This window comes from Streptomyces stelliscabiei (assembly GCF_014873495.1).
Classification (GTDB): domain Bacteria; phylum Actinomycetota; class Actinomycetes; order Streptomycetales; family Streptomycetaceae; genus Streptomyces; species Streptomyces bottropensis.
Window position 1 is genome coordinate 7,791,893 of sequence record NZ_JADBGF010000001.1, and the last position, 57,671, is coordinate 7,849,563.

Sequence of the window (57,671 nt, forward strand, 5' to 3'; positions counted from 1 at the left end):
GGCCGGCCGGCCGGGGCCTCGCTGACGTTCCCTCACGCCAGGCGGCGGAACACCGGTTTCACCGGCCGTCCGGACAGCCAGGGCATGGGGTCGCCGGCGTCCAGCGCCTTCCGGTACACCGCGCACGCCTGGGCGACCACGTCGACGGTCCGATCGATGTCGGCGTCGTCGAGCGCGGCGCTCACCACGAACGACGGGGCCAGCACCCCGCCCGCGAGGAGCCGGCGCAGGAACAGGGTGCGGTACTCCTGCGAGGGCCGCCCGTGCTCGTCGAGGGTGGCGAAGACCAGGTTGCTGGGCCGGCCCTTGACGACGACGTGGTCGCCCACGCCCATGGCGGCGGCGACTTCACGCACGCCGGTGGCCAGCCGCTCGCCGAGGGTGTGCAGCCGCGCGGTGACGCCCTCCTCGACGTAGGTGCTCTGCACGGCCATCGCGGCCGCCAGGGAGTGCGTCTCCGCACCGTGCGTGGTGGACAGCAGGAACACCCGGTCGCCGGAGTGGCGCAGTCCGCCCAGCTCCATCAGGGCGCGGCGTCCGGCCAGCGCGGAGACGGCGAAGCCGTTGCCCAGCGCCTTGCCGAACGTGGAGAGGTCGGGGACGACGCCGTACAGGCCCTGGGCGCCCGCCTCGGACCAGCGGAAGCCGGTGATCATCTCGTCGAAGACCAGGACGCAGCCGTGCCGGTCGGCCAGTTCGCGCAGGCCGGCCAGGTAGCCGGGCGGCGGTTCGCTGTGGGTGGCGGGTTCGAGGATCAGGCAGGCGATGTCGTCCGGGTACCGGGTGAGCAGTTCCTCGGTGGCGGCCAGGTCCCCGTAGGGGAACGTCACGGTGAGGTCGTTGGTGGCCGACGGGATGCCGGCGGACATCGCCGTGGTGCCGATGAACCAGTCGTCCGTGGAGAAGAACGGATGGTCGGCGCAGAGGGCCACCCGCGGGCGCCCGGTGGCGGCACGCGCGAGGCGCACCGCGGCGGTGGTGGCGTCGGAGCCGTTCTTCGCGAACTTCACCATGTCGGCGGTCGGCACCGTCGCCAGGAAGCGTTCCGCGGCCTCGACCTCCACGACGGACGGCCGTACGAAGTTGCTGCCGCGGTCGAGTTCCCGGCGCACCGCCTCGGTCACGCGCGGGTGGGCATGCCCGAGGCTGACCGACCGCAGGCCGGAGCCGTACTCGATGTAGCGGTTGCCGTCGACGTCCCACACATGGGCGCCGCTGCCGTGGCTGATGACCGGGGCCAGGTGCTCCGGGTACTGGTCGTCTCCCTTGGCGTAGGTGTGCGCGCCGCCGGGCACGAGGGCGTGCAGCCGCTCGTTGGCCGCCCGCGACCGGGGCAGTTCGTACTCTTCGGTGTCCATGGCGGTCTCAACTCTCCCTGTGCTTCAGGACTTCGGCGAGGCTCGGCGCCTTCCGGTCCCGCTCGGACATCGACGTGACCGGCAGGGGCCAGGGAATGGCCAGTTCCGGGTCGTCGAAGGCGATCGTCACGTCCTCGGCCGGGTCGTGCGGGCGGTCGATCCGGTACGAGGTGTCGGCGGTCGCGGTCAGCGCCTGGAAACCGTGCGCGCAGCCCGCCGGGATGTACAGGGTCGTCTGGGTCTCGCCGGACAGCTCGAAGAAGGCACGGCCCAGGTACGTCGGCGAGTGGGGCCGCAGGTCCACGACGACGTCGAAGATCTTCCCGTACGAGCACCGCACCAGCTTGGCCTCGCCGGCGCCGGAGCGCAGGTGCAGGCCGCGCAGCACACCTCCCACCGAGCGGGACAGGCTGTCCTGGATGAAGGCGTCCGGGTCGAGCCCCACCGAGCGGACCACGTCGGCGTCGAAGGTGCGGCAGAAGAATCCGCGTTCGTCGGCGTACGGCGTCGGCTCGAACAGGTAGGCGCCGGAGATCTCCGGGACGGCGGTCGTTCTCATGGTGTCTCCTGCCGGGTGGGCGCGGGGGAGGGGGTGCGGGTGCGGCCGGTCACCGGGAACAGGGCCGCTGTCAGAGCAGTGAACTGCCGGTCGAGCTGCCGGGCGACGGTCAGGTTCCGCTCGGCGAGGGTCCGCCGTACGTCCGCCGCGTTCTTCTCCAGCTCCCGGAACTGTTCGAGCAGCCGGTCGGCGTCGACCTCGCGAGCCGGATGACAGTACGGGTCCAGCCCCATCCGCGCCATGAGCGCGTCGCTCTTGGCCGCGTAGCCGAGGGCGAGCGTCGGGGTGCCGGCCCTCAGCGCGCAGACCAGGTTGTGGTAGCGGGTCGCCACCACGGTGCCGGCGGCCGCCGTCTCCTTCAGCAGGTCGGCCAGCGAGGTCGCCTCGGCGGCGGTGACCAGCGGCGAGTCCACCGCGTCGAGGATCGCGGCGACCACCGGCGCGTCGCACGTGTCGCCGGTGAGCAGCCGGACGGGCCTGCCCTCCTCGGCCAGCGCGCGGACGAAGCGGGTCGTCCCCTCCAGGTAGCGCCGGTGGATCTCCTCGGCGCGGTCGCGGTCGTCGTCGCCGCCGTGGAAGTCCATGACGCCGACGCACACGAGGCCCGGCGGGTCGCCGGCCGCGCTCACCTGCGGCACCGGCAGGGCGAAGGCGAGGTCCGGGTGGACCTCGTCGCGCGAGGTGTCCACGCCCATCGCCCGCAGGGCGTCGCGGGACAGCTCGTCCCGGTACGACCGGTGCGCGGCCAGCCGCGCCGACCAGCGCACCAGGGTCCGGGTCGCCCGGTTGCCGATCGGGCCGGCCCCGACGCCGACCAGCGCGACCCGGGTGCCGGACAGCCGGCCGCTCGCGCACAGCAGGAACAGCGCGTACGGGAACCCCCACGGCCGCAGCGGCAGCGTGGCCTCCAGGACGCCCATGCCCGGCACGATCACCACGTCGTGCCGGCGCACCCAGGCGGCGGTGCGGAAGGCGTCGACGAGTTTGCCCAGCCCCTTCCCCGCGATCGCACCCGCCCGGGAGGCGGTCCGGTACTCCCCGCGATACCAGTGCAGCCGCGTCGCGGGGATGCCGTACCGGGCCGTGACGACCTCCGGCCCGCCGCACAGCGCGTCCACGACCGCCTCCGGACGCGCGGCGCGGAGGTGGCCGAGCACGGCCTCCAGGGACCCGTCGTTGCCGAGGTTGCCGGAGCCGAGCAGGCCGAACACCCCGACGCGTACCGGCCTCCCGGGCGCGGACGTCATGCCTGCCTGCCTTCACGGCCGGCGACGAGGTCGTCGACGGAGACGGTCAGCAGGTCCGGGTCGACCGGGGCGCGGTCCTCCACCCGCTCGCCCGCGCCCGGCCGGACCCGGCTGGTCATCCACGCGGCCAGATGACGGTGGCACGCGCGCCGGTCGGCCGGGGACAGCGGCGCCCGCCGGATCGCCGAGACGAAGCCCCAGACGTACTCGGCGAGCAACCGGGGGGTCGGGTGCAGCGGGCCCGCCCGGCGCGGGTCCAGGTTGACGCACCGGGAGCGCTTGGAGGGGTTCGCCCGCTCGGCGCGGGTGGGGTGGTCGCGGCGGAAGTACAGCAGCTCGGGCACCTGGTGGAAGGGCCCGTGCAGGGTGATCTCGGCGACGAACGTGCGGTCCGCGTGGTGGTAGCTGTCGTGCGGCTTCACCCGGCGCAGCATGTCGGCCCGCATCACCCCGTAGAAGTCGTCGCCGCCGGGCTCGAACAGCAGGCTGCGGAAACGCTCCGGGGCGTGCGGGGAGTCGGTGGCGAGCCCGTACGCGTAGGGGACCTTCACCTTGCCGTCCTCGTCGATGACCGCCTGGTCGCTGTGCGCGAGGACCACGTCCGGCCGTTCGTCCAGCGCCTCGACGCAGCGCAGCAGCAGGTCCCGGGCGTACAGGTCGTCGTGCGAGGCCCACTTGAACAGCTCGCCGCGGCACTCGGTGAACACGTAGTTGTGGTTGGGCGCGGCGCCGATGTTGCGGGGCAGCCGGATGTACCGGATGCGGGAGTCCTTCGCCGCGTACCGGCGGCAGATGTCCTCGGTCCCGTCGGTCGAGGCGTTGTCGGAGACGACCAGCTCGAAGTCCTCGTAGGTCTGGCCGAGCAGGGCGTCGAACGACTCTGCGAGGTACTCCTCGCCGTTGTAGACGGGCAGGCCGATGCTCAGCCTGGGTTGGGCGGTCATCGGGGCTCTCCTTCGTGGATACCCCGGCCTTCCGGCCGGGGAGGAAACGACGCTCCTCCGGAGCAGGGCAGGGAAGGCCGGTTCGTCGCGAGGGCGGACCGGCGTACGTCGTCCATCGGCCGGCACCCGTCACTCACACGGAATCTGATACGGCGTGAGGCGTGACGCAGCAGGTCAAGCGGGCTTTCAAGTACCGCTTTCACCCCACGGACGAGCAGGCGGCCGAGCTGTCGCGCACGTTCGGCTGCGTCCGCCTCGTGTACAACAAGGCGCTGGAGGACCGCACCCGGGCCTGGTACGGCGAGCAGCGCCGCGTCTCCTACGTGCAGTCGTCGGCCGCGCTGACGCAGTGGAAGAAGACCGAGGAGCTGGCCTTCCTGACGGAGGTGTCCTCCGTCCCGCTCCAGCAGGCGCTGCGCCATCTCCAGACGGCGTTCGGGCACTTCTTCGCCAGGCGGGCGAAGTACCCGCGCTACAAGAGCCGGAAGAAGTCCCGGTCGTCGGCCGAGTACACCCGCAGCGCCTTCACGTGGCGCGACGGGCGACTGACTCTGGCCAAGACGGCCGAGCCCCTGGACATCCGCTGGTCGCGTCCGCTTCCCGAGGGGGCGGAGCCGACGACGGTGACCGTGTCCCGTGACAGCGCCGGGCGCTGGTTCGTCTCGATGCTCGTCGAGGACACCATCGCCCCGGCCCCCGCCACCGACGCGGCGGTCGGCCTGGACGCCGGGATCACCTCCCTGGTGACCCTGTCCACCGGGGAGAAGATCGCCAACCCGAAGCATGAGCGCCGGGACCGCACCCGTCTCGCCCGCGCTCAGCGAGAGCTGTCCCGCAAGGCCAAGGGCTCCAACAACCGGGCCAAGGCCCGCGTGAAGGCCGCCCGCGTCCATGCCCGGATCGCCGACCGGCGCCGGGACTTCCTGCACAAGCTGTCGACTCGTCTCGTCCGTGAGAACCAAACGGTCGTGATCGAGGACCTCACCGTCCGCAACCTGCTGAAGAACGGCAGGCTCGCGCGCGCCGTCTCGGACGCGTCGTGGATGGAACTGCGCTCCATGCTGGAGTACAAGTGCGCCTGGTACGGGCGCGAACTCGTGGTGATCGACCGCTGGTTCCCCAGCTCCAAGCTGGGCGGGGCCTGCGGGACGGTCCGGGCGAAGATGCCGCTGAACGTCCGCGAGTGGACGTGCGACTGCGGCACGGTGCATGACCGCGACGTGAACGCGGCACGCAACAATCTCGCCGCCGGGCTGGCGGCGTCTGCCTGTGGAGACGGTGTAAGACCTCAACGGGAGTCCTCCCGGACGGGGCGGTCGTCGGTGAAGCAGGAAACCCAGCGGGCGACCGCTGGACTCCCCCGCCTTGAGGCGGGGGAGGAAGTCAAGGCGTCCTCACTTCGCGGATGGAGTCCTGGTGGTGCTCGCGCAGGGCGGAGCGCAGCTGCAGCCACCACACGGCGGAGCTCGCGAGGGTCGCGGCGGCGACGCCCCAGGCCGAGCCGACCGTGCCGGCCGCGGCCGCCCCGCCGAGGCCCCCGGCGACGTAGCAGGCGGAGGCGAACAGCTGGCAGCGCAGACTGCGGCGGGCCGCGCCGAGCGCGCGCAGCCCGGCCGCCGCGCCGGTGCCGAGACCGGCGCCCGCGACACCGAGCGTGGCCGGCACGATCAGTTCCGAGGCGGCCTGCCAGACGTCGCCGAGCACGAGTTCGCCGTAGTGGTCCGGCACCAGCAGCAGGGCCGCGCCCCAGAGCAGCGCGGCGACGGCCTGCGCGCCGCCGAGGAGGAGGCAGAACCTGCCGAGCCGGTGCGGGGCCCGCCGCAGCACCCGCGCCGCCTCCGCGACGGTGACCAGCGACAGCCCCATCAGCACGGCGAGGAACGGGCCGAGCAGCAGCTCGGCGCCCCGGACCACACCCACCGCGCCGACCCCGACGATCGCGCCGAGCCCGTACGCCCGCAGCTGGGCCGCGCCGCTGAGGCAGGTGTTCTCGACCAGGTACCGGTAGCCGAGGTCCCGGTGCTCGCGCAGCCAGGCGCGCGCTCCGGTCAGCCGAGGCCGGATGCCGGACTGGAGGCAGCCGTACACCGCGGCGACCGCGGCGGACGCGCCCCAGGCGAGGACGAACGCGGCCACCGTGCCCACGCGGGCCGCCACCACCATGGCCGGGACGAGCGCGACGCCCCACACCAGGTCGTTGACGAACGCCTTCCGCCCGGTGCCGGCGGCGAAGAACGAGTACCGCCAGGCGTCCTGCAGCAGCAGCCCCGGCAGCAGGACCCCGAGGCAGGCGAAGGCGGGCCCCACCGGACCGCCGACGGCCAGTCCCGCCACCAGACAGGCCGCGCCGATGACGCCGCCGACGCCGAGCGCGGTACCCGACGAACGGGTCACCGCCCCGCGCCAGGAGTCCTCCGGCACCCCGCTGAAGCGCACCACGAGCGGGTCGGTGGCCAGTCCCCGGGAGACGCTGAGCACCACGCCGTACGTCACCCAGGCCAGGCTGAACACACCGAACGCGGTGAGCCCGAGCGAGCGCGCGACGTAGATCCCCACCGCGAAGTTGGTCATGCTGGAGGCCGCCTGGTCGGCCAGCCCCCAGGACAGCCGGCCGAGCAGGGCCCGCCGGGCGGGTCCGGCCCGTGCCGTCGCCTTCTCCTTCTCGGTGGTCACTGGCGTCATGCCTTGATCAGCCCGGCGCCGTGCAGGGCGCCGGCCGCGGCGGCGACGGTGTCGAAGGGCAGCCCGGCCCGCTCGGCCACGTCCAGCAGCGCGTGCTCGCCGTCGGAGAGGCTGAGCACCCAGAGCATCGCCATCTGGGCCTCTTTGGCGTCGCTGCGGCCGCCGAGCGAGTCGTACAGGCCGCGCCGGCCCAGCTGCGGCTCGCCGTACGGGCTGAGGTTCACGTACCGCCGGTTGCCGTCGAGCACGGCGAACGCCTCGCGGCACAGGGTGAGCGTGTCCGTCATCGCCTCCGGGGTGACGAAGTCCGGGTTGTCCGCCGAGGTGTGATACTCCGGGTAACCGGCGTACGGGGTCCGGCTGAGCGAGCCCACGCCGAGATCGAAGCCCGGCGAGCAGTACTGCCGCTCGTCGTAGCCGTACGGAGTGAACTCGGCGATGTGGTGCGGGCGTTCGGAGGCGGTCAGCACATGCCGCATCACCCGGTCGATCTCGGCGTCGCCGCGCCGGCTCAGCTTGTACGTCAGCCGGCCCCGGTCGCCCGCGCAGGCCAGCACCAGACCGTGCTTGACCCGCTCGATCCTCTCCGCGTTGCGGGCCAGCCAGGTGATCGCCCCGATGGTGCCGGGCGCGAAGATGAAGCGGTAGGTGTAGTACGGGGTCCGCTCCGCCAGCGCCCGGGCCAGGAACGTCGCCACCGCGACGCCGGCCAGGTTGTCGTTGGCCAGCGACGGGTGGCAGACGTGGCAGGAGACGATCACCTCGTCGGCGATCTGCCCGGGGACCACGTGCTCGGCGTAGGTGAGGTGGCCGTCGGCGAGCGTGGAGTCCACGCAGACCTCGTACTCGCCGTCCGGCATCGCGTCCAGGGTGTCCTGGGAGAGACAGAACCCCCACTGCGGCTTGTAGTAGCTGGTGCGGTACGGCACCCAGCCCGGCTGCTCCGGCAGCGTGTACAGGTGCTCGCGCAGCTCGGCCAGCGGCATCGTCGCCGACACCGGCACGCTGTAGCCGAGCACGTGCAGGCTGGACGCGGCGAAGTCGACGACCCGGTTGCCCGCGGCGTCGGCGATGTAGGCGTCCCGGATGTTCCACTCCTGCGGCACCGTCCAGTCGAGCACCTGGGTCCCGGTCGGCACCTCGTGCACCTGGAGCGGGATGTACTCGCCGACGATGTCCAGGGTGGCGCGCACCCCGTCGCCGGTGATGCTCCGGCACAGCGGGTACAACCGCTCCACCAGCGCGTGCATCTCCTCGCCGACGGTCATCCGCGCCACCGCAGGGTGTCGTCGACGGTGCCGGCCCCGGACGCCGCCCGCAGCACGGCCAGTCGGGTGAAGCGGCGCTCGAAGGCCTCCTGGGTCAGCCCGAACTTCCGGTAGGCGTCGGCGAGTTCGAGCGCGCCCCGCTTCACCGACCACTCGCAGTCGAAGCCGGGGATCGCGGCCCGGAACCGGGAGAAGTCCACCCGGTACGACCGGGGATCGGCCCCGTTCTCGCCGGTGATCACCACCTTCGCGCCGGACACCGCCTCGGCGACCTGCTCGGCGATCTCGGCCACCGTCACGTTGTTGGTCTCGGTGCCGATGTTGAACGCCCGGTCGTGCACCGCCTCGCGCGGCGCGTCCAGCGCGGCCGTGAAGGCCCGCGCGATGTCGGCGGCGTGCACCAGCGGGCGCCAGGGGGTGCCGTCGGAGAGCACCAGCACCTCGCCGGACAGCAGCGCGTGGCCCACCAGGTTGTTCAGCACGATGTCGGCGCGCAGCCGGGGGGAGTAGCCGAAGGCGGTGGCGTTGCGCATGTACACCGGGCTGAAGTCGCCGTCGGCCAGCGCGTGCAGGTCGTCCTCCACCCGCACCTTGGACTCCGCGTACGGGGTCACCGGGCGCAGCGGGGCGCCCTCGGCCACCAACTCGTCACCGCCGGCGGCGCCGTACACCGAGCACGTCGACGCGTACAGGAAGCGCCGCACCCCGGCGTCGCGGGCCAGCCGGGCCAGCGTCACGGACGCGTGGTGGTTGATGTCGTAGGTGAGCTGCGGCGCGAGCGAGCCCAGCGGGTCGTTGGACAGGGCCGCCAGGTGGATCACGGCGTCGACCCCGGCCACGTGTGCGGCCGTGACGTCGCGCAGGTCCACCCGGGTACCCGGCGGGTCCGCCGGCTTCGGCCCCAGCACGCAGTCGGCGAACAGGCCGGCGTCGAGGCCGACGACCTCGTGCCCGGCCTCGGCGAGGACCGGGGCCATCACGGTGCCCAGGTAGCCCTGGTGTCCGGTCAGGAGTACGCGCATGGTTCAACCCCCCAGGTTGAGCGTGAGTTTGGTGACGGCGAACGCCTCGGCGTAGCGCTCGTGGCATTCGATACCGCGGATCCGGGCGAGGCCGAGGAAGGCCTCCCGGTCGTACCAGGGCCGGTGGCGCTGCGAGGGGTAGTGCTCCTGCAGCAGCCCCACCTTCCGCTCGGCGGTCTCCGGCGAGAGCGGCTGGTACGCCGCCGGACGGCCGAGATCGCCGTCCCACTTGACGATCTCGTAGCCGAGCACCAGGTGGTCGCGGAACGCGGTCGGGATCAGCTTCGCCAGGCCGCGGTGGTCCTGGTGGGCGTCGTCGGTGCGCGGGGCCAGCACGAGGTCCGGGTCCGTCGCCGCGCGCAGCTCCTCGACCGCGGCCTTGGCCTCCTCCCAGTGCGCGGGCAGCCGGCCGTCCGGCAGCTTGTGCACGGTCAGCCGCAGGTCGGCGCCCGGGCAGAAGGCGGCGAGCGCGGCCCGCTCCTCCTGCTCCCGGTCGCTGCCGCCGCCGGACAGCACCAGCGCGTCGACGCGCAGGCCCGGGCGCGCCAGGCACATCGTCAGCAGCGTGCCACCGGCGCCGATGGCGATGTCGTCGCAGTGCGCGCCCACCGCGACGACCCGGTCCGGGCGCCCGGCGCCGAGCCGGATCACGCGCCCACCCCGGTGGCGTCCCGTTCCCACACGGCCCACGGGCGTTCGCCCCGGGCGTAGGCGTCGTCGAGCGCGGCCCGCTCCTTGACGGTGTCGGTCGGCTTCCAGAAGCCGCGGTGCTGGTGCGCCACCAGGCGGCCCTGCTTGGCCAGTTGCGCGCAGCCGTCGGCGACCAGGTCCCCGCCCTCCGGGATGTGGTCGAAGATCTCCTGGCGGAGCACGAAATAACCGCCGTTCTCCCACAGCGGCATGTCGCTGACCGCGGTGATGCCCCCCACCAGGCCGTCCTCGCCCAGGTCCACGCAGTGGAACGAGGACTGCGGCGGCACCACCATCATCGACGCGCCGGCGTCACGCCGGGCGAAGGAGTCGATCATCGTCGGGAGCGGGGCGTCGGTGAGCACGTCGGCGTAGTTGGCGAGGAACATCTCGTCGCCGTCGAGGTGGTGACGCACCCGGCGCAGCCGTTCACCGATCGGCGACTCGACGCCGGTCTGCGCGAACGTGATCGTCCAGTCGGCGATGTCGGTGGACAGCAGTTCGGTCCGCCCGCCGCGCAGCACGAAGTCGTTGGACGTCGTCTCCTCGTAGGTGAGGAAGAAGTTCTTGATGTGGTGGGCCCCGTAGCCGAGGCAGAGGATGAACTCCGTGTGCCCGAAGTGCGCGTAGTAGCGCATGACGTGCCAGATCAGCGGGCGCGGGCCGACCATCGCCATCGGCTTGGGCACGTCGTCGGAGGTTCCGTTGCGCATCCGCATGCCGTAACCGCCGCAGAACAGGACGACCTTCATGCCTTGACCTCGACAATGCTCAGTTCCGGTATCGGGAAGACCAGCCGGCCGCCCCACTCGTGCACGTACGCCAGCTGCTCGACCAGTTCGGCCCGCAGGTTCCACGGCAGGACCAGGACGTAGTCCGGCCGGTCGGCGGCGATCCGCTCGGGCGGCAGGATCGGGACGCGGGTGCCCGGGGTGAACCTGCCGTGCTTGTAGGGGTTGCGGTCGACCGTGTACGCCAGCAGGTCGGGCCGGATGCCGCAGTGGTTGAGCAGGGTGTTGCCCTTGCCCGGGGCGCCGTAGCCGACGACCGTCTCGCCGCGCTCGGCCGCGTCGATGAGGAACCGCAGCAGGTCCCGGCGCACCTTGGCCACCCGGGCGGAGAACTCGGTGTACCCGGACAGCTCCTGCAGCCCGGCCGCCTTCTCCCGGGCCAGCACGTCCGCCACCCGCGCGGTGGGCTCGCCGGCCACCTCGGACGGGCGGGCCCACAGTCGGATCGACCCGCCGTGCGTGGGCAGCAGCTCGACGTCCACGAGCGTGAGCCCGCCGCTCGCCAGCGCCCGGATCGCGGCCGCGACCGTGTAGTACTGGAAGTGCTCGTGGTAGATCGTGTCGTACTGGTTCTCCTCGATCAGGGTCAGCAGGTGCTGCACCTCGATGGAGACCCAGCCGTCGTCGGCGACCAGGGCCCGCAGCCCCTGGGTGAACCCGACGACGTCGGGGATGTGCGCGTACACGTTGTTGGCCACGACCAGGTCCGCCGGGCCGTGCTCGGCGCGGACGCCGGCGCCGGTGTCCGCGCCCAGGAACGCCGTGAGCGTGGGCACCCCCGCCTCCCGCGCCGCCGCCCCGACGTTCACCGACGGCTCGACGCCGAGGCAGCGGATCCCCCGGTCCACCACATGCCTCAGCAGGTACCCGTCGTTGCTCGCGACCTCGACCACGAAGTCGTCGGGGCCGAGGCCCACCCGCTCCACGGCGCCCGCGACGAAAGCGCGCGCGTGCTCCACCCAGGAGGTGGAGAAGGAGGAGAAGTACGCGTACTCCTCGAACGTCTCCTCCGGTGTGATCAACGGAGGGATCTGCGCGAGCCAGCAGTCCGTGCAGACCCGCAGGTGCAGCGGGTACGCCGGTTCCGGCAGGTCCAGTTGTTCCGCGGCGAGAAAGCTCTCGCACGGCGGGGTCGCCCCCAGGTCGACGACGCTCTCCAGCGCCGACGAGCCGCAGAGTCGGCATCCGGTCATCTACTGCCCCCATCCCGCTCACGCGGGCGCACCCGCCGCGAGCCAGTGCTTGCGTCCCCTACCGGCGCCGGGCCGTCCCCGCCGCCGGACCGCCCCGCGATCGCGGAGCGGTACCCCTCCACCAGGCGCTCCAGCCCGACCGCCGGGCTGAAGTCCCGCTCGTAACGGCTCCTGGCCGCCCGGCCCAGCTCCCGGCCCAGGGCCGGGTCGGCCGTGATCCGGCGCAGACAGGACGCGAGCGAGGCGGCCTCGCCCGGCCGGTGCAGCAGCCCGGTCACCCCGTCCTCGACGAGTTCGACGAAGGCGCCGTGACCGGCGGCGACGGCCGGGACCCCGGCCGCCATCGCCTCCACGACCACCAGGCCGAACGCCTCCAGCCACGTCGAGGGCGCCACCACGGCGACCGACCGCGCGACGGCCTCGCGGACCTGCGCGGTGTCGTACAGGCCGGCGTACCGCACGTCGTCGCGGCCCGCCGCCCAGGCGGTCACCTCCGGCTCCAGCGGCCCCGCCCCGGCGATCACCAGCGGCACGCCCACCCCGCCGCCGGCGGTCAGCTCGTCCCAGGCGGCCATGAGCAGTCGTACGCCCTTGGCCTCCGCGAGCCGGCCCAGGTACAGCAGGTGCTCGCCGTCGCCCTCCCGGCGCGGACCCGGGTCGGGTACGAAGTTGTGCTTCACGGCCAGCCGCTCGGCCGGCATCCCGGAGCGCACCAGGACCTCGCGCTGCGCCGCCGAGATGCAGAAGAACCGCTCCACGCCGGACCACCACCGCCGCCGGTTCACCGACAGGCTGACCGCGAGCGGCACCGTGGCGAGCCGGGAGCCGCGGTAGCAGCCGTGCCGGACGGCGGGCAGCGGCGCGGACCCGACGCACTCGGCGCACGGCCGGCCGTCGCGCTGCAGCGTGCCGGGCGGGCAGACCTGGGTGTAGTTGTGCAGCGTGGCGACGGCCGGCACCCCGGCGTCCGCGCAGGCGGCCAGCACCGCCGGCGACAGCAACGGGAAGACGTTGTGGACGTGCACCACGTCCGGCCGCTCGGCGCGCAGCTTCGCGGCGAGTTCCCTGCGGACCGCCGGGTTCCACGGCACCAGCAGCGGGATCGCGGCCTTGCCCGGCAGGGACCGGGCGGCGATGTCGTCGCTGCGCCGCTCGAACACCTCGACCCGGTGGCCCGCTCCGCGCAGCAGCGCCACCTCCTGGTCGACGACCTTGTTCTCGCCGCTCGGCTGCGCCGAGGCGTAACGGTTGTGCACCACGAGGACGTGCATGCTTCAGGCCACCTCCGTTCTTCGGACCCAGCGCGTGACGCGCCGTCGGGGGACTGTGGGGGCCGGGAGGGCGGTGGCCGTGCCGGGCACCGCCAACAGGGAGGCCGCCACCGCCAGATGGAGCAGGTACGGCGAGGCGTCGCCCAGCCCGGCCTCGGTGTACGACGCGATCCCGCAGTAGCTGATCAGGAAGATCGCGCAGGCCCTCGACAGCGAGGGCGGCCGCAGCAGCGCGACGCCGCCCAGGACGACGATGATCGCCGCCACCAGCGTCACCCCGGTCATCCCCTGCTCGTTGAAGACGGCCAGCCAGCTGTTGTCGATCGGCAGCCCGCCGAAGGACTTGTCGCCCAGGCCCGTGCCGAACAGGTACTCCGAGGTCGTCCGGGGTGCCGCCAGCAGCGCCTCCCAGACCTTGGCCCGGCCGGTGAGGCTGGTGAAGTTCTCCTGGCTCTGGCCGCGCAGGAACCACGACCGCAGCGCGGGGCCGAACCCCACCGCGGCCACGGCGGCGCACAGCACCACCCAGGCGAAGAACCGGCGGGCGGCGGTGCTGGTCAGGAAGAGCGAGCCGATCGCCAGCACCAGCCCGATCAGCATCCCGAGCGTGGCCGTGCGGGTGTGGGTCAGCGCGAGCAGGACCAGGGACGGCACGATGACCAGCGCCGCGCTGCCCCGGGTCGTCCGGCGGCCCAGCAGGAGCAGCACGGAGAGCCCGATGATCACCGCCGCGTACTGTCCGATCTGCGGCGGGGTGAGCGGCCACAGCGCACCGACCAGGCGCCCGCCGTACAGCTCGGGCAGGGCGGCGCCCGGGGAGACGACCGCGCCGACGGCCACCGACCCGAGGACCACGAAGTACATCCGGATGTGGAGCCGGACGAACCGCAGGTCGCCGTCCCACCAGCGGGTGAGCAGCCACAGCGTGCTGACGAAGAGCGCCAGCCGGGCGCAGCGGAACACCGCGCCGAACCCGGACTCCAGGTCCGCGCTGGAGATCACGCTCGGCACCAGCAGCAGGGTCAGCAGGAACAGGAAGGCGTTGGGCCGCACGCGCAGCCGGGGATTGACCACGAGCGCCAGCGCGAACGCGGCCACCAGCGCGCCCATGGTGGCCATCTGGATGAGTGAGCGGGGCAGCGGGACGATGGTCCTCGCCCCGGCGGAGCCGAGCGTGTTGAGGACCAACAGCCCCCAGACCGTCCCGACGATCTTCGACGTGTGGTCGGTGGGCATCTCAACCGCCCTTCCCGGCGCGGTACTTGCTGCCCGCGTCCTGCCGGTACGGCGCGTCCCGCCACTGGGAGTAGTCCAGGACCCGGCTCGGGTCGTGGACGACGAACCTCCACGGTCCCCGGTAGACGTTGTCGTGCCAGCGGTTGTGCTGCTTGCGCGTGATCGCCTCGGCCACCCGCTCGCCCCGGTAGGGCGACCAGTCCGGATAGGTGCCGTAGTTGGCCAGCACCGCCATGCGGTCGCACTTCGCCGTGCAGCCGAGGACGGACCTGTCCAGCGTGAAGCGGTTGTCGTGGATGTCCACCCGCTGGGTCCGCCACCGGCAGTCGTCGTACAGCGGCGCCTTGGCGATCGCGGGCCGCTCGCAGCGGCCGATGTCCTTCACCAGGAGGGTGCACTCACCCGAGGAGGTGTTGGCCGGGCTGTTGCAGAACCGGTCCGCGTTCTCCCACAGGGTGATGCCGGACCAGTTGTTCTCCAGCACGTTCCGGTAGATCTCGATCTTGTCCGTGCGGGCCGGGACGCGCGGCTCGCCGCCGGACTCCGATATGTAGACGGTCGCGAACGGGAAACTGTCGCCGCGCCCGGCGTAGTCGCGGCCCTCGACCCAGTTGTTCCGCCGGATCCGGTTCTTGCGGATGACCGCGTTGTAGCTGGTCTCGTAGATCAGCGCGGCGCCGTCGTTGGCCTCCAGAAGGTTTCCCTCGATACGGAAGTCGTTGTTGTTGGTGTCCGCCCACAGTCCGGCGCCGCGGTTGTCGTGCACCCAGTTGCCCCGTACGTCGGCGCCGTCGACGGCCCAGAACTTGACGCCTCCGGTGCAGCCGCAGCCCGGCCGCCGCCGCTCCCAGTCGTCCGTGTTGTTGCCCACGATCTCGTTGCCCTCGACCACCAGGCCGGTGATACGGCCGTCGGCCTTGTAGGCGTTCATGCCGTACTGGCCGTTGTCGCGCAGGCAGTTGCCGCGCACCCGCTGGCGGGCGCCGGCCATCAGCCCGGCGCCGGAGTTGTTCTGGACCGTCGTGTGCTCGATGACCCAGCCGTCGGCCGAGTCGTGGTTGACCACGCCCTCGTCGTGCGGCGCGACGAAACGCTGCACGGTCAGGTGGCGGATCGTGACGTCGGGGGCGGCCCCGCCGAACGCGTACTGGTTGGTCTTCCGGCCGTCGAGCACCGCACCCGGCGCGCCGACGTAGGTGTCCCCCTCCTTGGGGAGGACCTGGGCGTAGCGGTCCGGGCCGAGCCGGTGCTTGCCCGGGAGCAGCCAGAACGTGGTGCCCGGGGGATTGCTCTCGGTCTTCACGGCCAGGTCACCGGGCACGGCGGGGTCCACCGTCACCGCGCCGGCCGGCGCCTCGGTGGGCCCGGCCGCGCGCTCAACGCACACCCGGGCCACGGACGTGGACGGTGCGGTGGTCGGCTTCGGCCGCGCGTCCGGCGTGCCCTCGCAGCCGGTCGCCGCCAGCAGGGCCAGCACCAGTGGTGCCGTGACCCATGCTCGTCGCCGTCCCTTGATCCCCAAGCGTCCTCCCCTAGCCCCGGAACCCGAGTACGGTGGTGAACTCCCCGGACGCGGTGCCGTCGGCGAAGCCGGTGCCGACCAGCGTGATGCTGGGTTCCTTGCGCCCGAAGCCGGCGGAGTACCAGCCGAGCGGCGGGTCGCTCTCGCCGCGATGCGCCCGCCAGGACAGCTGCCCGGGCAGTTCGAGCACCGCGGAGCGGTCCTCGCCGTCCCGGGTCCAGGTCAGTTCCGCGACGGTGCCCACCAGGTCCGCGGCGATCGCCGGGCCGAGGTGGAACGCCAGCCGCACGGCCCGGCGCGGGCCGCGCACCTCGTCGACCACCCGCAGCTCCCGGCTCGCGGCCGTCAGCTCCACCCGGCGCCGGTGCACGGAGGGCTCGTAGCCGTCGTGCTCGGCGCACCAGCGGGCCACGCCCTCCCCGGACGTGTCGGATACCAGGACACGGCTGCGGGCCTGCCGGGTCCACAGGAACGGGCCGCCGGAGACGGACTGGTCGTCGCCGTCCAGTTCCAGGGTGTTGTGGCCGAGGGTCGAGCGGAAGTACCGCCGCCACTCGGGCTGCCCGTGGTAGCAGTACGTCCCCGGGTCGGCCAGCACGTCGACCCCGTCGTGCCGCACCTCCAGGGACAGCGCGTCGGCGTGCGCGTGCGCGGCGATGGACAGGAACCCGTGCGGGCCGCCGTCGCAGCGGCACCAGATCTCCTGCGGACCCCGCAGGATGGTCATGCCGGCGTCGGCGAAACGGTCGGGCCGGGTCGCCGGGCGGGCCACGGCCGGCGCGGTCCCCTCACGCCCGTGGGGCCGCACGAGCGCGGCCAGCAGCGGGGTGCGTACGTCGGTGCCGGTCACCGCCGGCCACCAGTCCAGCCGGCCGAAGACGGCGTCCCCGGTGGCCAGCAGCGAGGCCCAGCGGTCGGTGCCCGCGCCGTCCACGACCAGACCGTGCCCGTCGTCCGCGTCCCCCTGGCGCGGCGGCCGCAGCCGGTTGTCCACGACGGCCGCGAGGGCGTCGGTCATCCGCAGCAGCACCAGCCGGACCGTCGCGGGCACCGGCACGCCCGCGGCGTCCGCCTCGGCCAGCGCGGCCAGGCCCAGCTCCAGCACCAGCCCGTGGTACTCGGTGGCCAGCTCACGGTTGAGGCCCGAGGGGAAGGTGTTGGCGCGCAGCTGCCGCTCCAGCGACCGCGACGCGTCCGTGCGCCAGCGCGCCGAGGAGGGGAACCAGTCGAAGGCGCAGGCCGCGGCGAACTGCCCGGCGGTCTCGGCGATCACATGGTTGTTCGCGGAGGAACCCCGGCTGGGGAAGGCGGCCAGCCAGCGCTGGTGGTGCCAGATCTGACGGTGCGCCACCGGGTTGCCCTCGAACAGCCCGGCCGCACCCGGCCAGCCGTCGAGCAGCCGGCGCACCCACACCCAGGACAGCAGCCGGATGCCCAGCTCGATGCCGCTGGTCCAGTGCACCCCGCGCAGCGGTGTGTTGGCCGCCCACCACGACCGCAGATGGGCGGCCACCCGCTCGGCGTACCGCTCGTCCCCGGTGACCGCGTAGGCGGCGGCGAGCACGGTGAGGTACTGGTGCCGGGACAGCTCCCAGATCTGCTTGATGTCGCCGACCGCGTCCTCGTCGCGGTAGGGCACGTCGAAGGCGTGACCCCAGGGGGCCCGGCGCCCGGTCTTCGGGTCGTGGCACCAGTCCGGGTCGGCCAGGTCCTCGCGGACCACCCCGAAGTACTCGGCGTGCCCGTCCATCAGCCGGTCCGCCTCGGCGACGAGGCGTTTCGCGGCGTCCGAGGGCACCGCGGCGACGGTCCCCGGGGGCAGTACGGCGGTGAACCGGGCGCCGGTCACCGCCGGGCTCCGGGGCGGCGCCGACCGCCACCGCCGCCTGCGCAGCGTGTCGCCCACCCGGCCGCCGACCTCCCGCGGCCCCATCCGGGACAGCCGCCGCAGGTACCAGCCCGGACTTCCCGCGCGCACGGTCATCGCGTCCGCGCCAGTGTCACCGGCGCGCCGGCGGCGAGGCCCGCCCGCACGGCGAGGGTGGCCGCCGTGGTGGCGACGAGCGACTCCAGCGGCACGGGCATCGGCCTGCCGGTCCGCACGGCCCTGACGAACGCGGCCAGTTCGGCGTTCTGGCCCTTGTCCCGGGCCTTGGGCAGCCGCGATCCGACCCACTGCCTGCGGCGGCCGTCGTAGACGGCGGCACGGACGAAGTCGTCCAGCCGCAGCACCCTGCCGTCCGCGACCAGGTCCAGCGTCTCCTTGGGGAAGCCGGGGGCGCCGGTGGTGACGTAGCTGATCGTGGCGGTGGACCCGTCCGGGTAGCGCAGGACGACCTGGAGGTCCTCGTTGCCGGGCGTGGTGAGCGCGTACACCGAGACCGGGTCGGCCTCCAGCAGCCAGCTCGCCGTGTCGACGAAGTGTCCGCCCTCACCGGCGAACCGCGAGCCCTCGGTGTCCTGCCGCAGGTACCAGCTGCCGTGGTCGAGGCGGCCCGCGTTGACCAGGTAGCGCAGGCTCGCCGGTCCGGTGCGGGCGCCGAACCGCTGCTTCGCCTCCCGCAGCAGTGGTGCGAACCGGCGGTTGAAGCCCACCTGCAGCCGGTCGTTGCCGGACTCCTCCACCGCCGCGAGCACCCCGGCCAGCTCCTCCTCGGTGAGCGCCAGCGGCTTCTCCACGAACACGGCCTTGCCGGCCAGCAGCGCCCTGCGGGTCAGTTCGGCGTGCGAGCTGTGCCGGGTGACCACGAACACCGCGTCGACGGACTTGTCGCCGAGCACGGCGTCCAGGTCGGTGGTGGCCTCGGCGAAGCCGAACTTCCGCTGGGCGTTGGCCGCCGACAGCGCCGTCGTGGTGACGACCGTGGACAGCTCGACGCCCTCACGCCCCGACAGGTGCGGCAGCAGCATCGACGTCGCGTAGTTCCCCGCGCCCACGAACGCCAGCCGCACCGGCGCCCCGGCCGCGCGGCGCGGGGCGGCACCCGCGCCACCGCGCCGCACCGCGGGCACCGCGACCTCCGGGGCCGCGGCCTCCTCCGTCTCCCGCTGGTCGCCGGGGTACCGGAACAGCACCGCCACGGCCTTCAGTTCGCCGTCCTTCAGGCTCCGGTACGTCTCGACCGCGTCGTCGAAGTCGGCGGTGTGGGAGATCAGTGGCTGCACGTCGACCCGGCCGCGCGCGAGGAGATCGAGGAAGCAGGCGAGGTTGCGGCGCTCGGTCCAGCGCACATAGCCGATCGGGTAGTCCCGCCCCTCCAGCTCGTACGAGGGGTCGTAGCGCCCGGGGCCGTAGGAGCGGGAGAACCGGACGTCCAGTTCCTTCTCGTAGTACGCGTTCCACGGCAGGTCCAGGCGGCACTTGCCGATGTCGACGACCCGGCCGCGGTCCCGGCACAGCCGGGCGGCCAGCTCGACGGGCTGGTTGCTCGCGCCGCCGGCGGCCAGGTACACCTGGTCCACGCCATGGCCGTCGGTGAGTTCGGCGACGGCGTTCACCACGGCCGGGGAGTCGGGATCGCCGCAGGCGGCGGCGCCCAGGCGCTCGGCCAGCTCGCAGCGTGCCGGATCGGGGTCGACCCCGACGACACGGACGCCGGAGGCGGTCAGCAGCTGCGCCACCAGCTGCCCGATCAGCCCGAGGCCGATGACCAGCGCCACCTCGCCCAGCTGCGGCTCACCTTGGCGGACGCCCTGCATCGCGATCGACCCGACGGTGCCGAAGGCCGCGTGCCGGGACGCGAGACCGTCCGGCACGGGGGCGTAGAGGTTCTTCGGCACCCAGTTCAGCTCGGCGTGCAGCGCGTGCTCGTTGCCGGCGCAGGCCACGAGGTCGCCGACCTTCACGTCGTCGATCCCGGCCCCGATCTGCTCGACCACCCCGCACAGCGAGTAGCCGAGAGGCGTGTAGGAGTCCAGCTTGCCCATCACCTTGCGGTAGGTGGCGCCCACCCCGTTCGTGGCCACGCTCTGCGCGACCTTGGCCACCTGGTCCGGCCGGGAGCGGGCCTTGCCCACCATCGACATCCCGGCCTCGGACACCTTCATCAGCTCGGTACCGGTGGATATCAGCGAGTGGGCGGTCCGCACCAGCACGCCGCCCGGCTTGCACCCGGGCACCGGCACGTCGAGCAGCGCCAACTCGCCGCTCTTGTAGTTCTGCACTACCTGTTTCACCCGAAGTCCCTTGTCTCTACGCCGTCAGGGAGCGGTCCGGCCGGAGCCGGAGGTCGCGCCGCGATACCAGTGTTCGAGGGTCAGCACATGCCACAGATGCTTGGAGTTGTCCCGGTGCCCGGCGGCGTCCTCGGCGACGAGCCGTCGCAGCGCGTCGCGGCGCAGGAACCCGGAACGGACGAGCTCGCCGTCGTTCACCACCTCGCGCACCAGCGGCGCCAGGTCCCGGCTCATCCAGGCCCGCAGCGGGGCGCTGAACAGGCCCTTGGGCCGGTGGACGATCTCCCGGGGCAGGATCGAACAGGCGGCCTCCTTCAGGACGGCCTTGCCCTGCCGGCCGACGATCTTGCGGTCACCGGGCACGGCGAACGCCGCCCTGACCACCTCGACGTCCACGTACGGCACCCGCACCTCCGTCGACGCGGCCATGCTGGAGCGGTCCGTGTAGGCGAGGTTCAGGCCCGGCAGGAACATCCGGGCGTCGGCGAGGCACATGCGGTTGACGAAGTCGTCGAGGTCGTTGTCCCGGTAGACGTCGGCGTGCTCGGTCAGCACGTCGTCGACCGTCCCGGCCAGGTCCGGATCTATCAGGCCGAGCAGCTCGTCCCGGTCGTACATGGTGTAGCTGCGCCGGAACGCGGTCTCCTCCGGCAGACCGGCGAAGGAGAGGAACCGCTTCGCGAACCGCACCGACCGGTACCCCCGGCGGGCCGAGGCGACCGGCAGCCGGTCCACGGCCGCGGACAGCCCGCGCCGCAGGGGCCGCGGGACGCGCTGGTAGCGCAGCGCGAGCAGATTGGCCAGGTGCTTGCGGTACCCGGCGAACAGCTCGTCGGCGCCCATCCCCGACAGCATCACCTTGACCCCGGCCTCCCGGGCGGCCTCGCAGATCAGGAAGGTGTTGATCGCGGCGGGGTCGCCGATCGGCTCGTCCAGGTGGTACGTCATGTGCGGCAGCAGGTCGAGCACGTTCGGGGCGATCTCGATCTCGTGCAGGTCGACGCCGAACCGCTCGGCCACCTGCCGGGCGTAGCGCAGGTCGTCCGGCATCGCCTCGAACCTGGCGTCCTCGGCGCGGAACCCGATCGTGTAGGCGGAGATCCCGGGCCGGTCGCGGGCCGCCAGCGCCGTCAGGTAGCTGGAGTCGAGCCCGCCGGAGAGGAACGTCGCCACGGGCACGTCGGACAGCAGATGCCGCCGGGTCGACTCCTCGACGACGGCGGCGAGGTCCGGCAGCTCACCGCTCAGGGCCCGCTCCCGGCCCTCTGCGGCGACGTCCCGCAGGTTCCAGAACCGGCCGCGCTCCACCCGGCCGTCGGGCCGGCACCTCAGCCAGCTCCCCGGCGGCAGCTTCTCCGCCTCGCGGAACGCACACCGCGAGTCCGGCACCCAGTAGTACAGCAGCGAGGCCACCAGCGCCGCGTGGTCCACCTCCAGCGACCCGCCCGTCACGGCGGCCAGCGCCTTCAGCTCGGAGGCGAACACCAGCCCCTCGCCGCGCCGGAGCAGGAACAGCGGCTTGATGCCGAGCTGGTCGCGGGCGAGCACCAGCTCACCGGTGCGCTCGTCGAAGATCCCGAACGCGAACATCCCGCGCAGCCGGGGCAGGCAGTCCGTGCCCCAGCGCCGCCAGGCCTCCAGCAGCACCTCGGAGTCGGACGTACCGCGAAAGCGCACCCCGGCGCCCGTCAGCTCGGCACGCAGCTCGGGCGCGTTGTACAACTCGCCGTTGTACGTCAGGACCAGGCCGTCCGAGACCATCGGCTGGGCGCCGGTGTCGGACAGGTCGATGATGGCCAGCCGGCGGTGCCCGAGGTGCACCTCGCCGTCGCCGACGGGGTGGCTGTAGCGGCCGGCCCCGTCCGGGCCGCGGTGGGCGAGGACATCGGTGAGCCGGTCGGTCACGGCCTTCCCGTCCGGCCACCGGTACGTACCTGCGATGCCACACATGCCTACCGCGCCTCCTGGTCGCTGTCCGGGACCCGCTCCGCCCACATCGGCAGCCGCTCCCCCCGCCGCCTGCCCGACCCGTTCCGCACGGTGGGCCGCTCGCCGCGGCCACGCGCCGCGCCGGGCGGCCCGTCCCACAGCGTGCCGTCGGTCCGGTCCCGCGGATCGGGGTCGATGAGCACCACCCCGATCACCGCGATGTGCTGGTCCGCGAGCTGCCGCGCCACGGTGTGCAGCCACGCGACACTGCCGTGCCCGGCACGCACGACGAGCACCGTCCGGGTGCCGAGGTACCGCAGGTCGGTCCACGCCGTGCCGGGGGCCACCGAGCCGACGCCGATCCGGCGGTCCCCGGGCGGCAGGGCCTCCGCCTGCGCGCCGCCGACCACGACCGGCTCTCCCGGCTTCGGGCGGCGGCCCGAGAGCTGCCGGCCGGGCAGCCCGTCGACGACGACCACCGGCCCCTGGGCCGCCAGCGCCCCGGCGAGGTCCAGGGCGATCACGCTCGCGCCGCGCGCGCAGCCCAGCTCCAACAGCGACACCGGGTCCGCGGAGCCGCGGACGGCGCGGGTGAGGGACAGGGTGAGCCGTGTCCGTGCCGCCCGGGTCCGGCGGCGCCGCCACAGCCAGGGCGAGCGGTGGGGCAGTTCCGTCAGCACCGAGGCGCCGAGGTGCGCGGCGATGTCCCGGCGCAGGACGGGGCGGTCCGCCACCACCGTGCCCACCGCGGCCACCGCGATGCCGAGGGCGAGCCCGAGGACGAACCCGATCGCCGCGTCGGTGGCGAGGGTCCTCGGCAGCGAGTGCCGCACCGCGCGCGGCGCGTCCACGATCTGGGTGCCGGCGACGAGCTGGGGGGTGCCGATGCGCGCCTCGGCGGCACGCTGGTCGAAGTCGGAGATGCGGGAGGTGAGTTCGGCCCGGCGGGCGAAGAGGGACTCCATGTCGGCCGACGCGCTCGGTCCGCTCTCCGGTGTGCCGTCCCCGATCGCCTTGTTGACCTTGGCGAGGTCGGACTTGATGCGGTCACGCTGGTCGAGCAGGGCCTTGGCCTCGGCGTTCGCGGCTTCCTGTATCCGCCGCACGTGGTCGGCGACGAACGCGTCGGCCAGTGCCTTCGCGCGGGCCACCGCCTGCGCCTCGCTGTCCCCGGTCACCTCGATCTGCAGCATGTTGTTGGTCAGGCCGAGACCTCCGTAGTCCTCCATGAAGTCCTCGGGTTTCTCCGAGGAGCCGAGGGACTTCAGGGCCCGGCCGGCGATCCGGGTGGTCTGCAGCAGCGCGACGTCGGTGCGGATCAGCGTCCCGGGGTCGTTGGGCTGGTCCTCCTGGTGCGCCACCAGCACCTTGGTCACCGCGGTCGGCGGCGGAGGCAGCAGGACCGCCACCCCCACGCCGCCGAGCAGCCCGAGCAGTGCCATGGAGCCCCAGAGCCGGCGCCGCCTGCGCACCGCCACCACCAGCCCCTGGAGGTCCAGCAGCGGAGCGGCGGCCGACGGCTCCGCGGTCGTACTCGTCGTCACCGTGCACCTCCCCTCGCGTCGTCGCCGACCGCGAGCGCCGGCGCCACGGCCTTGCGCGGAGGCCCGGCGGACCGGGTCGTACGCGCCCGGACCGGGCCGGCGAGGACGATGCCGACGATCTCGTGCTTGGCGTCCGCACACGCCTCGGCGATGCCGGCGAGTTCTCCCGCGGTCCAGCTGCCCGCGCTGAGCACGACCAGGACCCCCGACTCGCGGTCGCGGTCCGGCACCAGCGGCCGGGCCACCGGAACCCCCACCACCCGCAGCAGCGGATCGTTCCCGGCCTCGGCGACCAGCCGGTCGGCGGCCCGGCGGGCGGTCTCGTCGCCGTCGGGGACGACGACCAGCAGCCGCCGGGGGATCGGCAGCTGTTCCCGCAGCCGGGTGCACACCCGGCGGTAGCGGATCTGTCTGCTGGCCTCGTCGCCGGACGTCCGCGGGGTCGGCAGGTCCCACCGGACGTCGACGCCCAGCAGCCGGCGCAGCAGGGCCCCGGGGCCACGGCCTGCCGACCGCTGCGCGGTCCGTCCCCCGGGCACGTCGACGGCGCCCAGCAGGTCCGAGCCCAGCGCCGCGGCGATCTCCGCCTCGGTGCGCAGCCGACGGCTCATCCGGGCGGCGACGAGATGGCCGACGACCGTGAGCAGGAAGAACAGCAGGGCTCCGGCGGCGATGAGCTGGGTCCTGGTCGGCGGCGCCTCGCCGACGGGCCGGGCCGCGGACCCCATGACGACCAGGTTGGCGGCCTGCTCGTCGGCCGGGTCGGCCTGGTCCAGCTTGTCGATGGCCTCCTGCAGCGCGGTGCGCAGCTTCGCCAGCTCGGTGCGGGTCTGCACGCTCTCCACGGTCTCCCCCGAACCGGCCTGCTCGGCCAGCTCGGTGATGCGGCGGCTGGTCTTCTTCACCGTCTGCCGCAGTGCTTCGGGCGCCCCCGCGTCGGGGTCGGCGCTGTCGCCCGCTACCTGCTTGGCGAAGGCGACGAACTGCCGGGCCACCTGGTCGGAGAGGCGCTGGGCGCGCTCGGGGGTGTCGGCCGTGCCCGAGATCTTGATGATGTTCCCGTCGGTGGCCTTGGCGCTGACGTGCTCCCGCACATCGCTGCCGTCGACCCCGGTCCAGCCGAGCGCGGTGGCCGCGCGGTCGACCACCACGGAACTGGTCGCGATCTCCGCCTGCGTCAGCAGCTCGCGCTCCTCCCACGCCCCGGGCAGCAGGACCGACGCCGACGTCGTGTAACGCGGCGGAAGCAGCAGGGAGGTGCCGTGGCCGACGAGCGCGCCCACCACGGTGAGGATGATGAGCAGCCGTCGGCGCCGACGGATAATCCGCCCGATCGTGACCAGGCGTATCGTGTCATCGCTCAACTGCACGGCCTCGTTCCCGGCCCGTCCGTGTCGCTCGCCGAGGCCGTGTCGCTCGCCGTGTCCGTACCGCTCGCCCCGTCGGTACCGCTCGCCCCGTCCGTGTCGCTCGCCGGGGCCGGGAAACTGTCGCCGCAGGCCGCGGCGTACGCGGCGAGCAGCGACCGCTGGGAGTTGCGCCAGGAGAGCGCCCCGCCGATCCGCTCCTGACCGATCTTGCCCATCTGGGCCCGCTGCTCCGGATCGTCCATGAGCCGCGCGATGAGCCCGGCGAAGGCGGCCTCGTCTTTGGCCGGCGCGTAGACGGCGGCCTCACCGGCGGAGACCCGCGCCTCCCGGAGGTCGAACGAGACGATCGGCCGGCCCATGACCATGTACTCCAGGACCTTGTTCATGGTCGACACGTCGTTGAGCGGATTGTGCGGGTCGGGGGAGAGGCACACGTCCGCGGTGGACAGGTAGCGCGCCAGGTCGGCGTCCGGGACACGGCCGGTGAACTGCACCTGCTCCGCGAGCCCGAGCCGCCGGGACAGCTCCACCATCGCGTCGAAGGTGTCGCCGGCGCCGACGAACACCGCGTGCCAGTCGCTCCGTCCGACCTCGTCGCGCAGCTTCGCCAGCGCCCGCAGGGCGTAGTCGACGCCGTCCTGCGGGCCCATGACGCCGAGGTAGCACAGCAGATGGGGCTTGCCGCGCTTCAACTCCGGCTCGGGCGGCACGGGGTGGAAGCGGTCGGTGTCGGGCGCGCTGCGCACCACGAAGACGTCCTCGGGCCGCTTGCCGCCGCGGCGCACGGCGACGTCCCGGTAGCTCTCGTTCGTGGCGAGCACGACGTCCGCGGCCCGGTAGGTCCGCCGCTCCAGCGCGCACACGGCCCGGTAGAGCAGGTCCTCGCCGCGGTCGAACCGCGACAGGTACAGCTCGGGCACCAGGTCGTGCTGGTCGAAGACGAAACGCGCGCCGCGCCGCTTCATCCACAGGGCGGGCAGGAACAGCAGGTCGGGCGGGTTGCAGGCGTGGACCACGTCGACCGGTCCGACCTTGCGGGCCAGCCGGACCGTGTGCCACAACGCCGAGCCGTACTCCCGCAGATAGCCGGACGGGCCGCCCGTGGCCGCGCGCAACGGGTAGCGGTGGATCCGCACCCCGTCGATCTCCGCCTCCGGCTCGGTGTCCCGCTTGGTCCCCTGCGGACAGATGACGTGCACCGTCCAGCCCGCGTCGCGCAGCGTCGTGCACTCCTGCCACACCCGCCGGTCGAACGGCACCGACAGGTTCTCCACCAGAATCAGCGCACGCCGGTCCGGCCGGCCGTCACGCGTCGTGTCACCAGGCAAGGCCCATGTACCCCGGTTCGGTCCGGCGCGCGTCGGCGTCGGGAAGGTGGACGAGATCGACGATCACATGGCCGTCGCCGTGGGGCAGTGCCGACAGCACCTCCGGGTCCCTGGTCCCGACCAGGAGCACGTCGGCGTGTTCGAGCACCTCGTCGACGGAGTCCGCGAGCAGCTGCGCGAGGTGCGGCAGCCGGGTCTCGATGTACTCGCGGTTCGCGCCGAGCAGCCGGGACAGGCTCACGTTGGCGTCGTAGATCTTCAGGTCGTACCCCTTGCCGAACAGCCTCTCCGCCAGTTCGACCAGCGGGCTCTCGCGGAGGTCGTCGGTGCCGGGCTTGAAGGACAGCCCGAACAGTCCGGCCCGGCGCTTTCCGGTGCGCTCGACCATCTCCACCGCCCGCTGCAGATGGTCGGCGTTGGAGGGCAGCACATGGGACAGGATGGGTACCGAGACGTCGGCCCGCCGCGCCGCGTGCACCAGGCTGCGCAGGTCCTTGGGCAGGCACGAGCCGCCGAAGGCGAAGCCGGGCCGCAGGTAGGCGGGGCTGATGTTCAGCTTGCGGTCGGCCAGGAACACGTCGATCACCTGGTGCGAGTCGACCCCGAGGGCCTGGCACACCGCGCCCAGTTCGTTCGCGAAGCCGATCTTGAGGCCGTGGAACGCGTTGTCCGCGTACTTGATCGCCTCGGCCGTCGGGACCGGCACCCGGAACACCTCGCCGGGCAGGCCGTCGTACAGCGCCAGCACCGCGTCGCCGCTCGCCGGGTCCAGCTCACCGATGACGGTCTTGGGCGGGTCGAAGAAGTCCCGCACGCTCGTGCCCTCGCGCAGGAACTCCGGGTTGACCGCGACCCCGACGTCCACCCCGGCCGTGCCGCCGACGTACTTCTCCAGGATCGGCACCAGCAGGTTCAGACAGGTGCCCGGGAGCATGGTGCTGCGGAACACGACCGTGTGCCGCCCGCCCCGCTCGGCGAGCGCGGCGCCGATCTCCTCGGTGACCCGCTCCAAGTAGGTGGTGCACAGGCTGCCGTTGGGCTCCGAGGGCGTGCCCACGCAGACCAGCGACACCTCGCTGTCCATGATCGCCTCGCGGACGTCGGCGGTGGCGCGCAACGCCCCGGTCCGCACGACCTCGGCGATCAGTTCGCCGATCCGCTCCTCCACCACCGGGGCCTTGCCGTCGTTGACCAGGTCCACCTTCACCTGGTTCACGTCCACCCCGACGACCTCGTGCCCCATGCTGGCCAGGCACGCGGCCGACACACAGCCCACGTAGCCGAGCCCGAAAACGCTGACTCTCATGACGTTCCTCCCCCAGGCAGGCCCCCACGGCCTGCGGTCCGCGCGTCGGCGGCACGGTCGAGTTGCAGTCCCCGGCACATCAGTAGGCCCCCTGCCCGTGGATCACCGCGCGCAGCGTCTTCCAGAGGATCACGCTGTCCAGGGCGAGCGACCAGTCCTCCACGTACCGCAGGTCCAGCCGCACCGCCTCCTCCCAGGACAGGTCGCTGCGTCCGCTGATCTGCCACAGACCGGTGAGGCCGGGCTTGACCAGCAGCCGCCGCCGGATGTCCGGGCCGTACGCGGCGGACTCCTCCGGCAGCGGGGGCCGCGGACCGACGAGCGACATCGATCCGGTCAGCACGTTGAGGAGCTGGGGGAGTTCGTCGAGCGAGTACCGGCGCAGCACCGTCCCCACCCGGGTCACCCGCGGATCCCGGCGGAGCTTGAACAGCGGACCGGCGCCCTCGTTGCGGTCGGCCAGCGCGTCGCGGACCCCGTGCGCGCCGGCGACCATGGTGCGGAACTTGAGAATGGTGAACTCGCGGCCGTCCTTGCCGACCCTGCGCTGGTGGTAGAACGCCCCACCTCGGCTGTCCACCAGCACGAGCAGGGCGACGAGGGCCATCAGCGGCGCGAAGAGCAGCAGCAGAATCGTTGCGCCTATGCGGTCGACGACCTCTTTGACCGCCCGGCGGCCGCCGGTGAAGGTCGGCATGCTGACCCGCAGCAGCGGGATCCCGAGCACCGCGTCGACGTGCAGCCGGGGGCCGGCCACCTCCATCAGCACGGGGGCCACGACCATCTCGGCGTCGCTGCCCTCCAGGTTCCAGGCGAGGCGCTGCAGCCGGTGCGGTGACCAGTGCGGGTCCGGGGTGACCGCGACGACGCGGTAGCCGTCGCGGCGGACATGGCCCGCGACGTCCGCCAGCCGGCCGACGACCGGCACGCCGTCCAGATACTCGCCGCCGAACCCGAGTCCGTCCGTGGTGCACACCGCGTCCACCCGCCAGCCGAGGTGGGGGAACTTGCGGGTGCGGGCGATCAGATCGCGCACGGTCGCCGGGCTCCCGGCGGCGAGCACCGGTCTCAGACACCGGCCTTCCTTCCGCTGTCTGTGCAGCGAAAGGCGCAGCAGATACCGCACGGTCATGGTGACCAGCGCGATCGCGGGAATCGCGACGAAGATCCACAATTTGATGTTGCGCGAGGTGAGAGCGATTCCGCCCAGCGCCAGTACGACGGTCGCCGTGAACAGCGAGCGTCCGAGCCGACGGAATTCCTCGGCACCCTGACCGAGCACGGCGGGAGCCCAGGAACGGCTCACCGCGAGCGCGCCCAGCACCAGAAGTTCGGTGCCGAATGCGAGAATTCCCCACTTCTCGTGCCAGTTGGCCGCGTCCCGGGCCCCGAAGAAATTGCCGATCGCCGCCACCACGCTGGCCGTGGCCACGGTGTCGCTGGTGATCACGGTACGTCGGTACCGCTGCTCCCATTCGATCGTGGTCCGGCTGATGGCCCCGTCCGCCAGACGCCCCCGCGCCGATGGAAACGGGCTGACCAATTCCCCTTGCCGCACAGAACCCCCCAAGGTTCCCAGTGGTTCGACGTGTTCGCCGCACACTGTTTCCGCGCCCCGGGAGGCCCCCACCCCCCGCACCGTCCCTCCCCTCGGGAGACCCCCGCCCCCGCGTCGCGCTGTTTCTCCGGGAGGCCCCCGCCTCCCGCGCCCATGCCGTTCCGGATTTCGGGGCGCGCGTGAACCCTCGGAATCCGGGGTGCTCCCGGCACCCGTAGCCCCCTCCCGGGCTTGCGAATGATCATCCCCACGCCCGGCGCGGGGGACGCGAAAACCGGCATTCCCCGACGTCGGACCTATAGATCATTAACGGTCGCCTCGTGTACGAACAGCTGAAGCACGGTCAATCTAGACCATCGGGGCCAGTCTTGAAGAGGGGATGTGCGTAATTTGTGTTCAAGCTTTGGGGCCGAATCAACCAACGGTGGCCGCGTATGGATGTCTTTACGCCACCGGGTGATCCGGGTGCCTCACGGAGTCCTCGGACGCGGTTAGCGCGGCGTCCAGTTCGGCGTCGCCTTTCCGGTGTTCAGGGCATACGGCGAACCACTGTGGCGCGTGAGGCGGCCGGTGTGATCGATCTTGCTCACGAGGTGCGCGACCTGATCGCGTCGGTGTCCCGTACGCACCGATCCGCAGCCGACGAGGCGTCGCTCCGTGCGGCGCCGGACCGTTCGGCCGCCGTGCTCCTCTCGGACACCCTGTTCTTCGACTGGTTCGCCGTACGCCGAGGCGATCGCCGGCCGCGTTCCGAGCGCGCTTCCGTGCGTGTTCCTAGCCCGCTTCCGTGCGCGTTCCGACCATGCCCCGCATGCGACCGCGTACGACCGGCGCACAACCGGACACGACCCCGGGGGCGAGTACGCGACGACGGTACGGCGTTCAGTCCGCTCCGGGCGTGCCGAGCCTGGCCGAGGCTTCGGAAGGCCGGGCCGGAGTCGCCGACGGCGCGGCGGTCTCGGGGCCCTGCCCGGTGGGCGGCACCGAGCGTTCGACGGCCTCGGACGGGGTCGTCGACGGCGCGACGGACGCGGCACCGGTCCTGGCCGGCGGCGCCGAGGGGACCGGGCTCGGGGCTTCGTCGGAGGGCGCGGGGGTGTCGGGCGGGGCGGAATCCGACGGAACGGGGGAGGGGCTGCCGGTCGCGGGCGGCGGGGCCAGGGGGACCGAGGGGGAGTCGGGGGCGTCGTTCCCGGCGAAGTGCAGGGGCAGGGCGAACAGGGCGACGGCCGCGCAGGTGGCGGCGGCACCGGCCGCGGCCCGGACCAGGCGGCGCCGGGCGGCGGCGCGGCGGACGGTCTCGAAGTGGCCGGGGGGCGGCCCGAGACGGCCGGCGGGGGGACGCAGGACGACGGTGAGCGGGTCGTCGTCGGGGCCGAGGTCCGGGTCCTCGTCAGGGTGTGTGGTCAAGGCTTCTCCTCAGGTGGGCGCGGAGCAGTTCGCGGGCCGCGTGGAGGTCGGCCTTGACGGTTCCTTCCTTGCGTCCGGTGAGCACGGACACCTCCCGGATCGGCATGTCAGCGTAGTAGTGCAACAGGATCGGCACGCGCAGCCGTTCGGGCAGCGACTGCACCAGCAGCCGGACCGAGGGGTCGGACGGTTCGGCATGGCCGGCCGGCCGGCGCACCGAGGCCTCCGCGGTGGCCCGGTGCATCGCCCTGCGCTCGCGTTCCAGCTTGCGCCAGTGGTCCCGCACGAGGTTGGCCGCGGTGACGTAGAGGAAGCCGTGCGGCTCCGCCACGGACGTCCAGCGGGCCCAGAGCCGGGTGAACGCCTCCGACGCGATCTCGTGGGCCGTCTCGTCGTCGTCGACCAGCCGACGGCACCAGCCGGCCAGGCGCGGGTAGAGGGCGGCGAACAGCTCGGACGCGGCCTTCTCACGGGACCGTTTCAACGCTCTCCATGGTCGTGGTGGTGCGGCAGGCGGCAGCGTGGATACGTCGGTCGCCGCTTCGAGGGGCGGGCTGTGGGTCACCGCGCCGCGCGGCTCAGCGTGGCGAAGACGATCACGTTGTCGCGGTACTCGTCCCCCGTGCGCGGGCCCCCGCAGGTGACCAGACGCAGTGCGGGCCGGTCCACGTTCCCGTAGACCTCCTCCGCCGGGAAGTCGGCCTTGGCGACGGTCCTCACGGAGTCGACGGTGAACTCCGGTGCCGTGCCGTTCTCCAGGCGCGCCTCGATCCGCTCGCCCCGCCGAAGCCGGGCCAGACGGCGGAAGACCCCGTCGCCGTAGCCGCCGACCGTGACATGGCCCAGGATCACCGACGGGCCGGTCTGCCCCGGTGTCGGTGAGTGCTCGTACCAGCCCGCCCGGTCGTGCGCCGTGATCGGCGGCACCTCCACCGTGCCGTCCGGCGCCAGCCCCAGCCGGATGACCGGGGTGTCCACCCCGATGCCCGGTATCAGCAGCCTGACCGGGACCGACCGGCCGAGGGGGCCTGCGGCGCCGGCGGGGGACGGAGAGGCAGGGGGCGGGGAGGACGCGTCGCCCGTGGACGGCCCGGTCCTGGCGTGGTCGCTCCGCCCGCCGTCGCAGCCCACGAGCAACGAGGCCGTCGCCGCGGCGGCGAAGGCGCGCCTGGAGAACAAGGTCACGCCCCGTTCGTCCGGCGGCGGCGCAGCACCACGACGGCCGCGCCCCCGCCGATGAGCACCGCGGTGGCGCCCGCGCCGGCCAGCACGCCCGCGCCACCGGACCCGTCCGACCCGGTCGCCTCACCGGTGTCGGGCGCGCCGCTGGGAACGACGGAGACCTGGCTCGGCACCGGGCTCGCGTCGCGGTCGTCCGGGGCCTTGGTGGGTTCGGCCGGGCGCGGGGACTCGTCGGCCGGGGCGGAGGGGACCACGCTCGGAGCGGTGCTCGGCGCCGCGCTCGGTGCGGCGGAGGCCTCCCGCGGGACGACGGTCGGGCTCGTGTCGTCGGCGAACGCCGACGGCGCGGCCGCCAGCACGGCGGTGAAGACGAGTGCCGTGGCACTGAGGACGGTTCGGCGCATGGGTCGCTCTCTCTCGTCGGGCTCAACGGGCCGTGCCCGCCGTCGTGTTCGACGGGGGGCGACGGCCTCGTGTTGCCGCCCGGCCGGTCACCGGCACGCGGCGGCGTCACATGTCGAGCGGAGAGACGAGACAGCGATGGGACACGTTGTAAAGAGATGGCAAAGTCGTTCTGGGCGGGCTCAGTACACGTCCCGGACGTACCGCTTCTCCGTCGCGAGTTGCTTCACATACGCGGCGGCCTCGCCCTCGGTCATCCCGCCGTGGGTGACCGCGACGTCCCGCAGGGCCCGGTCGACGTCCTTCGCCATGCGGGAGGCGTCGCCGCAGACGTAGAAGCGGGCGCCGTCCTGGAGCCAGTGCCACAGCTCGGGCCCGTGCTCGCGCATACGGTCCTGGACATAGACCTTGGCGCGCTGGTCGCGGGAGAAGGCGGTGTCCAGCCTGCCCAGCACGCCCGACTCCTGGAGGTCCGCCAGTTCCTCCTGGTAGTAGAAGTCCGTCGCCCGGTGCTGCTCCCCGAAGAAGAGCCAGTTGGGCGCCCGGTGGCCGAGGGCCCGCCGTTCCTGGAGGAAGCCGAGGAAGGGGGCGACGCCGGTGCCCGGACCGACCATGATCATGGGGGTCGCCGGGTCGGTGGGCGGCCGGAAGTGCGGCGAGCGCTGCACGAAGACCGGTACGTCCAGATCCGCCTCGCCGTCCGCGAGGAAGGGCGAGCAGACCCCGCCGCGCGGGCGTCCGTTCAGGTTCTCGTAGCGCACGACCGACACCGTCAGCGAGATGTGGTGCGGGTCGACGAGGGGGCTCGACGAGATCGAGTACAGCCGGGGCTGGAGCCGTTTGAAGACGCCGGCCCATTCGCGCGCGCCGGCCCGCACGGCGAACTCGGCCACCACGTCCACGGCCTGCCGCCCCCAGGACCACTGGGCGAGACCGTCCCTGTTGTCCGGGCGCATCAGCTTCTTCAACTCCCGGTTGTCCCGCGTCCGTTCGGAGACGAAGCGAAGCAGGTCCGGGGTGATCCGGGTGATGTCGAGATGCCGGTGCAGGGCCTCGGCGAAGGGCAGCTCGCCCGCGCCGGAGACCTCCACCGGAGCCGAACCGTCCAGGCCGGTCACCGCCAGCCATTCCGCCACCAGATCAGGGGAGTTGACCGGCCGCACCCCGAGCGCGTCGCCCGCCTCGTACGACAGGCCCGTCCCGCTGGTGTCGAAGGTGAAGCGGCGTACCTCCTTGCCCGCCCCGGGCAGGCTGAGCAGCCGGTTGCCGACCAGCCGGGCGGCGGCGGACGCGGGCCTGGCGGAACGGACGGGCGCGGGCGCGGAGGGCTGCGGGGCGACGGTGGTGCCTGTGCCTGTGCCTGGAGCGACAGCGGTGGCCGTGGCCGTGGCGGTGTGCGGTTGCCAAGTCCCGGGCGCACCCCCGGTCCCGTCCGTCTCGGTGCCGAGCGCGGTGATGACCTGGCCCAGCCAGGCGTCCGCCGACGGTTCGTAGTCCGGCTCGCAGTCCGTGCGGGGCGCCAGGCGCACCGCGCCCAGCTCGTCGAGCCGGGCGTCGAGGCGGCGGCCGTGCCCGCAGAAGTCGTCGTAGGAGGAGTCGCCGAAGGCCAGCACGGCGTAGCGCACTCCGTCCAGGCGGGGGGCCTCCCGGTGGGACAGCGCGTCCCAGAAACCGGAGCCGTTGTCGGGCGCGTCGCCGTCCCCGAAGGTGCTGGTGATCAGCAACAGGTCGGCCCCGACCGGCAGTCGCTCCGGCTCGGCCTCGTCCATCCCGACCAGGGTGGCCCGGTGTCCGGCGGCTCCCAGATGCTCGGCGGCCGCCACCGCGAACTCCTCGGCCGTCCCGGTCTGCGAGGCCCACAGCACGACGACCTCACGCCCGGCGGTGACGGCCGCCGGCGCGGGTCCCGGGTCCGCCGACCGCGAGTACATCCCGGCGAGCACGCCGTTCACCCACATCGCGTGCGCGGGACTGAACGGCGCGTCCCCCGGCAGCACGGGCACCCCTCGCACCCCGGACCCGAGCCCGGCGAGGAAGCCCGTGAGGTACTGGCGCTCCTGGGCGGAGAGCACGGGCGGGGGCGAGGGTTCGAGACCGAAGACCTCGGCGCCGGGGGCGACCACCGGAACCGTCACCGCCGCCGGAACCGCCACCGAGGGCGGCACGGTCACGGTCGCCGGAACGGTCACCGCGGTCGGCAGGGCCGGAGCAGGCGGAGCGGTCGTCCCGGCCGCGACGGTCAAGGCTTCCGGAGCCCGTACCGGCGCGGCCACCTTCGCCAGCGACACCGCGCACACCTTCAACTCCGGCTGGAACGACAGCGGATCCACCGCGTCGCTCGTCACCGCGTTGATGCTCAGATACTCGCCGAACAGGTCGTTCCAGTGGAACGGCGCGAACACGCACCCGGGCATCACCCGGTCGGACACCACCGCTGGGAGTACGGCACGCCCCCGCCGCGAGGCGACCTCCACGGAGTCCCCGTCCCGCAGGCCCAGGGCGTCCGCGTCCTGCGGATGCACCTCCACGAACGGCCCGGGGTTCAGCTTGTTGAGCTTGGCGACCCTGCCCGTCTTCGTCAGCGTGTGCCACTGGTGCTGCAGCCGCCCGGTGTTGAGCACGAACGGGTAGTCGTCGTCCGGCATCTCGGCGGCCGGCAGGTGCGGCCGGGCGTGGAACACGGCCCGTCCGCTGGGCGTGGGGAAGAGGAGCCCCCCGTCCGCCCCGGCCCCGGCGTACCGGATCGGGTTGCGCGCCGGCCCGTCTTCCGTGGCGGCCGGCCACTGCACGGACCCCGACCGGAGCCGCTCGTAACTCACCCCGCGCAGATCCCACCCGGTCTTCGGGTTCCACGCCCGCCTGATCTCCTCGAAGACCTGCTCTGCGGTGTCGTACGAGAACCCCTTCTCGAAACCCATCTCCCGTGCCACGGCCGCGATGATCCGCCAGTCGGCCATCGCCTCGCCCGGCGGGTCGGCGGCCGGGGCGGCGAGCGTGAGGTTGCGCTCGCTGTTGACGAGGACGCCCTCGGACTCCGTCCACAGGGCGCCGGGCAGGACGACATCGGCGTACGCGTTGGTCTCGGTGTCGGCGAAGACGTCCTGGGTGACGACGAACTCGGCGGCCTCCAGGCCCTCGATCACGGTCCTGCGGTTGGCGACCGAGGCGACCGGGTTGGTGCAGATGATCCAGCAGGCCTTGATCTCCCCGTCGGCCATCTTCCGGAACATCTCGACCGTGCCCTTGCCGACACCGTCCGCGCGCAGGCTGTCCGGGGCCAGTTCCCACAGCTCCTCGACGAACGCCCGCTCCTCGTCCACCAGCACGGACCGCTGCCCGGGCAGCCCCGGCCCCATGTACCCCATCTCGCGCCCGCCCATGGCGTTGGGCTGTCCGGTGAGGGAGAACGGGCCGCTGCCCGGACGGCAGATCGCGCCGGTCGCCAGATGCAGGTTGACGAGCGCGTTGGTGTTCCAGGTGCCGTGCGTGGACTGGTTGAGCCCCATCGTCCAGCAGCTCGTCCACTCCGCGGCCTCGCCGATGAGCCGGGCCGCTTCGCGGATGTCGTCCGCCGGGATGCCGGTGATCGCGGCGACGGCGTCCGGCGCGTAGTCGGCGAGGAAACCGGGCATCGCCTCCCAGCCCTCGGTGTGGGCGGCGATGAAGTCGGGGTCGGTGTGCCCGTCCGCGTGCAGCAGATGGAGAAGTCCGTTGAGCAGGGCGAGATCGGTCCCCGGGCGTATCCGCAGGAAGAGATCGGCCTTCTCGGCCGTCGCCGTGCGGCGCGGGTCGACGACGATCAGCTTGGCGCCCGCCTTGACCCGGTCCATCATGCGCAGGAACAGGATCGGATGGCAGTCCGCCATGTTCGACCCGATGACGAGGAAGACGTCCGCCCGGTCGAGGTCCTCGTACGAGCCCGGCGGCCCGTCGGCGCCGAGCGACAGCTTGTAGCCCGTGCCGGCGCTCGCCATGCACAGCCGGGAGTTGGACTCGATCTGGTTGGTGCGGATGAAGCCCTTGGCCAGCTTGTTCGCCAGGTACTGCGCTTCGAGGCTCATCTGGCCGGAGACGTAGAAGGCGAACGCGTCGGGTCCGTGCTCGTCGATGATCGCGCGCAGCCGCCGGGCGGTCGCGGTGATCGCGTCGGAGACGGGCGCGGGGACCGGCTCCTCGCCCCGGTCGTCCCGGACGAGGGCGGTGGTGAGGCGGCCGGGCGCGGCCAGCATGTCGGCCGTGGTGGCGCCCTTGGTGCACAGACGGCCGAAGTTCGCCGGGTGGGACTTGTCGCCGGACGCCTTCAGGACCGTCCGCCGGCCGTCGGCACCCATCCCGACGTCCAGGAGCATGCCGCAGCCGACACCGCAGTACGAGCACACGGTCCGCACCTGGGTCGTGGTGCTCTGCGGGCCCTGTGCGGCCACGGGCGGCCCCTCTCTGTCGGCGTCCGGGGTGTCCGGGCGGTCGTCCGAACCGGTCCGCCGTCGCTGTCCGGTACGGCGGACCGGTTGCTTCTCAGGTACGGCGGAGGGTTGGCTTCCGCTCAGCTCCGGGGCGCGGCCCGGCAGGCTCGATCGTACGAATTGCCCGTTACGCCTGTGTCACATGACCTGATCATGAGGCGTTACGCCCGCCACACACGGCCGCGCAAGGGGTTGTGAGGGCGCGTTCCGGCCGTTGTTCCGGAAGGAGGCGTGGCGGTCCGTGTCGCTGTTGGGCCGAACGGGTGACCATGCGTAAGAATTGGCCGATGCAGTCATTCAGTGCGAGCCAGGGGGAAGGCCGGTGAACAGGGTGAACAGCCACGATGTCACCGACGAGCAGTGGGAGGGGCTCGCCCAGGTCGTGCCGTTGCGGGGCCGGGACGCCTGGCCGTCCGCGGTCGGCCACCGGACCATACCGGAAGCCGAGACCGAGGCCCGCCGCCGCTTCGTGGTGCTCCGCGTCAACGTCTTCGCGGACGCCCGTGACGTGGCGGAAACGCTGATGGCGGGCATTCCGGTGCTGCTGGATCTGTCGGGCGCGGAGGCCGACACCGCCAAGCGCGTACTGGATTTCAGTACAGGGGTCGTTTTCGGCCTCGCCAGCGGAATGCACCGCGTGGACCGGAACGTGTTCCTTCTCACCCCACGCGGAACCGAGGTGCGGGGGCTGATGGAGGGGGCGGGGGTTCCCGGGGTCTGAGGAGCGCTGCGTGGGGCGCTCGGGGCCGACGCTGCCGCTCCCGATCCGATCGGGGCGCTCCCGAGGAGTGCGGGGCGCCCTCCCTCTGATGAGGGCGCTCCCTCGATCGTAGGAAGATCCACTCGGCGGAACGGTTTGCCTGGTGAACGGGCTCCTACTGTCCGCATATGACCGTGTCATCCCTGTCGCCGATGCTCCCCGGCGCGGACGCCGGGGCCCGTCCGGAGCGGCCGAGCGTCATCGAGTTGCGGCTCTCCGCCTTCGCCGGGCACCGGGGCGCCTTCCTGCCGCTGGGCCCGCTGACCCTCCTCGCGGGACGCAGCGGCAGTGGCAAGACCACCGCCCTGCGGGCCTACGAGGCGCTCGCGAGACTCGGCGGCGGCGCCCGCCTCGACGAGGCCTTCCCCGACCCGCTCGGCTGCGTCCCCGAACGGGCCCGGCCCGACGCCCAGCGGCGGCGCGGATTCCGCATCGGCTGCACGACCGACGGCCCCGAAGGCCCCGTGCACCTCGACGTCGCCGTGCAGGCCGAGCCCGAACTCCGCATCGTGGGCGAGCGGTTGACGTCCGGCGGTCGCACCCTGCTGCAGACGGCGCTCGTCGACCCGGGCCGCCCCGTCGTCCAGGCCTCCTGGCACACCGCCGGCACCTCCCCGGTCACCCGCGGCCCGCTCCCCGACGACCGCCTCGGCACCGCCCTGCTCCCGCTGCGCGTGGCCGGCAAGACGGACGGCCAGCGTCAGGTGCTCGCCGCCGCCGAGCAGACGGTCGTCGCCCTCCGCTCGGTCTACGCCTGCGATCCGCGGCCAGGCCGGATGCGCGCCGCCGTACCGCTCGGCTCGGGACGCCTGCTGCGCGGCTGCGACAACCTCGCCGACGTGCTGTGGCGCACGCGCACGGAGTGCGGCCGGCGGCACGCGCTGCTCGTAGGGGCCGTGCGCGACGGCTGTGCGGGACCGGTGCTGGACCTGCTGGCCGAGCCGCTGCGCGACGGCGCGGTACGGGCCGTGCTGGACCGGGGGGACGGGGTGCGGACGGCCCTGGGCCTGCTCGGTGACGGGGAGCTGCGGTATCTGGCGCTGGCCCTGGTGCTGTTCACCGGGCCCGGCGTCCTGGAGGTCGACCCGGTCGCGGAGGTGCCCGCGGCACTGCAGACGCTCACGGTCCTCGCCGACGGCTTCGACCGGTCCCTCGATCCGAGGCAGGCCCTGGAACTGGTGCGGCTGGCGGCCCGGATGTGCGAACGCGGGCACATCCGGCTGGCCGGCACGGTGAGCGACGCCTCCTGGGCCGTGGGGCTGCCAGGGGTGACGGTGGTAGACCTGAACCGTGAAAGATCCTGAACCCGCGCGGGAGTCCGCGACCGAACTCGACGTGGCGACCCTGCAGCGGCGCCTCGTGGAGTTCGCCGCCGCCCGCGACTGGCAGCGGTACCACACCCCGAAGAACCTGGTCTCCGCGCTGAGCGTGGAGGCGTCCGAACTCGTCGAGATCTTCCAGTGGCTGACGCCGGAGGAGTCGGCCCGCGTGATGGCGGACCCCGGGTCCGCCCACCGTGTCACCGACGAAGTCGCCGACGTGCTGGCCTACTTGCTCCAGTTGTGCGAGGTCCTGGGTGTCGATCCGCTGTCGGCCCTGGCCGCGAAGATCGACCGCAACGAGCGGAGATTCCCGGCGCCGGAGCGCCCCTGACGGTGCTCGGCGGGCACTCGGTGGGTGCTCGACGGTGGTCGGTGGGTGGTCGGTGGGTGCTCGACGGGTGGTCGGCGGCGTCGGATTCTCGCACCGCCGTCACTCTCCGGAGTCAAAAAGTTCTCCACAGCCGACTTGTTATCCACAGATTTCAGACTTCCTCTGGCTTTCCGTCTCGGCGACCCTCACTGTGGGTAATGAACAGGCAGGAGTTCAGGCGGACGTGTGAGAGCGCGTCGGGACAGTCGGGGGCAGCGCATGGATGCGGTGCGGCTCATCGTGGCGAGCAGGCGAGCACTGGCGGGCAGCGCCGAGGGACCTCAGCTCATGGCGGAGGCGTGGCAGTCCTATGCCCTCGCCCAGGCCATCGGCAGTCGCCTCGCGGTCTCGGGACCTCCCGAACTGCGCGGCGAGGCCCTCGGGTTGACCGAACTGGCCGGCAGCGGCTGCGGCATACTCGGCGCGCCTCCGCTCGGCGTGGGCGACTTACGCGCCGCCCAGCTCACCGAGTTGGGCGACGCCCACGAGTCGCTCGTGCGGCTCGGCGTCCTGCTCGGCGAGGTCGGCATCGCCCTCGTCGGCCTGGCCAGCGGCGCCGGCGACGAGGCGACGTACTGGCAGTGCATGGAGGCGATCGACGCGGCGGACGAGGCCCGCGACCGCGTCCTGGAGATGCTGCGCCGCCTGGCGGTCAGAGACCAGGTCCTCTCGGAACGGGACGCGACCACCGGATGACCCCCTCATCAGAGCCGGGCCCCGTTCTTCCAGGGGCGCGGGGAACCGCGCGACCAGCCCCACTCACCCGCACCCACCCCGCAGCTCCGACCCGCCGGCCCCTCGCCCCCGACCCACCAGCCCTTCGACCCCCGATCCATCGAGCCCGCTGCCATCCACCGCACCCACGCCGGACGGCGACATGACGAACGCCCGGCCGCAGAGGACGAGGCCGGGCGACGGGTGGCACGACTCAGGGAGGGATCAGACGGCGCCGCTCTCCTCCGCGGCAGCGGCCCGCGGCACCGAGAGGTCCGCGTCGAGCTGGGACAGGTCCGCGTTCAGGGCAGCCATCAGCTCCTCCATCTGCTGGAGCAGACCCTTCGGCTGCGCAGGCACGGCAGCCTGCTCCGGCACGGCTTCCTGGGACATGTGACGGCCTCCTCGGCCCTCGCCCCCCGAGGGGGCACGTGTGCGGGCGTCCCGGCAGCGGCCGCCGGCGACGGGTGCCGGGCGGTCCGGCTCCTCCCGAGCAACGATCACCGTTGTCCCCGGTCACTGGGCCGAGCCCGCCCCGTGCACAGGAGCGGCGGATTTCACCCGACCGTGGCGCGGCGGCACCGGCGGGACCGGTGCCGTCGACCGGGGTCCGAGCATGCAGGATGGAGGCATGGATCTTCGCATCTTCACCGAGCCCCAGCAGGGGGCGACCTACGACACCCTCCTCACCGTCGCCAAGGCCACCGAGGACCTCGGCTTCGACGCCTTCTTCCGCTCCGACCACTACCTCAGCATGGGGTCCTCGGACGGCCTGCCCGGCCCCACCGACGCCTGGGTCACCCTGGCCGGACTCGCCCGCGAGACCAGGCGCATCCGCCTCGGCACCCTGATGACCGCCGGCACCTTCCGGCTGCCCGGCGTGCTCGCCATCCAGGTCGCCCAGATCGACCAGATGTCCGGCGGTCGCGTCGAACTCGGCCTGGGCGCGGGCTGGTTCGAGGAGGAGCACAAGGCCTACGGCATTCCCTTCCCCAAGGAGAAGTTCGCCCGCCTGGAGGAGCAGCTGGCCATCGTCACCGGTCTGTGGGCCACCGAGGTCGGCAAGACGTTCTCCTACGAGGGCACCCATTACCAGCTGACCGATTCGCCCGCGCTGCCCAAGCCCACGCAGGCCAAGGTGCCGGTTCTCATCGGCGGTCACGGCGCGAGCCGTACCCCGCGCCTCGCCGCGCGCTACGCCGACGAGTTCAACATGCCGTTCGGCTCGATCGAGGACAGCGAGCGCCAGTTCGGCCGGGTCCGCGCGGCCGCCGAGGAGGCCGGCCGCAGGGGCGACGACCTCGTGTACTCCAACGCCCTGGTCGTCTGCGTGGGCAAGGACGACGCGGAGGTCGCCCGCCGCGCCGCCGCGATCGGCCGCGAGGTCGACGAGCTGAAGGCCAACGGCCTCGCCGGCTCCCCGGCCGAGGTCGTCGACAAGATCTCCCGCTACCAGGCCATCGGCTCCCAGCGTCTCTACCTCCAGATCCTCGACCTCGACGACCTGGACCACCTGGAACTGATCGCCGGCCAGGTGCAGTCCCAGCTGTCGTAGGGGAAAGCGAGGGACGCGTCCCCGCGCCCCCGGAGGCGCGGGAGCGCGTCGCCGCGCGGCCGGACGCACACGGTGGCGTACGGCCGCCACGCACCCGGTGGCGTACGGAAAATGCCCGCGTGCGGCCCGAGCCCTGCCTGTACGTTGGGGGCGCGCGCCGAAACGGGACGATGCGCAGGTATCCGCAGTTCAGACACCTTCTCCTCGACGCGGGCACCCGCCCCGGACACTCACCACGAGGCCACTCCACCGTGTTTCTGACGATCAGTACCACCGGCACCCCAGAGCGCCCAGCGACCGATCTCGGTTTCCTGCTGCACAAGCATCCCGATCGGACGCAGGCGTTCTCCACCTCGTACGGCAAGGCCCACGTCCTCTACCCCGAGGCGGGCGTCGAGCGGTGCACGGCCGCGCTGTTGCTGGAGGTGGACGCGGTGGCGCTGGTCCGGCGCGGCAAGGGCAAGGGCCGCGGCGGGGCACCGGACGCGGCCCTCGCGCAGTACGTCAACGACCGCCCGTACGCGGCCTCCTCCCTCCTCGCCGTCGCGCTCAACGACGTCTTCTCCAGCGCCGTGCGCGGCCAGTGCAAGGCCAAGCCCGAACTCCCGGAGCAGACCCGCCCGTTGCGCGTCGAGATACCGGCGCTGCCCGCGCGCGGCGGCCCGGACCTCGTCGTCGCGCTGTTCGAGCCGCTCGGCTGGACGGTCACCGTGGAACCGGTGGCGCTGGACACCCAGTTCCCGGAGTGGGGCGCCTCCCGTTACGTACGGCTCGTGCTGGAGTCGGAGTCGCTGACCCTGGCCGAGGCGCTGCGCCACCTGTACGTCCTGCTGCCGGTCCTCGACGACACCAAGCACTACTGGGTGTCCTCGGACGAGGTCGACAAGCTGCTGCGCGCGGGCGAGGGCTGGCTCCCGGCCCACCCGGAGCACAAGCTGATCACCAGCCGCTACCTCTCCCGCCGCTGGTCGCTGACGCGGCAGGCCATGGAGCGCCTGGAGCTCGTACGCCTCGCCGAGGCCGACGACAGCGAGGTCGAGGCGATCGACAACGCCGTCGAGGAGCCGGCGGACGGCGAGGCCGGGGGCGAGGAGAAGCCGACGCCGCTCGCCGTGCAGCGCCGGGACGCGATCCTCGCCGCGCTCGCGGAGTCCGGCGCGGCGCGCGTCCTCGACCTGGGCTGCGGTCAGGGCCAGTTGGTGCAGGCGCTGCTCAAGGACGTCCGCTACACCGAGATCGTCGGTACGGACGTGTCGATGCGCGCGCTGACCATCGCCTCCCGCCGCCTCAAGCTCGACCGCATGGGCGAGCGCCAGGCGGCCCGCGTCCAGCTCTTCCAGAGTTCCCTCGCCTACACCGACAAGCGGCTCAAGGGGTACGACGCCGCCGTGCTCTCGGAGGTCGTCGAGCACCTCGACCTGCCCCGGCTGCCCGCCCTGGAATACGCGGTGTTCGGCTCGGCCCGCCCGCGGACCGTCCTCGTGACCACGCCGAACGTCGAGTACAACGTCCGCTGGGAGAGCCTGCCGGCCGGCCATGTCCGGCACGGCGACCACCGTTTCGAGTGGACGCGCGAGGAGTTCCGCACCTGGGCGGCGAGGGTGGCCGAACGGCACGGCTACGAGGCCGCGTTCGTGCCCGTCGGACCGGACGACCCGGAGGTGGGGCCGCCCACCCAGATGGCCGTCTTCACGCGGCGCGACAGCAAGGACACCGGCGAGAAGGAGGCGAAGGCAGCATGAGTGAGAACATCCCGCAGACCATCCCGGGGCGCGTCCTGCCCGTCACCGACCTCTCCCTCGTGGTGCTGGTCGGCGCCTCCGGCTCGGGCAAGTCGACGTTTGCCCGGCGGCACTTCAAGCCCACCGAGATCATCTCGTCCGACTTCTGCCGCGGCCTCGTCTCCGACGACGAGAACGACCAGAGCGCGACGAAGGACGCCTTCGACGTCCTGCACTACATCGCGGGCAAGCGCCTCGCGGCCGGCCGCCGCACGGTCGTCGACGCCACCAGCGTGCAGCAGGAGTCCCGCAAGCAGCTGATCGAACTGGCGCGCGCGCACGACGTCCTGCCGATCGCCATCGTGCTCGACGTGCCGGAGGAGGTGTGCGCCGAACGCAACGCGGCCCGCACCGACCGCGCCGACATGCCGCGCCGCGTGATCCAGCGCCACACCCGCGAACTCCGCCGCTCCCTGCGGCACCTGGAGCGCGAGGGCTTCCGCAAGGTCCACGTCCTGCGCGGTGTCGAGGACGTCGAGAACGCCACGGTCGTCACCGAGAAGCGCTTCAACGACCTCACCCACCTCACCGGCCCGTTCGACATCGTCGGTGACATCCACGGCTGCGCGAGCGAACTGGAGGCGCTGCTCGGCAAGCTGGGCTACGTCGACGGCGTGCACCCGGAGGGCCGTACGGCCGTCTTCGTCGGCGACCTCGTCGACCGGGGCCCGGACAGCCCGGGCGTGCTGCGCCGGGTGATGTCCATGGTCGGCTCGGGCAACGCCCTGTGCGTCCCCGGCAACCACGAGAACAAGTACGGCCGTTACCTCAAGGGCCGCAACGTCCAGCACACCCACGGCCTCGCCGAGACCATCGAGCAGATGGAGGGCGAGAGCGAGGAGTTCACGAAGCAGGTCCGGGAGTTCATCGACGGGCTCGTCAGCCACTACGTCCTCGACGGCGGCCGGCTGGTCGTCTGCCACGCCGGTCTGCCGGAGAAGTACCACGGCCGAACCTCCGGCCGGGTGCGCAGCCACGCGCTGTACGGCGACACCACCGGCGAGACCGACGAGTTCGGACTGCCGGTGCGCTACCCGTGGGCGGAGGACTACCGGGGCCGCGCCGCCGTGGTCTACGGCCACACCCCGGTGCCCACCGCCACCTGGCTGAACAACACCATCTGCCTCGACACGGGCGCCGTCTTCGGCGGCAGACTCACCGCGCTGCGCTGGCCGGAGCGCGAACTCGTCGACGTACCCGCCGAGCGCGTCTGGTACGAGCCGGCGAGGCCGCTGGCCACGGAGGCTCCCGGCGGGCACGAGGGCCGGCCGCTGGATCTGGCGGACGTGTACGGCCGGCGGGTCGTCGAGACCCGGCACGCGGGCCGGGTGTCGGTCCGTGAGGAGAACGCCGCCGCCGCGCTGGAGGTCATGAGCCGCTTCGCGGTCGACCCGCGCCTGCTGCCGTACCTGCCGCCGACGATGGCCCCGACGGCCACCTCGCGCGTCGACGGTTTCCTCGAACACCCGGCCGAGGCGTTCGCGCAGTACAAGGAGGACGGGGTCGCCCGGGTCGTGTGCGAGGAGAAGCACATGGGTTCGCGGGCCGTGGTCCTGGTCTGCCGGGACGCGGCCGCGGCGCGCGAGCGCTTCGGTGTGGACGGCCCCACCGGATCCCTCTACACCCGCACCGGCCGCCCCTTCTTCGACGACGAGGCCCGCACCGAGCTGGTCCTCGGCCGGATACGCGAAGCCGTGACGGCGGCCGGGCTGTGGGAGGACCTGGCCACCGACTGGGTGCTGCTGGACGCCGAACTGATGCCCTGGTCGCTGAAGGCGTCCGGGCTGCTGCGCACCCAGTACGCGGCTGTGGGGGCCGCCTCCGGCGCCGTCTTCCCGGGCGCGCTGGCCGCCCTGGAGGGTGCGGCGGCCCGTGGCGTGGACGTGGGGGAGCTGCTGGGCAAGCAGCGTGAGCGGGCCGCAGACGCGGCCGCGTTCACCGACGCCTACCGGCGGTACTGCTGGCCCACCGAGGGCCTGGACGGTGTCCGCCTCGCCCCCTTCCAGATCCTCGCCGTCCAGGGCCGCAGCCTCGCCGCCCTGCCGCACGACGAGCAGCTGGCCCTCATCGACCGGCTCGTCGAGTTCGACGTCAGCGGTCTGCTGCAGACCACCCGGCGTCTCTTCGTCGACACCGGCGACGAGGCCTCGGTGCGGGCCGGGATCGACTGGTGGCTGGAGATGACCGGCCGCGGCGGCGAGGGCATGGTCGTCAAGCCGGTCGGGGCCGTGGTCCGCGGCAGCCAGGGGAGGCTGGTCCAGCCGGGCATCAAATGCCGGGGCCGGGAGTACCTGCGGATCATCTACGGCCCGGAGTACACCCGCCCCGAGAACCTCGACCGGCTGCGCGGCCGGTTCCTCAACCACAAGCGGTCGCTCGCCCTGCGCGAGTACGCCCTCGGCCTGGAGGCCCTGGACCGACTCGCCGAGGGTGAGCCGCTGTGGCGGGTGCACGAGGCGGTGTTCGGGGTACTGGCCCTGGAGTCGGAGCCGGTCGACCCCCGGCTGTGATAACCCGCGTCCGGGGCCCACGGGCCCCCGGCGCGGTGGGGTACGGCCCCTGCCCGTGCCGGACGGAACCCCGTCCGGCACGGGCGGACCCGCGCCCGGGAGGCGACAATGCGGCTGATAATGTCGCAGCCAGGCGTGGCCGTGCACTGCGTTCGAATGGTTCCGGCGGTTCCGGCAGTGCTCGGGGGAAAGTGATCGAAGCCAGTCGCAGGCGATCGCTGTCACCCGAGTCGGTCCCATCGGTCCCATTCGAAGGTATGTGGGGTTTCCCATGCGTCGCAGCACCACGCGGTCCGTCACCCGGTCCGGGCGAGAGCGATCGGCACTCGACGCCGCGTACGAGGAGTGCCGCCGCCTGGTCCGCTCGACCCGGCCCACCGAGTACGCCCTGATGCAGCTGATGCCCCCGGCCGTACGCCCCGCCTGCTGGGCCCTGTACGCCGCCCTCGCCGCCGCCGACGACCTGGTCGACTCGACCGAGGGCACCCCGCAGGAGCGCGCCCGCCGGCTCGAACAGTGGCGGGCCGCGCTGGAGTCGGACCTGGCGAGCGGCACCAGCGACGACCCGGTCCGGCGTGCGCTGACCGACGCGGTGTGGCACTGGGGGCTCGACCTCGGCGACCTGCTGGCCTCCCTGGACGCGGTAGGGCGGGACGAGGGCCGTGAGGGTGTGGCGACCTGGCAGGAGTGGCGGGAGCGCGCGCACGCCCAGAACGTCAGCTGGCCCGAGCAGCTGATGCGGATGCTGGTCCGCTCCGGGCTGCCCGTCCCCGTGCGCCTGCGCGACCTTCCGGGCTTCACCCGTTTCGTGGACGGCCTGTTCCTCACCGACATGCTCCGCGACCTCCCCGAGGACCTCGACGCCGGGCAGGTCTGGTTCCCCGCCGAGGTCCTCGACCGCTTCCACGTCACACCGGCCGAGCTGCTGTCCCGCGAGTGGACCCCCGCCGTCCGGCGGCTCGTCGCGCACCTCGCGGGCCAGGCCCGTGAATGGCTGGAGAACTCCCGCCGGGCGCTGCGGAACACGCTGCCGCTGGGCCCCGCCATCGTGCTCGACAGCGCGGTCGAACTGTTCGGCGCGGAGCTGGACGCGATCGTCCGGGCCGGATCGGCCGTCCTGCACCGGCCGGTTCGGGTTCCCCGGCACGTCGAATGGCGCGTCCTCGGCCCGGCGCGGGCGCGGGCGGCCGTGGTGTGGCGGCTGACGCTGCCGCCGGGCGACTCCCCGGCGAGGACGGCGGCCGGGGCCCGCGCGGGTACGACACCGTCCGCCGACGGCGCCTCGGCCGGGCCGTCGTACTCCCCGGCCGACGGCACCGAACGGCTCGTCACGCGGGTCGCCGACCCGCCGCTGCCGCCGCGCCCGCACCGCGACGGTGCCCGCCCTCCGGCCATACCCGAGGCTCATCTCCCGCGGCACGTCGCGATCGTCATGGACGGCAACGGCCGGTGGGCGACCGGGCTCGGGCTGCCCCGTGACGAGGGCCACCGGGCCGGAGCGGTCGCCCTGCGGGACGTCGTCCAGGGCGCCCTGGAGATCGGCCTCGCCCATCTGACGGTCTACGCCTTCTCCACCGAGAACTGGAAGCGGTCGCCCGACGAGGTCTCCAAACTCTTCGCGATCATGCGCGCCGAACTCCTCGACGGCGAACTCCTCGACCACGACGTACGTCTGCGCTGGGTGGGCTCCCCCGACGGCCTCCCGGAGGACGTGGTGGAGGTCCTGCGGGCCCAGGAGCACGCCACCCGCCACCGCACCGGCCTCACCTTCAACGTCTGCGTCAACTACGGCGGGCGTGCCGAACTGGCCCGCGCGGGCGCGGCGCTGGCCCGTGCCGCGGTGGCCGGCGAGGTCGACCCCGCGCGCGTCTCCGAGCAGCTCTTCGCCGCCCATCTGCCCCACCACGCCCTGCCGGACGTGGACCTCCTGTGGCGCACCAGCGGCGAGATCCGCACCTCCAACTTCCTCCCCTGGCACGCCCACTACGCCGAACTCCACTTCACCGACGACCCCTGGCCCGAGGTGGACCGCCGCGACCTGTGGGAGGCGGTGGTCGCCTACACCCACCGCAAGCGCCGCAAGGGCGCCGCGTCGGTGCCGGCGCCTGTGGAGGGGGCCGAGTAGAGGCTGGGGCGGCTCGATGCGTGGACGGGTGCGGGTGGGTGGGGGCTTCTCGCGCAGTTCCCCGTGCCCCTAGGCGGCATGGGTCGGCCCCGGTGCTTTAAGGGGTGCGGGGAACTGCGTGACCAGCCCCCACCCACCCGCACCCGAAGAACGCGCCGAACCGCGGTGGAAGGGGCGCAGCCCCTGGGACGGACGGGTAGGGGGCGGCGGGGGCGACCGACCGCCTCAGCCCACCAGCCGCAAGCGGACCCCCGCCACCCCCACCCGCACCGTCTGCCCCCACGTCAGCTCCAGCGCGTCCCCCTCCATCCCGTCCCCGAAGACGATGAGCCGGTCCGACTCGACGGTGAGACACAGCCGGGCGGCCGCCGCCAACTGCCCCGCCACCAGCGACGTTCCGGTGGCGGGCGAGGGCCATGCCTCGCGGACGAACCACAGGAGCCGGTCCTCGCCGGGACCGGGCAACGCCAGCTCACTCGCCCGTTCCTGCCACACCGACCGGATCCATCCGCTCGCCCCGGTCCCGGTCCCGACGAGCACCCCGGACGAGGCCTGGGGTTCGACGGCACCCCTGTCGCCGTCGAACCCCAGGCGGTACCTGGCGGTCTGGTGACCCGCCGCGCCGAGGTAGATCTCGTTGAGCGCCACCAGCCGCTGCGTGTCGTCGGCGACGGCCTCCACCATGGTCAGCTCGTCCGACCCGACGCCGTGCTGCGAGGAGGTGAGCAACTTCCCCGCCTGATCGGGCCGGTGACGCACCAGCACGCCCGGATTGCGCCGGGGGTCGGGGTTGATCCCCACCACCGGCTGCCCCGCGAGGTACTTGGCGACATTGGCCACCAGCCCGTCCTGCCCGACCACGACCACGACGTCCTCGGGGGCGAACAGGAACCGGTCCAGGTCGCCCCGCTCGACCCGGGCCTGACGCCAGGTCAGCGGCACCGAGGCCGTGACCTCCGCCAGCGCCCCGCGTTCGCGCCGGTGCCGCTCGGCCACGTCCTCGATGTCCCGTCCCCGGGACCGCAGGAAGAAGGCGGCCTGGCCGTGCGTCCCGTGCCGGGCCACCAACTCCTCGTACTCGGTGGTGCGATGGACCAGCACCACCCGCGGGGCGAGACTCACGCCGCGTCCCCGCCGCCGCCCGCCCCGCCGAGCCGCGAGAGCAGCCCGGTCAGCACGTCCGGCGAGACGGTCACGCTCTCGATGCGTGGCAGGTTCTCGGCGAGCCGTGTCGCGGTCAGCGCGTGCAGCGTCGCCGCGTCCACCTCGGCGTGCACCCGCAGCCAGGCCGCCTGCGCCTCGGCCCGCGCCTCACCGACGGCCCGCGCGGCCCGCGCCTCCGCCTCGGAGAGCCTGACCTGCCGCTGCGCCTCGGCCTCGGCCAGCTTCACGCTCCGCGTGGCCTCCGCCTCCGCGAGCTTCACCGTCCGCTCGGCCTCCGCCTCGGTCAGCCGTACCGTCCGGGCCGCCTCCGCGCCCGCCTTCACCGCGTCCGCCGAGGCCCTCTCCTCCGCCTCCCGCCGTGCGTTGGTCCCCCGCTGCTCGACCAACTGCTCCTCGCGCCGGGCGAGTTCGATCTGGCTGGCCAGCTCGTTCTCGGCGATGGCCCGTTCCCGCTCGACGGCCACCGCCCGCCGTTCGTAGGTCGCCCGGTCCGCCTCCTGCTGGATCTGTTCCCGGGCGGGCGTGCGCAGCGCGCGCTCCACCTCGGGCTCGGGCCGCAGCGCCACCACGCGGACGGCCACGATCTCGATCCCGGTGGCGGGGAGCCGGGGCTCGGCCGCCAGCCCGCTCGCCACCCGCTCCCGGACCGCCGCGACGCCGTCGACCAGGGCCGACGCCAGTGTCGTCCGGGCCAGGACGTCCAGCGCGTGCTGCTGGGCCGTCTCCGTCAGCAGCGTCGAGAGCTGTTCCAGGGGTGCGCCGCGCCAGATGCCCGTGTCGGGGTCGATGGAGAAGTCGAGGCGGACGGCGGCGATCGCCGGGTCGCTGACCCGGTAGGTGACCGTCGCCTGTACCGCCACGTCCTGGAAGTCGGACGTACGGGCGTGGAAGGTCATCGCCAGCTCCCGGTCGTCCACCGGTATCTCGGAGAGCGCGGCGCTCAGCGACCGGTACCAGAAGCTCAGCCCCGGGCCGTCGTGCACGAGCCGCCCGGAGCGGTGGTGGCGGATGTGCGCGGTGGGCGCGCCGCGCAGATGGCGCCAGCCGAGCCGTCTGGTGATGTCGGCCATGGATGATCCCCCTCGTGATGACTGATCGACCCCGCTTAGTGTCACTCAGACGATAATGGGATGGCCTCTTATCGTCAAGGGGACGAGATGGAAGCAGTCCGATTCGGTCGACCGGCGGGTGAACACGCGCCAGAATGGTCAGGATGAGGACATGGGATTCCACGTCGACTCCGAGGCCGGGCGGCTGCGCCGCGTCATCCTGCACCGGCCGGATCTAGAGCTCAAAAGGCTCACCCCCAGCAACAAGGACGCGCTGCTCTTCGACGACGTGCTGTGGGTGCGCCGGGCGCGCGCCGAGCACGACGGGTTCGCCGACGTGCTGCGCGACCGGGGGGTCGCCGTCCACCTCTTCGGCGACCTCCTCACCGATGCCATGCGGATCCCGAGCGCCCGGGAGCTGGTCCTCGACCGGGTCTTCGACGAGAAGGAGTACGGCCCGCTCGCCACGGACCACCTCAGGACCGCCTTCGAGTCGCTTCCTCTGGCGGAGCTGGTCGAGGCGCTGATCGGCGGCATGACCAAGCGCGAGTTCCTCGACGCGCACATGGAGCCGGCGTCCGTCCGCTTCCACGTCATGGAGCTGGACGAGTTCCTCCTCGACCCCCTGCCCAACCACCTCTTCACCCGCGACACCTCCGCCTGGATCTACGACGGGGTCTCCATCAACGCCATGCGCTGGCCCGCCCGCCAGCGCGAGACCGTCCACTTCGAGGCGATCTACCGGCACCATCCCCTCTTCCGCGACGAGACGTTCCATGTCTGGTCGGAGGGGCAGGCCGACTACCCCTCGACCATCGAGGGCGGCGACGTCCTCGTGATCGGCAACGGCGCCGTCCTCATCGGCATGAGCGAGCGCACCACCCCCCAGGCCGTGGAGATGCTCGCCCACAAGCTGTTCGCCGCCGGTTCCGCGCGGACCATCGTGGCCCTCGACATGCCGAAACGCCGCGCCTTCATGCACCTCGACACCGTCATGACCATGGTCGACGGCGACACCTTCACCCAGTACGCCGGACTCGGCATGCTCCGCTCCTACACCATCGAACCCGGCGTCGGCGAGAAGGAGCTCAAGGTCACCGACCATCCGCCGGAGCACATGCACCGCGCGATCGCCGCCGCGCTCGGCCTGGACTCCATCCGGGTGCTGACCGCCACGCAGGACGTGCACGCCGCCGAGCGCGAGCAGTGGGACGACGGCTGCAACGTCCTCGCCGTCGAGCCCGGCGTCGTCGTCGCCTACGAACGCAACGTCACCACCAACACGCATCTGCGCAAGCAGGGCATCGAGGTGATCGAGATTCCCGGGAGCGAGCTGGGGCGGGGGAGGGGCGGGCCGCGCTGTATGAGTTGCCCGGTGGAGAGATCCGCCGTATAGGCGGGCGACCGTACGGCATGCGGCCGGCCGGCCGGAAGTCTGGACATGCGCCCGTCCGGACATGCGCCCGTATAGAAATGTGGAACATCGTATAGACTTCCAGCCTTCCTTACGCTGACCCTGTCCCGTCGATCCAGGAGCGCCCCATGGCGACCGTTCCCCACGCCCTCGCCGGGCGCCACTTCCTCAAGGAGCTGGACTTCACCGCGGAGGAGTTCCGCGGGCTGATCGGTCTGGCCGTGGAGCTGAAGGCGGCCAAGAAGGCCGGAACGGAGACCCAGCACCTGCGGGGCCGCAACATCGCGCTCGTCTTCGAGAAGACCTCGACACGCACCCGCTGCGCGTTCGAGGTCGCCGCGGCCGACCAGGGGGCCCGGACCGTGTACCTCGACCCCTCCGGCTCCCAGATGGGCCACAAGGAGTCCGTACGGGACACCGCGCGGGTTCTCGGCCGGATGTTCGACGCGATCGAGTACCGCGGGGACAGCCAGGCGAACGTCGAGGAACTGGCCGCGTACGCCGGCGTCCCGGTCTACAACGGCCTCACCGACGACTGGCACCCCACCCAGATGCTGGCCGACGTGATGACCATGACCGAGCACTGCGCCAAGCCGCTCGACGAGACGGTCTTCGCCTACCTCGGCGACGCCCGCTTCAACATGGGCAACTCGTACCTGGTCACCGGGGCCCTGCTCGGCATGGACGTCCGGATCGTCGCCCCGCAGGACTACTGGCCGGCCGAGGAGATCGTCGTCCACGCGCGCAAGCTCGCGGAGATCAGCGGGGCGCGGATCACGCTCACCGAGCACGTCCACGAGGGGGTCGAGGGCGCCGACTTCGTCGCCACCGACGTCTGGGTCTCCATGGGCGAGCCCAAGGAGGTCTGGGACGAGCGCATCGGCGCGCTGTCCTCGTACGCCGTGACCATGGACGTCCTGCGGGCCACCGGCAACGCGGACGTCAAGTTCCTGCACTGCCTGCCGGCCTTCCACGACCTCGGCACGAAGGTGGGGCGCGAGATCCACGAGCTGCACGGGCTGGACTCGCTGGAGGTGACGGACGAGGTGTTCGAGTCGTCGCACTCGGTCGTCTTCGACGAGGCGGAGAACCGGCTGCACACGATCAAGGCGGTTCTGGTGGCGACGCTGGGCTGAGCCCCGCGCGGCCCCACTAAACGTGGCGGCGCTGGGGCGGCACCGTCGGCAGCCTGAACCACACCGCCTTGCCCGAATCCGTCGGGCGGTGGCCGCACGCCGAGCTGAGCGCGCGGATGAGAAGCAGCCCGCGGCCGTGTTCCTGCCAGGGGTCGGGGTCGAGGTGGCCCGGAGCGGTCAGATCGCCCGGGGGCGCCGGGTCGGGGTCGTGGACCTCCACCTTGCAGCCGGTCGGGACCAGCTCCACCACCAGCTCTATGGGCCCGTCACCGGCCGCGTGCTCGATCGCGTTCGCGACCAGTTCCGCCGTGAGCAGCTCCGCCGTGTCGCAGTCCGCTCCGTGCTCCAGTTCGGTCAGCGCCGTACGCACCAGTGCACGGGCCACGGGCACGGCCGCGGCGGTGTGCGGCAGCGCGATGCGCCAGGAGGCGGGGGCGGAGGGTTCTTGCAAGGCGGCGGGTCCGTTCATGGAGCAGGTCATGGCTCGTCCTGCTTTCAACGTGATGAATGGTACGGCGAGCACCGGCAAAGCCGCTCGGCGGGCGCCGCGGGGGACCTTCGGCCCCGTTGCCGCCGGTCTACCCACGGCAACGCTCCGCCGCGCCCGGCCGATCCCGTCGTTACGGCCTTGTCGAACGCCCGTGACCGAGTCACGCCGGGCGTGCCGGCGAGGACACGGGGGACCGCCGTCCTGCCCGCGCTCGGCGGCCCCGCGGGTCAGACCGTCCCGCTCGGCGCCCCGGGCCCCGGGCCCCCGCGCAGGTCCACCCCCGCGAACGCCGCCCCCGGGTCCCGCAACCGCGCGTGCAGGGCCCGGAACACGGCCGCCGCACGCACCCCCGGCCAGTCCGCCGGAAGCAGCGCGGCGGGCAGCCCCGGGTCGACGTACGGGAGGTGCCGCCAGGAGTCCAGGGCCGTCAGATAGTCGCGGTACGCCTCCTGCGGCGGCGTGTCCTCGCGGCGGTCCCAGCCGCGCAGCACGGGCGCGTGCCGGTCGAGGAACGCCTCGTGCCGTTTGGCGATCTGGGACAGGTCCCACCATCGCGCCACGGCCTCGGCGGTCGCCGCGAACCCCAGGTGCTCGCCCCGGAACAGGTCCACGTACGGGTCGAGCCGCAGCCGGGCCAGGGTGTGCCGGGTCTCCTCGTGCAGCCGGGCCGGCGCGATCCACACGCCCGGGGCGGCCGTGCCGAAGCCGAGTCCGGCCAGCCGGGAGCGCAGCACATGCCGTTTCTGCCGCTCCGACTCCGGCACCGAGAACACCGCGAGGACCCAGCCCTCGTCCTGCTCGGCCGCCGGCGCGTGGATCCGCCGGTCGCTGTCGTCCAGGAGCCGCCGCGCGTCGTCCGACAGCGCGTACCCGGCCGCCCCCGCCGCCGTACGGGCCGGCAGCAGCAGGCCACGCCGTTTCAGCCGGGACACCGAGGAGCGGACGGAGGGTGCGTCGACACCGATCGCCGCGAGCAGCCGGATCAGCTCGGAGACGGGCACGGGTCCCGGCACCGAACGGCCGTAGGCGCCGTAGAACGTGACGATGAGCGAACGAGGTGCGTGCTGTTCCGACACGTTGATCATTTTAGGTCGCCGGTATCACCGCTGGTCACGCAGGGTGCGTCGTTCCGCCGCGGCCGAACGGGACGGCGTTTCAGGCGGCGGTCGCCAGGTGGCCGAAGACCGGGCGGTGCGGGGCGACCACGCTGCCGTCGGGCAGGAGTTCACCGGTGTCGTCGAAGACGATCGCCCCGTTGCACAGCAGGTTCCAGCCCTGCTCGGGGTGGAAGGCGACGATGTGCGCGGCGTCGCGGTCCGTGCTGTCGATCGAGGGGCACAGGGGCTGGTGAGCACACATGGCGCACCTCCACGTCGTGGTGAGTGCCGGCGGCGAGCACCGCCTCGCACCCCAGACCATGCCCGCGCCGGGGCCTCATGGCCACACGGTTCCGCGAGACGTGACAGCACCCGGACGTGCCGTGACAGGACGCGGACACAACGCCCGGCGCGCGGGCCCGCGGCCGGTAGTGAGGACGGCCCAACCGACGCGCCGACGCGGGGGTGATGATCACGGGCGCGCACCGGCCGGGCCGGTACCTCTGAAAACCCCGCTCCAAGGAGGTATCCCATGCCCTTGTCCCCGGCCTTCCCGCAGGTCCCGCGCGTGCTCGGCGCCGTCGCCGGTGCCGCGCTGCTGCTGCTCGGCGCCGCTCCGTCCGCCGGTGCCGCGTCCGACGCGTCCGAGACGGTGACCATCGACCCCACCGGGTACGTCGCCCCGGACGGCACCCTCACCCTGTCCGGCACGTACCGCTGCCTCGGCAGCAGCGGGCCCGTGTTCGTCTCGTCCTCGCTCCAGCAGGGCGACAGCAGGGTCCGCAAGGGGGTCGGCGGGTCGTCGGCGGTCTGTGACGGCGCCGAGCACGCCTGGACCAACACGGACAGGGCCGAGCCCGGCCGTTACCTTCCGGGCCCCGCCCGGGTGGAGGCCACCGTCACCGAACTGTCGGGCGGCGGCCTGCCGCTGCCCAGGTTCCACGCGGTGCGGCACCAGGACATCACCCTCGTCGAGGGCTGAGCCGACGGCCCGGCGAGTCCCGGGCCGCGCGCCCGCGTCCGCACAGAAGAAGGCGGCTCCGGCGGTGGGTGGTCCACCGGAGCCGCCTTCCCCCTGCCCGGGCCTGTCGCCCGGGCGGGCGTGCGCGCTACTTGAGCAGATGCACCCGCTGCGTCGTCAGGTCGTAACGGGCGCCGACGACGGCCACCTTGCCGGCCTTCAGCCTGGCGGCGACGTCGGGGTCGGCCACGACCTTGGAGCGGACGAGCCGGACGTTCGCGTCGATCGTCGCCGCGACCCGCGCGTCGCCGGTCACACTGTGGTCGATGGCCGGGGCGATCTCGTCGGCGATGTACTGGATGCCGCTGGGCAGCTCCTCACCGCTCTCGTCCACCGCGACGGCGGCCTTCACGGCCCCGCAGGACTGGTGGCCGAGCACCACGACCAGCGGGATGTTCAGTTCGAGGACGCCGTACTTGACGCTGCCGAGCACCGACTGGTCCAGCACCTCGCCCGCGCTGCGCACGGTCATCAGGTCGCCGAGGCCCTGGTCGAAGACCAGCTCCGGGGGGACGCGGGAGTCGATGCAGCCGAGGATGAGGGCGAACGGCTGCTGACCGGTCGTCAGGGCCTTGCGCACGGCGTAACCCTCGTCGGGGTGCCGCTCGTGCAGGGTCCGCCAGCGGCGGTTGCCCTTCGAGAGTTCCTTCAGTGCCTCGTCCGCCGTGCTCGGCCGCTTGGGGGTGGGGGGCGTGGAGTGCGAGCGGGTGGAGCGGGTGACGGGCTCGGCGTTCGCCGGGAAGGCGCCGACGGCGAGGCCGCCGCCGACGACGGCGGTGCCGGCCAGCGCGGCGCGCAGGAGCGAGCGTCGGCCGCGAGGCTTCGCGTGGGGTATCGGTGCGTCGGCGCCGGTGGCGGTCGCCTCGGCGGCATCGCCGCTGTGGGGTGCTGCGTCAGGATTCACGGGCAGGAACGTACGTCCGGCCTAAACGCTCACATGTTCAAGATGCCGAATCATGGACGAGTGTTGATCAATCATGGCTGACCCTTGAACGGTTCTTGGTCACTTCCGTGCCGGTTTTTGGACAGCCGGTCGCTCACTGTTCAATTCACGGGTGGGGAGCGCTTTCTGTCCCCGCGTCCGGCCGGGTGGTCGGCGCCCGCCGGCGGCGGGTCGTCACCACGTCCGGTGCGCGAAGACCACCAGGTTCTCCGTGTAGTCCATGACGCTGCGGTCGTAGTCGCCCGCACAGGTGATCAGCCGGACCTCCGGCCGGGACGCGTCGGCGTACACCCGCTTGTCGGGGAAGTCGTCCTTCTCGAACGTCTCGACGGCGTCGACCACGAAGGACACCCGTTCGCGGTCGGCGCGTACGACGTGGAAGACGTCCCCCTTCCTCAGTTCACCGAGCCCCGCGAAGACGGCCGGGGAGGTCTTCGTGTCGACGTGCCCGGCGATGATCGAGGTGCCCGTCTCGCCGGGGGCGGCGCCCTCGGCGTGCCAGCCCACGAGGTTCACGTCGTCGGCCGGCGGAGCGTCCAACTGCCCGGAACGGCCGACGTACAGAGGGACGAACGGGGCGTTCACCCGGATCTTCGGGATGAGCAGCCGGACCGGCAGGGACGCGCTCTCCCGCTGCCGCTGTGCCGGCGGTTCGGCGGGGCGGTCCTGCCCGGCCGAGGAGGACGGGGCGGCCAGCGGGGCGTGTCGGGCGCTCGGCGGGCGGGAGGCGTCGGTCGAGGAGTCCTCACCGCCGAACAGGCTCACCGCGAGGATCATCAGGCCCACGGCGCACACCGCGGTCGTATTGACCCGGGCGCTCGGGCGGGTCGGCACCGGATCGGTGCCGGGGGGAGAAGGGCGGGCTGCCATCGGACACCACCTCACCAGGTACGGCAGCGGGACGGACGGACGGGCACGGGACGGTCGGGGGACACTCCGGAACGCCGGCCGGGCCGCCACACGACACACGGTGTGGCGGCCGCGGCCGCTATCGCGCCAGGTATCGCGCCCGGCATGGGCTCAGGCCACGCTTCCGGCGGTCTTCCTGCGCCGCAGGGCGTACATCCCCGTACCGGCCACCGCGAGGACGGCCATCCCGCCCGCGGTCACCGCGGGCGAGGCGAGCGCGCCGCCACCGGTGTGCATACCGCCGCGCGGCTTGTCGTGGTCGCCCTTCCAGGCCCCCTCCTCCTCGTCCTTCCAGGAGCCCTTGTCCTGCTCGTCCTTCCAGGACTCGTTGCCGCTCCCGCCCTTCCAGGACTCCTTCTCCTGGCCGTCCTTCGTGGCCTCCTCCTTGTCGTAGCCCCCCGCGTCGGGCTTGCCGCCCCGCTCGGAGCCCCAGTCACCCTCGGTGTTCAGCGAGGTCAGCGCACCGCCACCCGTGTGAACCCCGCCGCGCGGTCCGTCGTGGCTGCTGTCCTTGTCGTGCTCCTTGCTGTAGCCATGGTCCTCGTGGTCCCACTGGTCACCGTCGGCGTAGGCGCCGGGTGCGGTGATGGCGAGGACGGCGGTGGCCGCCGCGGTAGCGAGAAGCATGCGAGCAGAACGCATCTGATGGTCCTTCCGCCGCAGCCGGGCAGCTGGTGCTTCGTCAGCTGACTTGACCCGGCTCCGACGTGATCCACCGTCAGCCGGATCCCGTTCCGCCACCACTCGGGGCGCTCAGCCGGGTGAACCGGAGCGGTCCGCCCGGGGGACCCGCCCCTGAGGGGGTGCACGACGACCCCCGCCGTGCGCGGCGGCCGGCCGACACCGCTGAAGGGCCGCGA

47 protein-coding genes and 1 pseudogene (1 of these 48 cut by a window edge) are annotated in these 57,671 nt (G+C 72.8%); 13 read left to right on the plus strand and 35 right to left on the minus strand.

Features of this window, described 5'->3' with window-relative positions:
* A protein-coding gene (locus H4687_RS34515) for a phosphatase PAP2 family protein (RefSeq protein WP_046914850.1) crosses the window boundary here: on the plus strand, positions 1 to 25 show its end. It extends 677 nt beyond the left edge of the window; the window shows 25 of its 702 coding nt (coding positions 678-702); its start codon lies off the left edge, out of view; its stop codon occupies positions 23 to 25.
* A gap of 7 nt (positions 26 to 32) precedes the next feature.
* Here the strand turns inward: H4687_RS34515 and H4687_RS34520 are convergent, their stop codons facing one another.
* The 4 genes from H4687_RS34520 to H4687_RS34535 are packed head-to-tail and all read right to left on the minus strand — an operon-like array spanning position 33 to position 4,108.
* Entirely contained in the window at positions 33 to 1,358 is a 1,326-nt protein-coding gene (locus H4687_RS34520; RefSeq protein WP_046914849.1) for a glutamate-1-semialdehyde 2,1-aminomutase, read from the minus strand.
* A 7-nt stretch (positions 1,359 to 1,365) separates the two neighbouring features.
* Positions 1,366 to 1,917: a dTDP-4-dehydrorhamnose 3,5-epimerase family protein gene (locus tag H4687_RS34525; RefSeq protein WP_046914848.1), complete on the minus strand. Its 552-nt coding sequence runs from the start codon at positions 1,915 to 1,917 to the stop codon at positions 1,366 to 1,368.
* Positions 1,914 to 3,164: a polysaccharide pyruvyl transferase family protein gene (locus tag H4687_RS34530; protein WP_046914847.1), complete on the minus strand. Its 1,251-nt coding sequence runs from the start codon at positions 3,162 to 3,164 to the stop codon at positions 1,914 to 1,916. The genes H4687_RS34525 and H4687_RS34530 overlap by 4 nt, the downstream gene beginning before the upstream one ends.
* Positions 3,161 to 4,108, minus strand: a complete 948-nt coding sequence (locus H4687_RS34535; RefSeq protein WP_046914846.1) for a glycosyltransferase family 2 protein — start codon at positions 4,106 to 4,108, stop codon at positions 3,161 to 3,163. Before H4687_RS34535 ends, H4687_RS34530 begins: the two co-directional genes overlap by 4 nt.
* 161 nt (positions 4,109 to 4,269) lie before the next feature.
* On the opposite strand from H4687_RS34535, the pseudogene H4687_RS34540 reads away from it, so the two are divergent.
* A pseudogene (locus tag H4687_RS34540) lies at positions 4,270 to 5,475 on the plus strand (RNA-guided endonuclease InsQ/TnpB family protein); the annotation flags it as partial.
* A gap of 16 nt (positions 5,476 to 5,491) precedes the next feature.
* On the opposite strand, the gene H4687_RS34545 reads toward H4687_RS34540, so the two are convergent.
* From H4687_RS34545 to H4687_RS34650, 22 genes are all read right to left on the minus strand, one after another.
* Positions 5,492 to 6,790 (minus strand): MATE family efflux transporter, encoded by a 1,299-nt coding sequence (locus H4687_RS34545; RefSeq protein WP_046914843.1) that lies wholly within the window; start codon positions 6,788 to 6,790, stop codon positions 5,492 to 5,494.
* Positions 6,787 to 8,058 carry a DUF4910 domain-containing protein gene (locus H4687_RS34550; RefSeq protein ID WP_225966916.1) on the minus strand — a complete coding sequence of 424 codons (1,272 nt, stop codon included), beginning with the start codon at positions 8,056 to 8,058 and terminating at the stop codon, positions 6,787 to 6,789. The genes H4687_RS34545 and H4687_RS34550 overlap by 4 nt, the downstream gene beginning before the upstream one ends.
* Positions 8,055 to 9,080, minus strand: a complete 1,026-nt coding sequence (locus H4687_RS34555) for an NAD-dependent epimerase/dehydratase family protein (protein WP_046914841.1) — start codon at positions 9,078 to 9,080, stop codon at positions 8,055 to 8,057. Before H4687_RS34555 ends, H4687_RS34550 begins: the two co-directional genes overlap by 4 nt.
* 3 nt (positions 9,081 to 9,083) lie before the next feature.
* The gene (locus H4687_RS34560) at positions 9,084 to 9,731 is read right to left on the minus strand and encodes a PIG-L deacetylase family protein (protein ID WP_046914840.1); all 648 of its coding nucleotides are present in this window, start codon (positions 9,729 to 9,731) and stop codon (positions 9,084 to 9,086) included.
* Positions 9,728 to 10,522 carry a glycosyltransferase family protein gene (locus tag H4687_RS34565; protein ID WP_046914839.1) on the minus strand — a complete coding sequence of 265 codons (795 nt, stop codon included), beginning with the start codon at positions 10,520 to 10,522 and terminating at the stop codon, positions 9,728 to 9,730. The genes H4687_RS34560 and H4687_RS34565 overlap by 4 nt, the downstream gene beginning before the upstream one ends.
* A complete protein-coding gene (locus tag H4687_RS34570; protein WP_046914838.1) occupies positions 10,519 to 11,754 on the minus strand; it encodes a class I SAM-dependent methyltransferase in 1,236 nt (411 codons plus the stop codon). The genes H4687_RS34565 and H4687_RS34570 overlap by 4 nt, the downstream gene beginning before the upstream one ends.
* Entirely contained in the window at positions 11,751 to 13,025 is a 1,275-nt protein-coding gene (locus H4687_RS34575; protein WP_046914837.1) for a glycosyltransferase, read from the minus strand. The genes H4687_RS34570 and H4687_RS34575 overlap by 4 nt, the downstream gene beginning before the upstream one ends.
* A gap of 3 nt (positions 13,026 to 13,028) precedes the next feature.
* Entirely contained in the window at positions 13,029 to 14,261 is a 1,233-nt protein-coding gene (locus tag H4687_RS34580) for a membrane protein (protein ID WP_046914836.1), read from the minus strand.
* Position 14,262: 1 nt separating this feature from the next.
* A complete protein-coding gene (locus tag H4687_RS34585; protein WP_046914835.1) occupies positions 14,263 to 15,783 on the minus strand; it encodes a right-handed parallel beta-helix repeat-containing protein in 1,521 nt (506 codons plus the stop codon).
* A gap of 10 nt (positions 15,784 to 15,793) precedes the next feature.
* Positions 15,794 to 17,767 carry a heparinase II/III family protein gene (locus tag H4687_RS34590; RefSeq protein WP_046914834.1) on the minus strand — a complete coding sequence of 658 codons (1,974 nt, stop codon included), beginning with the start codon at positions 17,765 to 17,767 and terminating at the stop codon, positions 15,794 to 15,796.
* Positions 17,764 to 19,959: a bi-domain-containing oxidoreductase gene (locus H4687_RS34595; protein ID WP_192781753.1), complete on the minus strand. Its 2,196-nt coding sequence runs from the start codon at positions 19,957 to 19,959 to the stop codon at positions 17,764 to 17,766. The genes H4687_RS34590 and H4687_RS34595 overlap by 4 nt, the downstream gene beginning before the upstream one ends.
* A gap of 24 nt (positions 19,960 to 19,983) precedes the next feature.
* Positions 19,984 to 21,909 (minus strand): asparagine synthase (glutamine-hydrolyzing), encoded by a 1,926-nt coding sequence (asnB, locus tag H4687_RS34600; protein ID WP_046914832.1) that lies wholly within the window; start codon positions 21,907 to 21,909, stop codon positions 19,984 to 19,986.
* 2 nt (positions 21,910 to 21,911) lie between these two features.
* Positions 21,912 to 23,432, minus strand: a complete 1,521-nt coding sequence (locus tag H4687_RS34605; protein ID WP_046914831.1) for a Wzz/FepE/Etk N-terminal domain-containing protein — start codon at positions 23,430 to 23,432, stop codon at positions 21,912 to 21,914.
* Positions 23,429 to 24,796 (minus strand): Wzz/FepE/Etk N-terminal domain-containing protein, encoded by a 1,368-nt coding sequence (locus H4687_RS34610; RefSeq protein ID WP_046914854.1) that lies wholly within the window; start codon positions 24,794 to 24,796, stop codon positions 23,429 to 23,431. Before H4687_RS34610 ends, H4687_RS34605 begins: the two co-directional genes overlap by 4 nt.
* Complete coding sequence (locus tag H4687_RS34615; RefSeq protein WP_046914830.1) at positions 24,793 to 26,130, minus strand: glycosyltransferase family 4 protein; 1,338 nt, start codon at positions 26,128 to 26,130, stop codon at positions 24,793 to 24,795. The genes H4687_RS34610 and H4687_RS34615 overlap by 4 nt, the downstream gene beginning before the upstream one ends.
* Positions 26,120 to 27,436: a nucleotide sugar dehydrogenase gene (locus H4687_RS34620; protein WP_046914829.1), complete on the minus strand. Its 1,317-nt coding sequence runs from the start codon at positions 27,434 to 27,436 to the stop codon at positions 26,120 to 26,122. Before H4687_RS34620 ends, H4687_RS34615 begins: the two co-directional genes overlap by 11 nt.
* Before the next feature lie 79 nt (positions 27,437 to 27,515).
* Entirely contained in the window at positions 27,516 to 28,994 is a 1,479-nt protein-coding gene (locus H4687_RS34625; RefSeq protein WP_050399308.1) for a sugar transferase, read from the minus strand.
* An 882-nt stretch (positions 28,995 to 29,876) separates the two neighbouring features.
* Positions 29,877 to 30,404 (minus strand): hypothetical protein, encoded by a 528-nt coding sequence (locus tag H4687_RS34630; RefSeq protein ID WP_050399309.1) that lies wholly within the window; start codon positions 30,402 to 30,404, stop codon positions 29,877 to 29,879.
* Entirely contained in the window at positions 30,388 to 30,888 is a 501-nt protein-coding gene (locus H4687_RS34635; protein ID WP_005481770.1) for an RNA polymerase sigma factor, read from the minus strand. The genes H4687_RS34630 and H4687_RS34635 overlap by 17 nt, the downstream gene beginning before the upstream one ends.
* 77 nt (positions 30,889 to 30,965) lie before the next feature.
* Positions 30,966 to 31,589 (minus strand): class F sortase, encoded by a 624-nt coding sequence (locus tag H4687_RS34640; RefSeq protein WP_179859991.1) that lies wholly within the window; start codon positions 31,587 to 31,589, stop codon positions 30,966 to 30,968.
* Positions 31,586 to 31,990, minus strand: coding sequence for a hypothetical protein (locus tag H4687_RS34645; RefSeq protein ID WP_046919083.1), 405 nt, complete (start codon positions 31,988 to 31,990; stop codon positions 31,586 to 31,588). Before H4687_RS34645 ends, H4687_RS34640 begins: the two co-directional genes overlap by 4 nt.
* A gap of 180 nt (positions 31,991 to 32,170) precedes the next feature.
* Entirely contained in the window at positions 32,171 to 36,412 is a 4,242-nt protein-coding gene (locus tag H4687_RS34650; RefSeq protein WP_046919082.1) for a molybdopterin-dependent oxidoreductase, read from the minus strand.
* Between the two features lie 370 nt (positions 36,413 to 36,782).
* Here H4687_RS34650 and H4687_RS34655 point away from each other — a divergent pair, with 370 nt between their 5' ends.
* The 4 genes from H4687_RS34655 to H4687_RS34670 all read left to right on the plus strand — a co-directional run bounded on the left by H4687_RS34655 (position 36,783) and on the right by H4687_RS34670 (position 39,599).
* Positions 36,783 to 37,172: a cell division protein SepF gene (locus H4687_RS34655; protein ID WP_013000139.1), complete on the plus strand. Its 390-nt coding sequence runs from the start codon at positions 36,783 to 36,785 to the stop codon at positions 37,170 to 37,172.
* A gap of 167 nt (positions 37,173 to 37,339) precedes the next feature.
* Positions 37,340 to 38,515 (plus strand): AAA family ATPase, encoded by a 1,176-nt coding sequence (locus H4687_RS34660; RefSeq protein WP_046919081.1) that lies wholly within the window; start codon positions 37,340 to 37,342, stop codon positions 38,513 to 38,515.
* The gene (locus H4687_RS34665) at positions 38,502 to 38,864 is read left to right on the plus strand and encodes a nucleotide pyrophosphohydrolase (RefSeq protein WP_046919080.1); all 363 of its coding nucleotides are present in this window, start codon (positions 38,502 to 38,504) and stop codon (positions 38,862 to 38,864) included. Before H4687_RS34660 ends, H4687_RS34665 begins: the two co-directional genes overlap by 14 nt.
* Positions 38,865 to 39,122: 258 nt before the next feature.
* Positions 39,123 to 39,599: a DUF6099 family protein gene (locus tag H4687_RS34670; protein ID WP_046919079.1), complete on the plus strand. Its 477-nt coding sequence runs from the start codon at positions 39,123 to 39,125 to the stop codon at positions 39,597 to 39,599.
* 243 nt (positions 39,600 to 39,842) lie between these two features.
* On the opposite strand, the gene H4687_RS34675 is transcribed toward H4687_RS34670, so the two are convergent.
* Entirely contained in the window at positions 39,843 to 40,010 is a 168-nt protein-coding gene (locus H4687_RS34675; protein ID WP_167358658.1) for a hypothetical protein, read from the minus strand.
* Positions 40,011 to 40,248: 238 nt separating this feature from the next.
* Here H4687_RS34675 and H4687_RS34680 point away from each other — a divergent pair, with 238 nt between their 5' ends.
* The 4 genes from H4687_RS34680 (at position 40,249) to uppS (ending at position 47,588) form a co-directional block, all read left to right on the plus strand.
* The gene (locus H4687_RS34680; RefSeq protein WP_046919349.1) at positions 40,249 to 41,172 is read left to right on the plus strand and encodes an LLM class F420-dependent oxidoreductase; all 924 of its coding nucleotides are present in this window, start codon (positions 40,249 to 40,251) and stop codon (positions 41,170 to 41,172) included.
* 251 nt (positions 41,173 to 41,423) lie between these two features.
* The gene (locus H4687_RS34685; protein ID WP_046919348.1) at positions 41,424 to 42,914 is read left to right on the plus strand and encodes a 3' terminal RNA ribose 2'-O-methyltransferase Hen1; all 1,491 of its coding nucleotides are present in this window, start codon (positions 41,424 to 41,426) and stop codon (positions 42,912 to 42,914) included.
* Entirely contained in the window at positions 42,911 to 45,463 is a 2,553-nt protein-coding gene (locus H4687_RS34690) for a polynucleotide kinase-phosphatase (RefSeq protein ID WP_046919347.1), read from the plus strand. Before H4687_RS34685 ends, H4687_RS34690 begins: the two co-directional genes overlap by 4 nt.
* Positions 45,464 to 45,734: 271 nt before the next feature.
* Positions 45,735 to 47,588: a polyprenyl diphosphate synthase gene (gene uppS / locus H4687_RS34695; RefSeq protein ID WP_192781754.1), complete on the plus strand. Its 1,854-nt coding sequence runs from the start codon at positions 45,735 to 45,737 to the stop codon at positions 47,586 to 47,588.
* Between the two features lie 225 nt (positions 47,589 to 47,813).
* Here uppS and H4687_RS34700 read toward each other — a convergent pair whose 3' ends face one another.
* On the minus strand, positions 47,814 to 48,710 hold the full coding sequence (locus H4687_RS34700; RefSeq protein ID WP_050399310.1) for an inorganic polyphosphate kinase: 897 nt from the start codon (positions 48,708 to 48,710) through the stop codon (positions 47,814 to 47,816).
* Entirely contained in the window at positions 48,707 to 49,822 is a 1,116-nt protein-coding gene (locus tag H4687_RS34705; protein ID WP_046913221.1) for an SPFH domain-containing protein, read from the minus strand. Before H4687_RS34705 ends, H4687_RS34700 begins: the two co-directional genes overlap by 4 nt.
* A gap of 151 nt (positions 49,823 to 49,973) precedes the next feature.
* Here H4687_RS34705 and H4687_RS34710 point away from each other — a divergent pair, with 151 nt between their 5' ends.
* On the plus strand, positions 49,974 to 51,197 hold the full coding sequence (locus H4687_RS34710) for an arginine deiminase (protein WP_046913220.1): 1,224 nt from the start codon (positions 49,974 to 49,976) through the stop codon (positions 51,195 to 51,197).
* Positions 51,198 to 51,343: 146 nt separating this feature from the next.
* Complete coding sequence (argF, locus tag H4687_RS34715) at positions 51,344 to 52,351, plus strand: ornithine carbamoyltransferase (RefSeq protein ID WP_046913219.1); 1,008 nt, start codon at positions 51,344 to 51,346, stop codon at positions 52,349 to 52,351.
* A gap of 16 nt (positions 52,352 to 52,367) precedes the next feature.
* On the opposite strand, the gene H4687_RS34720 is transcribed toward argF, so the two are convergent.
* The 3 genes from H4687_RS34720 to H4687_RS34730 all read right to left on the minus strand — a co-directional run bounded on the left by H4687_RS34720 (position 52,368) and on the right by H4687_RS34730 (position 54,200).
* Positions 52,368 to 52,820 (minus strand): ATP-binding protein, encoded by a 453-nt coding sequence (locus H4687_RS34720; RefSeq protein WP_028796574.1) that lies wholly within the window; start codon positions 52,818 to 52,820, stop codon positions 52,368 to 52,370.
* 248 nt (positions 52,821 to 53,068) lie between these two features.
* A complete protein-coding gene (locus H4687_RS34725) occupies positions 53,069 to 53,926 on the minus strand; it encodes a PaaX family transcriptional regulator (protein WP_046913218.1) in 858 nt (285 codons plus the stop codon).
* A 70-nt stretch (positions 53,927 to 53,996) separates the two neighbouring features.
* Complete coding sequence (locus H4687_RS34730) at positions 53,997 to 54,200, minus strand: DUF5999 family protein (protein ID WP_046913217.1); 204 nt, start codon at positions 54,198 to 54,200, stop codon at positions 53,997 to 53,999.
* Between the two features lie 270 nt (positions 54,201 to 54,470).
* On the opposite strand from H4687_RS34730, the gene H4687_RS34735 reads away from it, so the two are divergent.
* On the plus strand, positions 54,471 to 54,920 hold the full coding sequence (locus H4687_RS34735; RefSeq protein WP_046913216.1) for a DUF6299 family protein: 450 nt from the start codon (positions 54,471 to 54,473) through the stop codon (positions 54,918 to 54,920).
* A gap of 127 nt (positions 54,921 to 55,047) precedes the next feature.
* Here H4687_RS34735 and H4687_RS34740 read toward each other — a convergent pair whose 3' ends face one another.
* The 3 genes from H4687_RS34740 to H4687_RS34750 all read right to left on the minus strand — a co-directional run bounded on the left by H4687_RS34740 (position 55,048) and on the right by H4687_RS34750 (position 57,438).
* Positions 55,048 to 55,863, minus strand: a complete 816-nt coding sequence (locus tag H4687_RS34740) for a carbonic anhydrase (protein ID WP_046913215.1) — start codon at positions 55,861 to 55,863, stop codon at positions 55,048 to 55,050.
* Between the two features lie 213 nt (positions 55,864 to 56,076).
* Positions 56,077 to 56,772 (minus strand): class F sortase, encoded by a 696-nt coding sequence (locus H4687_RS34745; RefSeq protein WP_225966920.1) that lies wholly within the window; start codon positions 56,770 to 56,772, stop codon positions 56,077 to 56,079.
* Positions 56,773 to 56,922: 150 nt separating this feature from the next.
* On the minus strand, positions 56,923 to 57,438 hold the full coding sequence (locus H4687_RS34750; RefSeq protein WP_404819293.1) for a hypothetical protein: 516 nt from the start codon (positions 57,436 to 57,438) through the stop codon (positions 56,923 to 56,925).
* Positions 57,439 to 57,671: the final 233 nt, after the last annotated feature.

Bases quoted from the DNA above. Each gene is read 5' to 3' on its own strand.
- uppS (WP_192781754.1), top strand. From the start codon at position 45,735: ATGCGTCGCAGCACCACGCGGTCCGTCACCCGGTCCGGGCGAGAGCGA.
- H4687_RS34735 (WP_046913216.1), top strand. From the start codon at position 54,471: ATGCCCTTGTCCCCGGCCTTCCCGCAGGTCCCGCGCGTGCTCGGCGCC.
- H4687_RS34710 (WP_046913220.1), top strand. From the start codon at position 49,974: ATGGGATTCCACGTCGACTCCGAGGCCGGGCGGCTGCGCCGCGTCATC.
- H4687_RS34570 (WP_046914838.1), bottom strand. From the start codon at position 11,754: ATGACCGGATGCCGACTCTGCGGCTCGTCGGCGCTGGAGAGCGTCGTC.
- H4687_RS34645 (WP_046919083.1), bottom strand. From the start codon at position 31,990: ATGCGCCGAACCGTCCTCAGTGCCACGGCACTCGTCTTCACCGCCGTG.
- H4687_RS34680 (WP_046919349.1), top strand. From the start codon at position 40,249: ATGGATCTTCGCATCTTCACCGAGCCCCAGCAGGGGGCGACCTACGAC.
- H4687_RS34545 (WP_046914843.1), bottom strand. From the start codon at position 6,790: ATGACGCCAGTGACCACCGAGAAGGAGAAGGCGACGGCACGGGCCGGA.
- H4687_RS34575 (WP_046914837.1), bottom strand. From the start codon at position 13,025: ATGCACGTCCTCGTGGTGCACAACCGTTACGCCTCGGCGCAGCCGAGC.
- H4687_RS34725 (WP_046913218.1), bottom strand. From the start codon at position 53,926: ATGATCAACGTGTCGGAACAGCACGCACCTCGTTCGCTCATCGTCACG.
- H4687_RS34745 (WP_225966920.1), bottom strand. From the start codon at position 56,772: ATGGCAGCCCGCCCTTCTCCCCCCGGCACCGATCCGGTGCCGACCCGC.
- H4687_RS34535 (WP_046914846.1), bottom strand. From the start codon at position 4,108: ATGACCGCCCAACCCAGGCTGAGCATCGGCCTGCCCGTCTACAACGGC.
- H4687_RS34690 (WP_046919347.1), top strand. From the start codon at position 42,911: ATGAGTGAGAACATCCCGCAGACCATCCCGGGGCGCGTCCTGCCCGTC.
- H4687_RS34525 (WP_046914848.1), bottom strand. From the start codon at position 1,917: ATGAGAACGACCGCCGTCCCGGAGATCTCCGGCGCCTACCTGTTCGAG.
- H4687_RS34670 (WP_046919079.1), top strand. From the start codon at position 39,123: ATGGATGCGGTGCGGCTCATCGTGGCGAGCAGGCGAGCACTGGCGGGC.
- H4687_RS34590 (WP_046914834.1), bottom strand. From the start codon at position 17,767: ATGACCGTGCGCGCGGGAAGTCCGGGCTGGTACCTGCGGCGGCTGTCC.
- H4687_RS34520 (WP_046914849.1), bottom strand. From the start codon at position 1,358: ATGGACACCGAAGAGTACGAACTGCCCCGGTCGCGGGCGGCCAACGAG.
- H4687_RS34550 (WP_225966916.1), bottom strand. From the start codon at position 8,058: ATGACCGTCGGCGAGGAGATGCACGCGCTGGTGGAGCGGTTGTACCCG.
- H4687_RS34530 (WP_046914847.1), bottom strand. From the start codon at position 3,164: ATGACGTCCGCGCCCGGGAGGCCGGTACGCGTCGGGGTGTTCGGCCTG.
- H4687_RS34580 (WP_046914836.1), bottom strand. From the start codon at position 14,261: ATGCCCACCGACCACACGTCGAAGATCGTCGGGACGGTCTGGGGGCTG.
- H4687_RS34660 (WP_046919081.1), top strand. From the start codon at position 37,340: ATGACCGTGTCATCCCTGTCGCCGATGCTCCCCGGCGCGGACGCCGGG.
- H4687_RS34720 (WP_028796574.1), bottom strand. From the start codon at position 52,820: ATGAACGGACCCGCCGCCTTGCAAGAACCCTCCGCCCCCGCCTCCTGG.
- H4687_RS34620 (WP_046914829.1), bottom strand. From the start codon at position 27,436: ATGAGAGTCAGCGTTTTCGGGCTCGGCTACGTGGGCTGTGTGTCGGCC.
- H4687_RS34750 (WP_404819293.1), bottom strand. From the start codon at position 57,438: ATGCTTCTCGCTACCGCGGCGGCCACCGCCGTCCTCGCCATCACCGCA.
- H4687_RS34730 (WP_046913217.1), bottom strand. From the start codon at position 54,200: ATGTGTGCTCACCAGCCCCTGTGCCCCTCGATCGACAGCACGGACCGC.
- asnB (WP_046914832.1), bottom strand. From the start codon at position 21,909: ATGTGTGGCATCGCAGGTACGTACCGGTGGCCGGACGGGAAGGCCGTG.
- H4687_RS34565 (WP_046914839.1), bottom strand. From the start codon at position 10,522: ATGAAGGTCGTCCTGTTCTGCGGCGGTTACGGCATGCGGATGCGCAAC.
- H4687_RS34675 (WP_167358658.1), bottom strand. From the start codon at position 40,010: ATGTCCCAGGAAGCCGTGCCGGAGCAGGCTGCCGTGCCTGCGCAGCCG.
- H4687_RS34555 (WP_046914841.1), bottom strand. From the start codon at position 9,080: ATGCGCGTACTCCTGACCGGACACCAGGGCTACCTGGGCACCGTGATG.
- argF (WP_046913219.1), top strand. From the start codon at position 51,344: ATGGCGACCGTTCCCCACGCCCTCGCCGGGCGCCACTTCCTCAAGGAG.
- H4687_RS34705 (WP_046913221.1), bottom strand. From the start codon at position 49,822: ATGGCCGACATCACCAGACGGCTCGGCTGGCGCCATCTGCGCGGCGCG.